The organism is Brachybacterium halotolerans subsp. kimchii (assembly GCF_020792675.1).
GTDB classification, from domain to species: domain Bacteria; phylum Actinomycetota; class Actinomycetes; order Actinomycetales; family Dermabacteraceae; genus Brachybacterium; species Brachybacterium halotolerans.
Window position 1 is genome coordinate 4024241 of sequence record NZ_CP086254.1, and the last position, 46426, is coordinate 4070666.

Annotated in this window: 50 protein-coding genes, 2 tRNA genes and 1 pseudogene (1 of these 53 only partly in view); 43 read left to right on the top strand and 10 right to left on the bottom strand. The window is 70.4% G+C overall.

All coding sequences use genetic code 11. The features are described from left to right. Positions 1-658, bottom strand: the 5' portion of a protein-coding gene (locus Bra3105_RS18045) for a serine hydrolase domain-containing protein (protein WP_228358038.1). The gene continues 566 nt to the left of window position 1, outside the view; 658 of the gene's 1224 nt are visible here — the first part of the coding sequence; its start codon is at positions 656-658; the stop codon falls past the left edge of the window. A 95-nt stretch (positions 659-753) separates the two neighbouring features. On the opposite strand from Bra3105_RS18045, the gene Bra3105_RS18050 reads away from it, so the two are divergent. From Bra3105_RS18050 to rdgB, 8 genes are all read left to right on the top strand, one after another. Continuing rightward, positions 754-1137 (top strand): DUF3039 domain-containing protein, encoded by a 384-nt coding sequence (locus Bra3105_RS18050; protein WP_228358039.1) that lies wholly within the window; start codon positions 754-756, stop codon positions 1135-1137. Positions 1138-1192: 55 nt separating this feature from the next. Further along, entirely contained in the window at positions 1193-3040 is a 1848-nt protein-coding gene (locus Bra3105_RS18055; RefSeq protein WP_228358040.1) for a DEAD/DEAH box helicase, read from the top strand. A 104-nt stretch (positions 3041-3144) separates the two neighbouring features. Further along, entirely contained in the window at positions 3145-3480 is a 336-nt protein-coding gene (gene clpS, locus Bra3105_RS18060) for an ATP-dependent Clp protease adapter ClpS (RefSeq protein ID WP_228358041.1), read from the top strand. Continuing rightward, positions 3480-4124 carry a DUF2017 family protein gene (locus Bra3105_RS18065; protein ID WP_200503131.1) on the top strand — a complete coding sequence of 215 codons (645 nt, stop codon included), beginning with the start codon at positions 3480-3482 and terminating at the stop codon, positions 4122-4124. Before clpS ends, Bra3105_RS18065 begins: the two co-directional genes overlap by 1 nt. Positions 4125-4221: 97 nt before the next feature. Continuing rightward, positions 4222-5037 (top strand): glutamate racemase, encoded by an 816-nt coding sequence (gene murI / locus Bra3105_RS18070; protein WP_200503132.1) that lies wholly within the window; start codon positions 4222-4224, stop codon positions 5035-5037. After that, complete coding sequence (locus tag Bra3105_RS18075) at positions 5034-5828, top strand: MBL fold metallo-hydrolase (protein WP_228358042.1); 795 nt, start codon at positions 5034-5036, stop codon at positions 5826-5828. The genes murI and Bra3105_RS18075 overlap by 4 nt, the downstream gene beginning before the upstream one ends. Before the next feature lie 122 nt (positions 5829-5950). Continuing rightward, positions 5951-6730, top strand: a complete 780-nt coding sequence (rph, locus tag Bra3105_RS18080; protein ID WP_228358043.1) for a ribonuclease PH — start codon at positions 5951-5953, stop codon at positions 6728-6730. Continuing rightward, entirely contained in the window at positions 6727-7398 is a 672-nt protein-coding gene (rdgB, locus tag Bra3105_RS18085; protein ID WP_228358044.1) for an RdgB/HAM1 family non-canonical purine NTP pyrophosphatase, read from the top strand. The genes rph and rdgB overlap by 4 nt, the downstream gene beginning before the upstream one ends. A 49-nt stretch (positions 7399-7447) precedes the next feature. Here rdgB and Bra3105_RS18090 read toward each other — a convergent pair whose 3' ends face one another. Next, entirely contained in the window at positions 7448-7984 is a 537-nt protein-coding gene (locus tag Bra3105_RS18090) for a DUF4916 domain-containing protein (RefSeq protein WP_200503136.1), read from the bottom strand. Between the two features lie 35 nt (positions 7985-8019). After that, a complete protein-coding gene (locus Bra3105_RS18095; RefSeq protein ID WP_228358045.1) occupies positions 8020-8655 on the bottom strand; it encodes a histidine phosphatase family protein in 636 nt (211 codons plus the stop codon). Positions 8656-9129: 474 nt separating this feature from the next. Between Bra3105_RS18095 and Bra3105_RS18100 the strand changes: the two genes are divergently transcribed. Further along, on the top strand, positions 9130-11001 hold the full coding sequence (locus Bra3105_RS18100; RefSeq protein WP_228358046.1) for an HNH endonuclease signature motif containing protein: 1872 nt from the start codon (positions 9130-9132) through the stop codon (positions 10999-11001). 186 nt (positions 11002-11187) lie between these two features. Here the strand turns inward: Bra3105_RS18100 and Bra3105_RS18105 are convergent. Next, positions 11188-11269, bottom strand: a tRNA-Leu gene (locus tag Bra3105_RS18105). An 87-nt stretch (positions 11270-11356) separates the two neighbouring features. Between Bra3105_RS18105 and Bra3105_RS18110 the strand changes: the two genes are divergently transcribed. Continuing rightward, positions 11357-11530 (top strand): DUF3618 domain-containing protein, encoded by a 174-nt coding sequence (locus Bra3105_RS18110; protein WP_228358047.1) that lies wholly within the window; start codon positions 11357-11359, stop codon positions 11528-11530. A gap of 91 nt (positions 11531-11621) precedes the next feature. Here Bra3105_RS18110 and Bra3105_RS18115 read toward each other — a convergent pair whose 3' ends face one another. Further along, on the bottom strand, positions 11622-12098 hold the full coding sequence (locus Bra3105_RS18115) for a YchJ family protein (protein WP_228358048.1): 477 nt from the start codon (positions 12096-12098) through the stop codon (positions 11622-11624). A 45-nt stretch (positions 12099-12143) separates the two neighbouring features. Between Bra3105_RS18115 and Bra3105_RS18120 the strand changes: the two genes are divergently transcribed. From Bra3105_RS18120 to Bra3105_RS18140, 5 genes are all read left to right on the top strand, one after another. Beyond that, positions 12144-12584: a GNAT family N-acetyltransferase gene (locus Bra3105_RS18120; protein WP_228358049.1), complete on the top strand. Its 441-nt coding sequence runs from the start codon at positions 12144-12146 to the stop codon at positions 12582-12584. Positions 12585-12627: 43 nt separating this feature from the next. Beyond that, complete coding sequence (locus Bra3105_RS18125) at positions 12628-13212, top strand: sugar O-acetyltransferase (RefSeq protein ID WP_228358050.1); 585 nt, start codon at positions 12628-12630, stop codon at positions 13210-13212. A 68-nt stretch (positions 13213-13280) separates the two neighbouring features. Next, entirely contained in the window at positions 13281-14045 is a 765-nt protein-coding gene (locus tag Bra3105_RS18130) for an SDR family oxidoreductase (protein WP_228358051.1), read from the top strand. A gap of 38 nt (positions 14046-14083) precedes the next feature. Next, positions 14084-14896: a TVP38/TMEM64 family protein gene (locus Bra3105_RS18135; protein ID WP_228358052.1), complete on the top strand. Its 813-nt coding sequence runs from the start codon at positions 14084-14086 to the stop codon at positions 14894-14896. Between the two features lie 263 nt (positions 14897-15159). Next, a complete protein-coding gene (locus Bra3105_RS18140; protein ID WP_228358053.1) occupies positions 15160-15882 on the top strand; it encodes a hypothetical protein in 723 nt (240 codons plus the stop codon). A 16-nt stretch (positions 15883-15898) separates the two neighbouring features. Here Bra3105_RS18140 and Bra3105_RS18145 read toward each other — a convergent pair whose 3' ends face one another. Next, a complete protein-coding gene (locus tag Bra3105_RS18145) occupies positions 15899-16996 on the bottom strand; it encodes an NADH:flavin oxidoreductase/NADH oxidase (protein WP_228358054.1) in 1098 nt (365 codons plus the stop codon). A 204-nt stretch (positions 16997-17200) separates the two neighbouring features. Here Bra3105_RS18145 and Bra3105_RS18150 point away from each other — a divergent pair, with 204 nt between their 5' ends. Further along, positions 17201-18106, top strand: coding sequence for a LysR family transcriptional regulator (locus Bra3105_RS18150; RefSeq protein ID WP_228358055.1), 906 nt, complete (start codon positions 17201-17203; stop codon positions 18104-18106). A 22-nt stretch (positions 18107-18128) separates the two neighbouring features. Here the strand turns inward: Bra3105_RS18150 and Bra3105_RS18155 are convergent, their stop codons facing one another. Beyond that, positions 18129-18968 carry a PrsW family intramembrane metalloprotease gene (locus tag Bra3105_RS18155; RefSeq protein ID WP_228358056.1) on the bottom strand — a complete coding sequence of 280 codons (840 nt, stop codon included), beginning with the start codon at positions 18966-18968 and terminating at the stop codon, positions 18129-18131. A gap of 2 nt (positions 18969-18970) precedes the next feature. Continuing rightward, on the bottom strand, positions 18971-19603 hold the full coding sequence (locus Bra3105_RS18160; RefSeq protein ID WP_200503938.1) for a MarR family winged helix-turn-helix transcriptional regulator: 633 nt from the start codon (positions 19601-19603) through the stop codon (positions 18971-18973). Positions 19604-19702: 99 nt separating this feature from the next. Here Bra3105_RS18160 and Bra3105_RS18165 point away from each other — a divergent pair, with 99 nt between their 5' ends. Next, the gene (locus tag Bra3105_RS18165) at positions 19703-21871 is read left to right on the top strand and encodes an MMPL family transporter (RefSeq protein WP_228358057.1); all 2169 of its coding nucleotides are present in this window, start codon (positions 19703-19705) and stop codon (positions 21869-21871) included. A 183-nt stretch (positions 21872-22054) separates the two neighbouring features. Further along, positions 22055-23074 carry a TerC family protein gene (locus tag Bra3105_RS18170; RefSeq protein ID WP_228358058.1) on the top strand — a complete coding sequence of 340 codons (1020 nt, stop codon included), beginning with the start codon at positions 22055-22057 and terminating at the stop codon, positions 23072-23074. On the opposite strand, the gene Bra3105_RS18175 is transcribed toward Bra3105_RS18170, so the two are convergent. Then, positions 23058-24266, bottom strand: coding sequence for an NAD(P)/FAD-dependent oxidoreductase (locus tag Bra3105_RS18175; protein WP_228358059.1), 1209 nt, complete (start codon positions 24264-24266; stop codon positions 23058-23060). The genes Bra3105_RS18170 and Bra3105_RS18175 overlap by 17 nt on opposite strands. 192 nt (positions 24267-24458) lie before the next feature. On the opposite strand from Bra3105_RS18175, the gene Bra3105_RS18180 reads away from it, so the two are divergent. After that, a complete protein-coding gene (locus Bra3105_RS18180) occupies positions 24459-25979 on the top strand; it encodes an MFS transporter (RefSeq protein ID WP_228358060.1) in 1521 nt (506 codons plus the stop codon). Positions 25980-26107: 128 nt separating this feature from the next. After that, a tRNA-Lys gene (locus Bra3105_RS18185) sits at positions 26108-26181 on the top strand. A gap of 77 nt (positions 26182-26258) precedes the next feature. On the opposite strand, the pseudogene Bra3105_RS18655 reads toward Bra3105_RS18185, so the two are convergent. After that, positions 26259-26483: pseudogene (locus tag Bra3105_RS18655) on the bottom strand (helix-turn-helix domain-containing protein); the annotation flags it as partial. A gap of 316 nt (positions 26484-26799) precedes the next feature. On the opposite strand from Bra3105_RS18655, the gene Bra3105_RS18190 reads away from it, so the two are divergent. The 23 genes from Bra3105_RS18190 (at position 26800) to Bra3105_RS18300 (ending at position 46178) form a co-directional block, all read left to right on the top strand. After that, positions 26800-27963: a hypothetical protein gene (locus Bra3105_RS18190; protein ID WP_228358061.1), complete on the top strand. Its 1164-nt coding sequence runs from the start codon at positions 26800-26802 to the stop codon at positions 27961-27963. Between the two features lie 255 nt (positions 27964-28218). Continuing rightward, positions 28219-28941 carry a hypothetical protein gene (locus Bra3105_RS18195; protein ID WP_228358062.1) on the top strand — a complete coding sequence of 241 codons (723 nt, stop codon included), beginning with the start codon at positions 28219-28221 and terminating at the stop codon, positions 28939-28941. A 17-nt stretch (positions 28942-28958) separates the two neighbouring features. After that, on the top strand, positions 28959-29258 hold the full coding sequence (locus Bra3105_RS18200; RefSeq protein WP_228358063.1) for a helix-turn-helix domain-containing protein: 300 nt from the start codon (positions 28959-28961) through the stop codon (positions 29256-29258). Then, positions 29255-30400 carry a helix-turn-helix domain-containing protein gene (locus Bra3105_RS18205; protein WP_228358064.1) on the top strand — a complete coding sequence of 382 codons (1146 nt, stop codon included), beginning with the start codon at positions 29255-29257 and terminating at the stop codon, positions 30398-30400. Before Bra3105_RS18200 ends, Bra3105_RS18205 begins: the two co-directional genes overlap by 4 nt. Positions 30401-30461: 61 nt before the next feature. Continuing rightward, positions 30462-32213, top strand: coding sequence for a hypothetical protein (locus tag Bra3105_RS18210; protein WP_228358065.1), 1752 nt, complete (start codon positions 30462-30464; stop codon positions 32211-32213). 2 nt (positions 32214-32215) lie between these two features. Continuing rightward, a complete protein-coding gene (locus tag Bra3105_RS18215) occupies positions 32216-32764 on the top strand; it encodes a hypothetical protein (RefSeq protein WP_228358066.1) in 549 nt (182 codons plus the stop codon). Then, positions 32761-33153 carry a hypothetical protein gene (locus Bra3105_RS18220; RefSeq protein ID WP_228358067.1) on the top strand — a complete coding sequence of 131 codons (393 nt, stop codon included), beginning with the start codon at positions 32761-32763 and terminating at the stop codon, positions 33151-33153. Before Bra3105_RS18215 ends, Bra3105_RS18220 begins: the two co-directional genes overlap by 4 nt. Continuing rightward, complete coding sequence (locus Bra3105_RS18225; protein WP_228358068.1) at positions 33150-34103, top strand: hypothetical protein; 954 nt, start codon at positions 33150-33152, stop codon at positions 34101-34103. The genes Bra3105_RS18220 and Bra3105_RS18225 overlap by 4 nt, the downstream gene beginning before the upstream one ends. A 4-nt stretch (positions 34104-34107) precedes the next feature. Further along, entirely contained in the window at positions 34108-34365 is a 258-nt protein-coding gene (locus Bra3105_RS18230; protein WP_228358069.1) for a hypothetical protein, read from the top strand. Continuing rightward, complete coding sequence (locus Bra3105_RS18235; protein WP_228358070.1) at positions 34365-34691, top strand: hypothetical protein; 327 nt, start codon at positions 34365-34367, stop codon at positions 34689-34691. Before Bra3105_RS18230 ends, Bra3105_RS18235 begins: the two co-directional genes overlap by 1 nt. Positions 34692-34860: 169 nt before the next feature. Next, entirely contained in the window at positions 34861-35625 is a 765-nt protein-coding gene (locus Bra3105_RS18240; RefSeq protein ID WP_228358071.1) for a hypothetical protein, read from the top strand. A 5-nt stretch (positions 35626-35630) separates the two neighbouring features. After that, positions 35631-36083 carry a hypothetical protein gene (locus Bra3105_RS18245; RefSeq protein ID WP_228358072.1) on the top strand — a complete coding sequence of 151 codons (453 nt, stop codon included), beginning with the start codon at positions 35631-35633 and terminating at the stop codon, positions 36081-36083. A gap of 32 nt (positions 36084-36115) precedes the next feature. Then, positions 36116-36451 (top strand): hypothetical protein, encoded by a 336-nt coding sequence (locus Bra3105_RS18250; RefSeq protein ID WP_228358073.1) that lies wholly within the window; start codon positions 36116-36118, stop codon positions 36449-36451. An 89-nt stretch (positions 36452-36540) separates the two neighbouring features. Beyond that, complete coding sequence (locus Bra3105_RS18255; RefSeq protein WP_228358074.1) at positions 36541-37254, top strand: paraquat-inducible protein A; 714 nt, start codon at positions 36541-36543, stop codon at positions 37252-37254. Positions 37255-37457: 203 nt separating this feature from the next. Further along, the gene (locus Bra3105_RS18260; RefSeq protein WP_228358075.1) at positions 37458-37829 is read left to right on the top strand and encodes a hypothetical protein; all 372 of its coding nucleotides are present in this window, start codon (positions 37458-37460) and stop codon (positions 37827-37829) included. A gap of 27 nt (positions 37830-37856) precedes the next feature. Further along, complete coding sequence (locus Bra3105_RS18265; protein WP_228358076.1) at positions 37857-38819, top strand: hypothetical protein; 963 nt, start codon at positions 37857-37859, stop codon at positions 38817-38819. Beyond that, the gene (locus Bra3105_RS18270; protein ID WP_228358077.1) at positions 38816-40354 is read left to right on the top strand and encodes an SCO6880 family protein; all 1539 of its coding nucleotides are present in this window, start codon (positions 38816-38818) and stop codon (positions 40352-40354) included. The genes Bra3105_RS18265 and Bra3105_RS18270 overlap by 4 nt, the downstream gene beginning before the upstream one ends. 29 nt (positions 40355-40383) lie before the next feature. Further along, positions 40384-40545, top strand: a complete 162-nt coding sequence (locus tag Bra3105_RS18275) for a hypothetical protein (RefSeq protein WP_228358078.1) — start codon at positions 40384-40386, stop codon at positions 40543-40545. 158 nt (positions 40546-40703) lie between these two features. Continuing rightward, on the top strand, positions 40704-41978 hold the full coding sequence (locus Bra3105_RS18280) for an ATP-binding protein (RefSeq protein ID WP_228358079.1): 1275 nt from the start codon (positions 40704-40706) through the stop codon (positions 41976-41978). Position 41979: 1 nt separating this feature from the next. After that, positions 41980-43920 carry a type IV secretory system conjugative DNA transfer family protein gene (locus Bra3105_RS18285; RefSeq protein ID WP_228358080.1) on the top strand — a complete coding sequence of 647 codons (1941 nt, stop codon included), beginning with the start codon at positions 41980-41982 and terminating at the stop codon, positions 43918-43920. 118 nt (positions 43921-44038) lie between these two features. Continuing rightward, positions 44039-44314 (top strand): DUF7097 family protein, encoded by a 276-nt coding sequence (locus Bra3105_RS18290; RefSeq protein ID WP_456151308.1) that lies wholly within the window; start codon positions 44039-44041, stop codon positions 44312-44314. Next, positions 44314-44991, top strand: a complete 678-nt coding sequence (locus Bra3105_RS18295) for a hypothetical protein (RefSeq protein ID WP_228358082.1) — start codon at positions 44314-44316, stop codon at positions 44989-44991. Before Bra3105_RS18290 ends, Bra3105_RS18295 begins: the two co-directional genes overlap by 1 nt. Positions 44992-45338: 347 nt before the next feature. Further along, positions 45339-46178, top strand: coding sequence for a hypothetical protein (locus tag Bra3105_RS18300; RefSeq protein WP_228358083.1), 840 nt, complete (start codon positions 45339-45341; stop codon positions 46176-46178). Positions 46179-46426: the final 248 nt, after the last annotated feature.

A 46426-nucleotide genomic window follows, 5' to 3' on the forward strand; every position in this document is an offset into this window, starting at 1 on the left:
GGAGGTCCTTCCCGCCGAGGCGCGCGAGGATCTCGCCGAGCAGGATGAACCCGATGCACGAGTAGGCGTGGGCGGTGCCGGGAGCGGAGGCGAGGTCCGCTCGGCCGATCGCTGCGAGACGCTGCTCGCGCGAGCCGTCCCCGCGCCACAGCGGCATCGTGGGCGGCAGTCCCGCGGTGTGAGTGAGCAGGTGGCGCACCGTGATCCGCGCATCGGGCACGAGGGCCGGATCCAACAGCTCGGCGGCCCGGTCCTCGAGGTCCAGGGACCCGTCCGCGAGCAGGGTCGCGGCGGTGAGCGCAGTGACGACCTTCGTCACCGAGGCCATGTCGAAGAGCGTCCCGGGGCCGGCGGGATCCACCGGGCCGACGGGGTCCGCCGGGCCGGCGGGATCCACCGGGCCGACGGGGTCGGGCAGCGGCGTCCCGTCGGCCGCGAAGCTCACGGCGGCCCCGCCGAAGATCCGCAGGGAGCCCCCGTCGACGACGTCGGGCCCGCTGATCCCCGCGGCGACCGCGCCCGCGCCCTCGACGGAGTCCTCGACGGCGCCGTCGGCCGATGATCCGTCGGCGCCACTCCGCTCGCCGCGCGCCCTCGCGAGCAGCGCGTCGACGAGGGCCTGCAGGCCCTCGTGCTGGGCGTCGGGCCTCGCGCTCACGTGATCCCCCTCCACACCGGAAGCTCCATGGGTGTCCGATCCTGCCACGCCGACTACCCTCGGGAGCGACGACGATCAGCCCGAAGGAGCCTGACATGCCCTCGATCTCCGATCCCGACCGCCTCGACCCGTATCGCGAGGACCCCGGCCAGTCGCCCGGCGCGACCGCCGTGCTGGACCGCGAGACCAAGGAGCGCGAGGAGAAGACCGACGACGGCGACCACGACCGGTTCGCCCACTACGTGCGCCGCGACCGGATCACCCAGGCCGCCCTCGACGGCACGCCCGTGATCGCCCTGTGCGGGAAGGTCTGGGTGCCCGGGCGCGACCCCAAGAAGTACCCCGTGTGCCCGGAGTGCAAGGAGATCCACGACGGCCTGCGCGAGCCCAACGACGGCGGCGACGGAGCGGGTGGCGGCAAGGGCGGCTCGGGAGGCGGCCGCGGCGGGTTCCGGGGCTTCTTCGGCGGTCGGCGCTGAAGGATCTCCGCGTCGGCGATTCCTCACATCCCGCCCGCCGCGCCCCGGCGTCGGGATGTCCGGGCGCGGCGGTAACGTGGTCCGCGCTGTGACACCACCGACGACACCCCAGACAAGCGACCCGCACCGGCCCTCGACCGCGGCGGCGCAGTCCCTCCCACCGGCATACCCGGAGCGCGCCGCCTGGGGCACGGCCCCGAAGCTGCGCGCCTGGCAGTCCGAGGCCCTCGCGATGTACCGCGAGCGCGCCCCCAAGGACTTCATGACGGTCGCGACGCCGGGCGCCGGCAAGACCACCTTCGCGCTGCAGATCGCCGCGATGCTCCTCGCCGAGGGCACCGTGCGCCGCGTGACCGTGGTCGCCCCGACCGAGCACCTGAAGACCCAGTGGGCGGACTCCGCCGCGCGCGTGGGCATCTCGCTCGACCCGAACTTCACCAACGCCCAGGGGCGCCATGGCGCCCACTTCCAGGGCGTCGCGATCACCTACGCGCAGGTCGGCATGAACCCGATGCTGCACCGGGCGCGCACGGAGGCCGAGCGCACCCTGGTGATCCTCGACGAGATCCACCATGCCGGCGACGCCCTCACCTGGGGCGACGGCGTGCGCGAGGCCTTCGACCCCGCCACGCGTCGCCTCGCCCTGACGGGCACCCCGTTCCGCTCGGACTCCTCGCAGATCCCCTTCGTCGTCTACGAGGAGGACTCCGAGGGCTTCCTGCGCTCGAAGGCCGACTACTCCTACGGCTACGCCGACGCGCTGCGGGACAACGTGGTGCGCCCCGTCATGTTCATGACCTACTCGGGCCGCATGCACTGGCGCACGAAGACCGGCGACGAGGTCTCCGCGCAGCTCGGCGCGATCGAGACCAAGGACATCACCCAGCAGGCCTGGCGCACCGCCCTGGATCCCAAGGGCGAGTGGATCCAGGCGGTCCTCGCCGCGGCCGACAAGCGCCTGACGGAGATGCGCCGCCACGTGCCGGACGCGGGCGGCCTGGTCATCGCGACCGACCAGAAGACGGCGCGCGCCTATGCCGCGACCCTCCACGACATCACCGGCGAGGAGGTCACGACCGTCCTCTCGGACGATGCGGGCGCCGGTAAGCGCATCGAGGCGTTCTCGGACTCCGAGGACCGCTGGATGGTCGCCGTGCGCATGGTGTCCGAGGGAGTGGACGTGCCGCGCCTGGCCGTCGGCGTCTACGCGACCTCGACCGCGACCCCCATGTTCTTCGCGCAGGCCGTCGGCCGCTTCGTGCGCTCGCGGACGCGCGGCGAGACCGCGAGCATCTTCCTGCCCTCGGTGCCGATCCTCACCGCCCACGCGGCCGCCATGGAGGAGGAGCGCGATCACGTCCTGGACCTGCGCCCGCAGGAGGGCGATGCGGAGACCGGGCTCGACGAGCACCTGATCGAGGAGGCCAACCGCACCGAGCAGGCCTCCGACCAGCTCGAGCTCTCCTTCGAGGCCCTCGAGTCGAACGCGTCCTTCGACCGCGTCCTCTTCGACGGCGGCGAGTACGGCGCCGGGGGAGACGCCGGCAGCGAGGACGAGCAGGAGTTCCTGGGCATCCCGGGCCTGCTCGACGCCGACCAGATGCGCACCCTTCTGCAGGAGCGCCAGGCCAGCCAGATGGCCCGCCGCTCGAAGAAGGGCGAGGGGGCCGCGAGCGAGGCGGACCGGGCGATCCCCGTCGTCGACCACCGCCGGCTCATGGACCTGCGCAAGGAGCTCTCCTCCCTGGTCTCCGCGTGGGCCCGCAAGTCCGGCACCCCGCACGGCCAGGTCCACAACACCCTGCGCTCGCGCTGCGGCGGCCCCGCCGTGCCGCAGGCCAGCGCCGAGCAGATCGAGGAGAGGATCGCGGTCGTGCGCGGTTGGTTCGTCGGCCGCCGCTGAGGACCGGGCCCGCACCCCGCTGGGACCGAGCTGACCGCTTCGTCCCACCCGCTTCGTAGAATCGATGGACCACGCGGTCCACGCGACCCCGGAAGGAGGACGCCGTGCACGGACACGATCCCGACGCCGACACGGACGGCGGCTCGCGCACCGTCGGCGTCCTCGACCCCGAGCGCGCCGCGCAGGCCGAGGACCTCGAGGACGGTCCCTGGCAGACGGTCGTCTGGAACGACCCCGTGAACCTCATGAGCTACGTCGAGCACGTCTTCCGCACCTATTTCGGCTTCAGCCGCGCCCGCGCCCACCAGCTCATGCAGCAGGTGCACGAGCAGGGGCGGGCCGTCGTCTCCCGCGGCTCCCGCGAGCGCGCGGAGTCCGACGTGCAGGCCATGCACTCCTACGGCCTGCGCGCGACCCTCGAGCGCACCGAGGAGGGCTGATGGCCCACGCGTTCCGCCCCCGCCCGGGAGGCGACATCGCCTGCCGCCTGGACGGCGAGGAGAAGGCGATCATCAGCCAGGTCGCCCAGGAGGTCGCCGAGCTCATCCGGCACGACCTCGACCTCCGCGAGGAGCCCGGGGCGGTGCGCGCCGCCGCCGGCTCGGACGATCCTCTCGAGCGCCTCGAGGCCGAGTTCGCCCAGTCCTCGGTGCGCGCGCCCCGCGACTCCGCGGTGCGCCGGCTCTTCCCCGACGCGAGCACCGACGCGGCCGTGGCCGAGGAGCTGCGCCGCCTGGGGCAGCAGGACCTCGCGACCGAGAAGATCGAGGACCTCACCCATCTCGTGCGCGCCCTCGACGGCAGTGGCCCCGGCGACGGCGAGGTCACCGTCCCGGCCGACGACATCGCCTCCTGGCTGCGCGCCATGAACGACGTGCGGATCGTGCTGGCGGACCGCCTGCACATCACGCAGGACGGCGACTTCGAGACCCTGCGCATGCTCCAGCAGATCGGGGAGCGCGTCGAGGACGCGCCCCCGCTCGACGACGAGGACGGCGTGGCCGGGGCCGATGTCGTCGCGGCCGTCTACGAGCTGCTCACGTGGCTGCAGGAGAGCCTGCTGCGCGCGATCGACGAGTACTGATCGACGGGCCGGTCGCGGCCCCGCGGACGGTGTGATGTCCCGCGCACTGAGTGCGTCCTCACTGAGGGCTGAAAGGATCCTGCCTACTGTGGGGCAGATGAGCAACGCGCCGATCGGGATCTTCGACTCCGGGGTCGGGGGCCTCACGGTCGCCCGAGCGATCCTGGACCAGCTGCCGCGCGAGGAGCTCCTCTACATCGGGGACACCGCGCACACGCCGTACGGTCCCCGTCCCATCGCGGAGGTCCGCGCCCTCGCGCTGGGGATCATGGACGATCTCGTCGAGCGCGGCGTGAAGATGCTCGTGATCGCCTGCAACACCGCGAGCGCGGCTGTGCTGCGCGATGCCCGCGAGCGCTACGACGTCCCCGTCATCGAGGTCATCCAGCCCGCCGTGCGCCGCGCCGTCGCCGCGACCCGCAACGGCCGCGTCGGCATCATCGGCACCCAGGCGACCGTGGGCTCGCGCGCCTACGACGACGCCTTCGCCGCCGCGCCGGCCCTGCAGATCACCTCCGCCGCCTGCCCGCGCTTCGTCGAGTTCGTCGAGCGCGGCGAGACCCAGGGCGACGAGGTCATCGGGATCGCCGAGCAGTACCTGGCGCCCGTCAAGGAGGCGGGCGTGGACACGCTCGTGCTGGGGTGCACCCACTACCCGATGCTCACCGGCCCCATCAGCTACGTGATGGGATCCGAGGTCACCCTGGTCTCCTCGGCCGAGGAGACCGCCCTGGACGTCTACCGCCAGCTCGTGGCCGGTGGCATCCAGCGCACGGACCCGAACCCGCCGGCGCACGTCTTCGCCGAGACGGCGCCGCACGACGGCACCCCCTCGATGTTCTCGCGCCTCTCCCGGCGCTTCCTGGGCCCGTCCGTGACCATGACCGCGACCCTCCCGGTGGTGACCCCATGAGACTGACCGTCGTCGGCTGCTGCGGCAGCTTCGCAGGACCCACCGGCGCCGCCTCGAGCTACCTCCTCGAGCAGGAGGACGAGGACGGCCGCACCTGGCGCATCCTCCTGGACCTGGGCAGCGGCGCCTTCGGACCGCTGCAGGCGCACATCGACCCGGCGACGCTGGACGCCGTGGTGATCTCCCACCTGCACCCCGACCACTTCCTGGACCTCACCGGCCTCGAGGTGTTCTGGGCGTACAACTCCCGTGACCTGCCGCGCCTGCCGATCTTCGCCCCCGAGGGGCTCGCCCACCGCCTGCGCGCGGTGCTGGGCCGCGAGGGCGACGTCCCCGACGGCGTCACCTGCCTGCCCTTCGACCACCGTCCGATCCGCGACGGCCAGGAGATCGAGATCGGGCCGTTCCGCATCGAGATCGGCGCCGTGCGCCACACCGTCGAGTCCTTCGGGATGCGCGTGACCGCAGGCGGCGGCGTGCTCGCCTACTCGGGCGACACCGACACCTGCGACCGCCTGCTCGACCTCGCCCGAGGGGCCGACGTCTTCCTGTGCGAGGCTGGATACATCGAGGGCCGCGACGACCGCTTCTCGGGCGTCCACCTCACCGGGCGGCGCGCGGGGGAGGCGGCGGCCGCCGTCGGCGCCCGCAGCCTCGTGCTCACCCACATCGCCCCCTGGACCGACCCGGAGGTCACCCTGGCCGAGACCCGTGCGGTCTTCGACGGGCAGATCACCATGGCGCGCCCGGCGCTCGTGGTCGAGACGGAGTCCGTGCGCGCGCTGCCCTGAGCAGAGCCCGCTCCTGAGCGGAGCCCGCTCCTGTGCGGAGCGCACGGCCGACGGGCCGATATCCTCGACTGCGTCCCGCGGGCCCCGCCCGCCACCCGAGCAGCGAGAGAGGTGCGCGGCCCATGAGCGCGACCACCCCCGAGACCCCCCGCACCGGCCCCAGCACCGACGGTCCCCGCGTCGACGGCCGCACGGCCGATGAGATGCGCGAGGTGAGGATCACCCGCAACTGGCTCGACCACGCCGAGGGCAGCGTCCTCGTCGAGTTCGGCCGCACCCGCGTGCTGTGCGCGGCCTCCTTCACCGAGGGCGTGCCGCGCTGGAAGAAGGGCTCGGGCAGCGGCTGGGTCACCGCCGAGTACGCGATGCTGCCGCGCGCGACCTCCACCCGCTCCTCCCGCGAGAGCGTGAAGGGCAAGATCGGCGGACGCACCCACGAGATCTCCCGCCTCGTCGGCCGCTCCCTGCGCGCCGTCGTGGACATGGAGGCCCTGGGCGAGAACACGATCCAGCTGGACTGCGACGTCCTCCAGGCCGACGGCGGCACCCGGACCGCCGCGATCACCGGCGCCTACGTGGCCCTCGCCGACGCGATCTCCTGGGGCAAGCTGCACGCCGCCGTCCCCGCCGCCCGCGAGGTCCTCACGGACTCCGTGTCCGCTGTGAGCGTGGGCATCGTCGACGGCGAGGCGCTCCTGGACCTCGAGTACCGCGAGGACGTGAAGGCAGAGACCGACATGAACGTTGTCGTCACCGGCTCCGGCTCCTTCGTCGAGGTCCAGGGCACCGCCGAGGGCGCGCCCTTCGACCGCTCCGAGCTGAACACCCTGCTGGATCTCGCCGTCGGCGGCTGCGCCGATCTCTCGGCGCTCCAGCGCGATGCGCTCGGGGCCGGCCGATGAGCGCGGCGGACGAGAACCGGGGGACCGACGCGGCCCCGATCCCCGAGGGGGCCCGCATCATCATCGCGAGCCACAACCAGGGCAAGCTCCGCGAGCTCCAGCAGATCCTCGAGCAGATCGTCCCCGGCTTCGAGGACGGCATGCTCGTCTCGTCGGCCGGCCTCGACCTCCCCGACGTCGTCGAGGACCGCGTGACCTTCGAGGGCAACGCCCTGCTGAAGGCCCGCACGGTGAGCGCTGCGACGGGCCTGATCGCGGTGGCCGACGACTCCGGCCTCGCCGTCGACGTGCTCGGCGGCAGCCCCGGATTCCTCTCCGCCCGCTGGTCGGGGCGCCACGGCGACGACGAGGCCAACAACGACCTGCTCCTCGCCCAGATGGGCGACGTGCCCGCCGAGCACCGCGCCGCGCGCTTCGTGTGCGCGGCGGCGCTGGTCGCGCCCGACGGCACCGAGCGCGTCGAGCGCGGCGAGATGCCGGGCCGTCTCCTCACGGAGCGCCGGGGCGAGGGCGGCTTCGGGTACGACCCGCTCTTCGTGCCGGCGGATCAGCCCGAGGGGCAGGAGCGCACCGCGGCAGAGCTGAGCCCCGAGGAGAAGAACGCGATCTCCCACCGCGGCAGGGCGTTCCGCGCGATCGCGGGAGACATCGCCCAGCTGCTGGGCTGAGCGGGCTCCCGGCCGGTCCCGATCCCGCAGGGCGGGGCCGGTCGGGGCCTCAGACCAGGCCGGCGTGGGCGAGGGCGCGGCGCACGATCACGTCGTGGCCGTTGTCGAGCTCGGAGAGCACCTCGCCCTCGCGCAGCTCCTCGACGTCGAACCACGTGAGCTCGAGCGCGTCCTCCTGCGGGGCCGCCTCGCCGTCCACGGGCACGATGTACGCGAGCGAGATCGCGTGCTGCCGCGGGTCGGTGAACAGCGACTGGCCGGGCGTCGGGAAGTACTCGGCGACCGTGAACGGCACGGGTGAGACGGGGATCCGCGGCATCGCCATCGTGCCCAGGTCCTTCTCCACGTGCCGGGCGATGGCCTCGCGCAGCGTCTCGTGCACGAGCACGCGGCCGGAGACGATCGCGCGGATGATGCGCCCGCTCCCGGACGCGCGCAGCAGCAGTCCGACCTGCGTGATCGCGCCGTCGACGTCGGTGCGCACGGGCACCACGTCCACATAGGCGATGGGCAGTGCGCGGCGCAGCTCGGCCATCCTCTCGGGCTCGAACCAGGCGCCCTCGGCGTCCACGGCGGTGCGGCTCATGTGTCCTCCTGGAAGGTCGGGGAGTGGCGGGCTGCTCAGAGCCCGTAGGGACGCAGGTGGTGCTCGGAGAGCGGGAAGCGCGGCGAGGCTCCCACCGGCGCGGTGCGCGCGGGATCCTCGGCGGCCTCACCGGCGATCATCTCCACCTGCCACGACTCGCCCTCGTGACGCAGCAGGGACAGCGCGCCGTTGGGGATCGAGGGCAGGTGGGTCCCGGTGACGCCGGAGAGCAGCAGGCGGATGAAGGTGCCGTGGGCGACCACGAGCACGTTCTGGTCGGGGAAGCGCTCGGCGAGATCGTCGAGCGCGAGGTAGCCCCGGTCGGCGACAGCCTGCAGGCCCTCGCGACCGGGGAAGGCGCGCCCGGGATAGCGCGCCTCCATCTCGGCGACGTCGTGCCCCTCCGCCGCGCCCCAGTCGATCTCCGTGAGCCGCGGATCGGTCCCGACGAAGGGGATGCCGTGGTCCTCGGCGATGATCCGACCGGTCTCCTCCGCACGCCCCAGCGGGGAGGAGACGGCCGCGTCCCAGGCGATGTCCGGCGCGCCGTCCAGCGCGTGGTGCGCCTGCTCGCGGCCGGTCGCGTTCAGCGGGATGTCGCTCGAGCCCTGGAACAGGCCCCGCAGGTTGTAGTCGGTCTGCCCGTGTCGCACGAGGCCGAAGAGGGTCATCGTCGGGAACGCTCCTGAGGACGAGGTGAGTGGGGGCCGACGGGCCGGCAGGCGCCGCGCATCGTCGTCCCGGCCAGGGTAGCCGTCCGCGGCGATGGTCCGGCGTCCAGGATCGGGGGTCGTGCGGGTGGGTGGACGGTGGGGAGGGCGGAGGGTCTTGTGTCGCGTCGTGGTGGGGGTATCGGGGGCGTTCGGAAGTTCCTCCACAAGGGGGTGTTTTCCACGAGGTTATCCACTGAGAGGTGGGTGGGTACAGAGGAGGCGGGGAATGTTCGCGGGTTTATCCACATTCTCGATTGAGGTCTAGTTTTCGGTGACAAGACGGGATAGAATCGGACATATCGATCGAGCGCGAGTGGCGGCGGGTTCATAGGTGAAGTCGCCGGATTCATTGTTCTCGTCTATCGATTCAGAGTCTTTACGTCGCGCACTATCGCGCGAGGTCGTGGAATGCCAGGGAAGGGGGTGGGTGGTGTGAGTGCGGTGGAGCAGCCGGAGTCGCAGGGTCGTCTGGACCTTCCCGGGCAGCCGGCGATCGAGTCGACCTTCTCGGTCCTCGACGACCTGGAGAAGATGACCGAGCGTCAGCGTGAGGACATGCACGCCCACACGCCCCGGTTCGTGGCCGCGCCCCCGGAGGGCGTGAAGCCCTTGTTCATCGTGAAGGAACCCAAAAAGGCGGTCTGCCGGGATGTGGTGGCGCGCAGGGTCAAGGCCCGCCCGGATGCGGAGCTGACCGCGCAGGTCCGCGCCCTGTGGGACGAGGGCGTCGACGAGTCCTACGAACTCTCCCGCCGCTTCGTGGCGCTGGCTCCGTTCTGGGCGGGGCGCGAGGACATGGACGCCGACCCCTTTGAGGTCGAGCAGCAGGACCTGATGGTCGCTGTGGCGATGCGCTGCACCCGCGGGCAAGCCGCCAAAGCCATCACCGACGCCCACCGGGCCGTGGACCTCCTCCCGCGCTGCACCCAAGCCCTGGAAGCAGGCGAATTCCCGGCGGAATGGTTCCGCACCCTGCTGCGGCGGACCGCTGATTTCACCCCGGCGGAAATGGTCCTGGTGGATGTCACGGTCGCCTCATGGTGTCTGGCGATCATGCCGAGAGTATTCACGAAATGCCTCGAACTCCTGGTGGCGAAGATTCAGCAGCGCCATCCGAAAGAACCCGAAGAAATCTCCGCGACCCGTCGTCGGATGGTGCTGGACCCCGGAACCCTCGACGGCGTCGCCTCCCTGCGGATCATCGGCCCGGCCCCGGAGATCAAAGCCCTCGCGGGGAAGTTCGACCAGGCGGCGCGGGCGATCCAGAACGCCCAGCGCCACGCCCTCATGGAGGGCACCGAGATCCCCCTGGATCCGGACCGGCAGGTCGAGAACGAGGGCATGCCCCTCTCGTTGAACCTGATCCGGTATCACCTGGCGCATGCCGCGCAGCTCGACACCGGCGGCATCACCGTCCCGGAGGCCAGGTTCCGGTTGAACGTCCTCGTCCCCTTCCTCACCCTCGTCGGCGGCGACGACGCCCCGGGCGTGCTGGAGGACGGGACCCCGATCCCCGCGCAGATGGCCCGCGAGATCGCCGGGAAGAGCGACGAGTGGTTCCGAGTCCTCACCGATCCCTCGAGCGGGGAGTTTCTGCCGCGTCCGGCGGAGAAGTACCGGCCGACCGGGGCAATGCTCGAACACCTGAGACTGCGCGGCCAATCCTGCGGCGTCCCCGGATGCGAACGCACCGCCTCCGTGGCCTCCGAGGCCGACCACATCGTCGAGTACAACCACGCGGACCCGGTCTGTGGTGGTCGGACGGCGGTGGAGAACCTGCACTTCCTGTGCTGGTTCCACCACGCGATGAAGACCGCCGGGCGACTCGATCCTGTGCGTGTGGAGGCGGACGAGTCCCCGGCAGGGATCTCGGGCACGGTGTGGGAGATGCACGAACGCTTCCGCGTGTTCCGCGAGGACGACACCGATCTCCTCACCCCACAGGCCGTCGCCCAGCTCGACGCCGTCTGGGACTCGATGCAACGCAGGCAGGACGACTACGAGCAGCAACGCGATGCCGAGGCCCGCACCAGCGCAGAGGCATCGACTCCCGAGCCCTCCCGGCTGGACTCACCGTGGCCGGTCCGGCCTGGTGTCCCGGACCCGTGGCCCCGCGTGGACATGGACCAAGCCGGCGCACCTGACCTGGAAGAAGTCCCCGTCGAGAAACCCGTCCGGCATCGATACCAACCGCTCCCGACGTTCCACTACGACGGCGACATCCCCATCAGCGCCACCACCCGAAAACCACGCAAGCAACAGAACCCACCACCCAAGTTCGACCCCGGACCACCACCCTTCTGACCCACCAGCCCGACCCGCCATCGCAAGGCATCCAGGTCGGAGCCCCGCCAGCAGCACCCCCACCTGTAGAGGGGCACACCACCGTGCCCCTCTACAGGCACGCCCGAAACCGGATCGTGAGTCGGGGCCGATGAAGGCAGCGCGGCGCGACCGGGCATGCAATGGCTGCATGAATTGGGAGACAGGTGCGCGAGGCGGGACTCGAACCCGCACGCCCTCGGGCACTGGAACCTAAATCCAGCGCGTCTGCCAGTTCCGCCACTCGCGCGCCGCACCAGAGTAGCGGTCCGGACGCGGCGGCTCCGTGTGCACGATACGATCGGACCCGTCAGCACCCGACGACCCGGAGGCAGCCGTGGCCAAGAAGAACAAGGTGTCCCTGGAGGACATGCGCCAGGAGGCGACGAGGCGCCAGGACAACCTGGCCTCGGACATCGACGAGCTCGTCGACCGCGTGAACCCCAAGAACGCCGTCGCCCGCTGGGCGAACGAGGCCGTCAGCACCGTGAAGGGCCTCTTCCGCCGCTGACCCGCAGCGCACATGCTCGCCCTCGGCGCGGATCGCTCCGCGTACCGGGGGCGAACTGCGTCCGAGGGGCCGCCTCTGCTCATCATCGGCGTCAGCCGCGGATCTCCCCGTCGACGTAGACCCACCCCGGTGCTTCCTCCACCCGCCGGAATCGCGAGCGCTCGTGCAGACGCACCTTGCCCTCGCTCCCACGCGCGATCGCCACGAACTCCACGACGCCTTCCGCATCCCAGGGACCGCCCGCGACCACGTCGAGGATCCGCAGCTTCTGCCAGCGCAGATCCCCATCATCCGACGCCTCGAGCTCCGCGGCCGACGGGCGCTGCGCCGCGTCCCAGCTGCGCCGAAGGTGCGCCGTGTCCCTGAGGGCGAAGGCGGAGAACCGCGATCGCATCAGCGCCTCGGCCGTCGGGGCGTCGCGATCGCCGGCGAGGATCGGTCCGCAGCAGGCGGCGAACACCTCGCCGCTGCCGCAGAGGCAGGAATCGTCAGGTGCAGGTGCAGGTGCAGGTGCGTTACCAGCCCCGCGATCGCGCGGGTCATCGTATTCCGGGGTGGGGGAGGGCATCGCCCCAGTATCCCGCGGAGCCCACCGACTGCGAGGATGACGAGCATGACCTCGCATCTCCCGCCCCGCACCCTGCCCGATGGCCTCGTCGCGAGCACCGAGGCGCCGGCCGTCGAGGAGTACGTGCACCTGCGCACCGCCTCCGGCCTCAGCCCGAGGACTCCTGAGCAGGCGGCGCCGATCCTCACGGGCAGCTGGGCATGGCAGACCGTGCGCGACGCCGACGGCGCCCTCGTCGCGATGGGCCGGGTGATCGGCGATGGCGGGTGGTACTTCCACATCGCCGACATGGCGACCGCGCCCGCCCAGCAGGGCCGAGGCATCGGCCGCGTCGTCCTGGACTGCCTCATCGAGAGGATCCGCGCCGCCGCCCCGCCCGACCCGTACATCACGCTGATCGCCGATCCGCCCGGGCGTCGGCTCTACGACGCGACCGGCTTCGTGGACGTCGCCCCGTCGCTCGGCATGAGGCTCGCAGGACGGTGAACCGGGCCTCCACCACGCGCCCCTCGCCCGTAGGCTCGTGCCCATGAAGCCCTTCGCCGTCGACCCCGACGACCCCCGCAGCCAGCTCGAGCGGATGCTCGCCGGCGACTGGTACATCGCCGACGACCCCGACATCCAGCGGCAGTTCCGTCGCGCCCTGCGCGAGACCGCCCGCTTCAACGACGTCTACGCCCAGGACCCCGATGCCTCGCAGGGCATCCTCGGCGGTCTGCTCGGAGGCCTGGGTGATGGGGCCCACGTGCGGGCGCCCCTGCGCGTCGACTACGGCAGTCGGCTCTTCATCGGCGCGGGCACCTTCGTGAACTTCGGGCTCGTCGCCCTCGACGTCGTCGACGTCCGCATCGGCGAGCGCTGCCAGCTGGGCCCGAACATCCAGCTGCTCACCGCGATCCACCCGCTCGAGCGCGAGGCGCGCGCCCAGGGGTGGGAAGCGGCCGAGCCGATCACGCTGGAGGACGACGTGTGGCTGGGCGGCGGGGTCATCGTCTGCCCCGGCGTCACCATCGGCGCGGGATCCGTGATCGGTGCGGGCTCGGTCGTGACGTCCGACGTGCCGCCCGGGGTCCTCGCCGTGGGGAGCCCCGCACGGGTGGTCCGGGAGCTCTGAGCGTCCGGTAGCCTCGGGACGATGCCGGTCGCGCACCGGCGCCCAGACCCCATCGAAGGAGCAGCACCATGTCGTCGACGTCCCTCGCAGGCAAGACCGCCGTCATCACCGGATCCTCGCGAGGCGTCGGCGCGGACACCGCGAAGCTGCTCGCCGCCGAGGGCGCGAACGTGGTCGTCAACTACCGCCAGAAGGCGCCCCGCGCGAACAAGGTCGTCAAGGAGATCGAGGAGGCCGGCGGCCGCGCGATCGCCGTCGGCGCCGACCTCACCAGCCCCGAGGAGGTGCGCGGCCTCATGCGCGCGGCGGTCGACGCCTTCGGCGGCCTGGACCTGCTGGTCCTCAACGCCTCCGGCGGCATGGAGGCCGACCTCGGCGAGGACTACGCGATGCGCCTGAACCGCGACGCGCAGCTGGACGCTCTGCTCGCCGGCACCGAGCTCATGAGCGACGGCGGCCGCGTCGTCTTCGTGACCAGCCACCAGGCCCACTTCATCCGCGAGGTCGAGACCATGGACCAGTACGTCGCGGTGGCGCTGTCCAAGCGCGCCGGCGAGGACGCCCTGGTCGAGCGCATCCCCGAGCTCGAGGCCAAGGGCATCAGCTTCGTCGTCGTCTCCGGCGACATGATCGAGGGCACGGTCACCGCGACCCTCCTGAACCGCGCCGAGCCCGGAGCCCTGGACGCGCGCCGCGAGGCCGCCGGGCGCCTGTACTCGGTCGCCGAGTTCGCGGCCGAGGTCGCGAAGATGGCCACGGCCGACGTGAAGACCGGGCACGTGGAGCTCGTCGGCGGAGCCGAGGACTTCCTGGCCCAGTCGGCCGATTCCTGAGCGAGGACGCCACGCCGCCCGCATCCCCGGATCCCGCCGTGCCCCACGGCGAGTCCACCCCGCCCGGGACCGCCTCGCCCGAGAGCTCCCCGCATGAGCATTCCGCCCGCCGGTTCGAGCCGCTGCCCGTGCTGCGGTCGATGGGGCTCGTCGCGGTGGTGCTGCTCATGGTGTGGCTCGCCCTCACCGTGCGCCTGCCCTCGCTGGACGTCCTCCAGGAGCGCCTCGAGGACTACGGCTGGGCGGCGTTCCTCGTCTTCGCCCTGCTCTACGCCGTCGTCGCGCTGACCCCGATCCCGGTGACGATCATGGCAGTGGCCGGCGGCATGCTCTTCGGCGTGCTCGAGGGCGGCGTGCTCTCGATCGTCGGGGTGATGCTGGGCTGCTGGGGCGCCTACTGGGTCGCCCGGCTGCTGGGCCGCGGCGTCGTCGGGAAGATCCTGGGCAGCCATGCCCGCACCGTCGGCGATCGGCTCGAGAACGGCGGCTTCGCCGCGGTCTTCCTGCTGCGGGTGATGCCGGGCCTGCCCTACTGGCCGGTGAACTACGGGGCCGGCGCCTTCGGCATCACCCAGCGCGAGTTCCTCATCGCCTCGCTCATCGCCTGCATCCCCGGCCAGATCTCCCTGGTCGCGATCGGGGCCTTCCTGGCCGATCCGGGCGTCGTGATCGGCGTCGTCCTCGCCGTCTCATGGGCCGTCGTGATCGTGATGACGATCTGGGGCTACCGCGCCTTCCGCGGCACCGCCCGACGGCCCCTGCCCGGGTCGCGGACCCACGGCGACGGGAGCCGGACCGGGTCCGACGGGAACGACACGGACCCCGGGAACATCGCGGACGACCAGGCCTGATGCTCCCGGCGCGGGCCGCGCGGCCGTCCCGTCGGGGTGTGTCGTCCGGGCCGCCGGTCTTCCGAGCCGAACCCGTTCCTGGAGCGGTCGTGCGATGACGTATTCTCTGCCGGTGAGGCGGATCGGACAGGTCGCTCAATTCCGACGTAACCGACCGGTGCTGGGAGGAGCGAGCAGGCCGCCGGACCACCCGCAGGAGTGACGAGGGGAGACGCATGGGGGAGCAGGGGACTCGCGTGCACGCGCGACGCGCCGGCGCTCTCATGCCCGAGAGTCGGAACCCCATCGCACAGCGGGTCCTGGACTCCGCGCGCGAAGTGCTCGCCCAGCAGCCCGGCTCCGCGGTCACCCTCGACGAGGTGATCAGCGCGGCGCGGGTCGAGCCCGCCGGCGCACGCCGGCTGTGGAGCTCCGACCAGGACCTGATGGTCGGCCTCATCGCCCGGGACCTGCTCGAGGCCGCGCGTCGCGTCTCCCGCGCCCTGCGCGAGGACCCCGCCCGCGCGCGACCCGACCGGCTCTGCCTGCATCTGGTCGAGAGCCTGCGCTCGCGCGTGCTGGTGTGCGCGCTGCAGAGGGCAGACGGGGACCTCCTGGGCGACGCTGTCGACGACCCCCGCACGGTGCAGCTCACGCGGCTGCTCATGCCCGTCGGCCTGGTCGGCGAGATGGTCGGGATCTGGCGCGAGCACGGCCTGGTGTGCCTCGTCTGCGAGGCCGATCACCAGGCCTTCTCGCTGCAGTGCCTCCTGCGCGGGTTCATGGACCCGCTGATGGCGGGCCGGCCCCTGCACGGCTCGCACGCGGGGGACGACCTGGCCACCGAGACCTTCGCCTCGGCCGTCGAGCGCGTGCTGGGGCGGGGCCCGGCGAGCGATCGGCCGGACCACGACGACGAGGCGGAGAGCCTCGCCGCCGCGGCGGCCGACGTGCGGCGTCTGCTCGCCGAGCGCACCGCGTCCGTGCACTCCCTGCTGGGGCTGTGACCCGCGGGTCCCTGCCTCAGCCGCGCAGCTGCTGGCGGTAGGCGCGGACGTAGGGGGCCGGGATGGGCGGCTCCGCGACCCGCAGCGCGAGGGCCGTGCGGATCGCGAAGCTCGGGTCGCGCAGGAACTCGCGGCCCACGCGCACCACGTCCGCGAGGCCCGTCGCGGTGATCTGCTCCGCCTGCCAGGCCTCGTCGATCATGCCGACGGCCGAGACCGGGATGCCCGCGCCCTGCTTCACGGCCGTCGCGAGCGGCGTCTGGTAGCCGGGGCCGACGGGGATCTGCGCCGCGGGGCTGTTGCCTCCCGAGGAGATGTCCACCATGTCGACGCCGTGCTCGCGCAGCCACTGCGCGACGCGCACCGTGTCCTCGACGTGCAGGCCGTCCTCGACCCAGTCGGTCGCCGAGAGCCGCACCAGCAGGGGCATGCCCTCGGGGATCGACGCGCGCACGGCGTCCACGATCCGCAGCAGCAGCCGCGCACGGTTCTCGAGGCCGCCGCCGTATTCGTCCGTGCGGACGTTGCTGAGCGGGGAGAGGAACTCGTGGATCAGATAGCCGTGGGCCCCGTGGATCTCGATCATGTCCATCCCGGCCTCGACGGCGCGACGGGCGGCAGCGACGAACGCCTCGATGACGCCGTCGATCCCGTCCGCGTCGAGCGCCCGCGGTGCGGTCAGATCGCCGAAGGCCAGATCCGAGGGGCCGACGGTCTCCCATCCGCCGTCGGCGACGGCGATCGAGGTGCCGGGCGCCGGGTTGCCCCACTCGCTGTAGGTCGAGGCCTTGCGGCCCGCGTGGGCGAGCTGGATGCCGGTGGCGGCGCCCAGGGAGTGCACGAGGTCGACCACGCCGCGCAGGGCATCGCGCTGGGCGTCGTTCCACAGGCCCAGGTCCTGGGGGCTGATGCGGCCCTCGGGCACCACGCCGGTCGCCTCGACGATCACGGCGCCCGCGCCGCCGCGCGCGAACGAGCCGTAGTGCATGAGATGCCACGGGGTGACGACCCCGTCGGCCTTCTCGACCATGTACTGGCACATCGGCGGGACCCACACACGGTTGCGCACGGTGAGATCGCGCAGGGTGATGGGGTCGAACAGGGTGCGGCTCATGCCACTGCTCCTCGAAGCTGGGGGACGAGCGCCGGCCGCCGCGTCCGCGCGCCCCAGGGCGAGGGATCCCCCGATGGCGATCCCGGACATGGCAGCGACGCTGACTGACATCGACGAAGCTATACCTCGACGCCTTCGGCGTCCAATAGCTGCGCCTATGGCGGACATGTCTCCGCGTATGGGTCTGGCGGTAGGGTGGGGGACGTGAGCACACCCGTCCTCGACCTCAATCTGCTGCGGACCTTCCTCGCCGTCCACCGGGCCGGCTCCTTCACCGCGGCGGCGCGCGCGCTCGGTCTCAGCCAGCCCTCGGTCACCACGCAGATCCGTGCCCTCGAGGCGCAGGTGGATTGCACGCTGTTCACCCGCCTGCCGCGCGGCGTGGAGCCGACGCCCTACGCCCACGAGCTCGCCGAGCGGGTGCGCGGTCCGCTCGACGCCCTCGACGCCCTGCGCACCGACGAGTGCGACCTCGACGGCGTCGCGACCCCCGTCCATCTCGCGGGCCCCGCCGAGATGCTGTGCTCGCGCGTGCTCCCCGCCCTCGCCCCGCTCGTCGCCGAGGGCGTGCAGCTGCGCACGGCCGAGGGGCTCACCGACGAGCTGCTCGAATCCCTGCGCGAGGGGACGCACGACCTGGTCATCACGACCCGTCGGCCGCGGGGCCGGGCGCTCGCGGCGACGCCGCTCAGCGACGAGGAGTACGTGCTGGTCGTCGCTCCCGAGTGGGCGCGCCGGCTCGAGGGGCGCGGGGACGGGGAGAGCCTGTGCCGTGCGCTGCGGGAGGTGCCGCTCGTCAGCATCGCGGAGGACATGCCGATCGTGCGGCGCTATTGGCGATCCGTGTTCGGCGCCCAGCCCCCCGGGGCCGCGCTCATCGCCCCCACCCTGCACGCCGTCCTCGCGGCCGTGCGCGCGGGAGCCGGGGCGAGCGTGCTGCCGCGGTCGCTGTGCCGCGAGGATCTCGAGGCCGGGTCCCTCGTGGACCTCGGCGGCGGGGACGTGCCGCCCCTGAACACCCTGTTCCTGGTCCAGCGGCCCGGGGCCGAGTGCAATCCGGCCGTGGTCCGCGTGCGCGAGGCCCTCGAAGGGGCCGCACGCTCCTGGTGAGGGCGGTGAGGGACGGGGCCGCTCAGCGCGGATCGCCGAGGGACCCCTCGAGCGACCTCACGCGCGACCGATGCGCACGCAGGATGAGGAACACGAGCGCGCCGACGCTGACGACGCCGATCAGCACGTGCAGCACCGCGCTCGAGGTCGCGTCCCAGGCCGTGTGCAGGACGATCGCGGCCACATAGGTGAGCACCAGCTCGAGCACCGCGAGCCCCTTGCGCCGCCCCTCGACCAGGTGCCAGACGGCGGCGCAGATCGCGCCCGTCCACGCCACGTGCCCCGCCGGGACGAGGATCGCGCGCAGGACCAGCGTCGAGTCGAGCGCCGCGAGGCCGCCCCCGCGCTCGAGCAGCGCGTTGAAGCCGTAGCCCATCGTCTCGAGCACCGCGAAGCCCGTGCCCGCCGCGATGCCGACGGCGATCCCGCCGCCCCGGGTGGCGCGGTGCGCGATGGCGAGGACGAGCAGCGGGACGATCAGCTTCGCGGTCTCCTCGATGATCCCGACCAGCAGGATCGACTCCTGACCGAGGATCAGCGCGGCGATCGTCTCGAGGAAGCCGGCGATGGTGACGGCGAGGAGGCCGCCGACGCCGACCGTCAGCAGGACGATCGGGATCGGCACCAGGATCCCGCGGCGCGTGGTCTGGGCCGCGAGCAGCACCGTGAGCGGCACTGTCCCGGCACCCACGAGCAGAACGGTCGGCAGGAGGGTGGTGTTGCGCGTGAGCAGCATGACCACGAAGATCACGATGTAGGCGAAGACGCCGACGACCAGGACGAACAGCCAGGAGAGGCGCTCGTACCAGGGAGATCTGGGCAGGGTGTTCGAGGCGGTGGCGGGCACCGGCGGAGTCGTCATCGTCAGGTCCTCGGCTCTCTGGGCTCAGGGGAGGGGGTGGGTGCGGGGGCGGATGCGGACGATCGTGCCTCGCGGGCCCACGGAGCGTCCTCGACGGAGATCTCGCGGGCCATCGAGCGCAGGAACGTCGTGATCGTCTCGCGCTCGGCGTCGCTGAGGCGCGCGGCGGCGCGGAAGCGGCCGGCCTGCTGGCGTCCCATGGTCTCCATGGCCGCCTGCCGCGTCGCGGGCGCGACCTCGATCGTGATCGCCCGGCGGTCGGAGGGATGCGCGCGGCGGTGGACGTGCCCGCCGCGCTCGAGGCGGTCCAGCAGCTTCGTCGTCGAGGCGCTCGAGATCCGCAGCTCCGAGCCCAGGGCCGCGGCCGTCGGCCGCTCGCCGCGGTGGGCCGCGGCGATGAGGTAGTGCAGCGCGCGCATGTCCGTCGAGTTCAGCTGCATGTACGCCTCGGAGGCGTCGCGCAGCTCCTCCTCGGTGCGCCGCAGCTCCACAAGGGCCGCCATCAGCTCGTCGATCCCCGTGATCGCCTCGCGCGTGAGCCCCGAGCGGTCCACGAGCTCCCCGGACGGGTCGCTCGCGTCGATGTCCTGCACCCGCCAGGGGGAGGGGGAGTGCGGCTCGGGACTCGTGCTCATGGGCGACAGCGTAGCCACCGCGCGGGACCAGACCGGCGGCGATGAGCGGCGATGGGGTAGATTGCTCGCCAGGCTAGCAATCTCTGGACGGAGCCCTCCATGACCCACCGCGGCACGCCCACGCCCCGGACCCGCTGGATCCGCGCCGTGCGGATCGTGCTGCCCGCGCTGCTCGTGGTGCTCTGGGTCGCGGGCGCCTCCGTCGGCGGGCCACTGTTCGGCCGCATCGACGAGGTCTCCTCCAACGACCGGACCGCCTACCTCCCGACCTCGGCCGAGGCCACGCAGGTGCAGAAGGCCACCGAGGCCTTCACCGAGGGGGACACCATCCCCGCGATCGTCGTCGTCACCGCGGACGGCGCGGGCGACGGGGCGCTCAGCGAGGACCAGCTGCGCGGTGTCCAGGACGCCCTCGCCTCCGCCGAGGACCTCGACCAGGTCTCCGGGAACGCGTCGCCGCCGATCCCCTCGGAGGACGGCCGGGCCGTCGAATCCTTCGTGCCCCTGGACGCGGGTGCCGACCTCGGCGCCGCGGTCTCCGACCTCGAGAGCGCGCTCGCGGAGGACCTGCCCGCGGGGACGACCTCGTACGTCACCGGGCCCGCTGGCTTCTCGGGCGACCTCACGGAGGCCTTCTCCGGCATCGACGGCCTGCTGCTGGGCGTCGCGCTCGCCGCGGTGCTCGCGATCCTGCTGATCGTCTACCGCTCGGCGCTCCTGCCCTTCATGGTGCTCGCGACCAGCATGTTCGCCCTGTGCGCGGCGCTCGCGGTGATCTGGCACCTGGCGCACGCCGGGGTGCTGCTGCTGAGCGGGCAGACCCAGGGCATCCTGTTCATCCTCGTCATCGGCGCGGCCACCGACTACTCCCTGCTCATGGTCGCCCGGTACCGCGAGGAGCTGCGGGCCGTCCCCGACCGCGGCGTCGCGCTGCTGCGCGCGATCCGCGGCACCGCCGAGCCGATCCTGGCCTCCGGCGGAACGGTGATCGCCGCCCTGCTGTGCCTGCTGCTGAGCGACCTGCGCTCGAACTCCACGCTGGGCCCGGTCGCCGCGATCGGCATCGCCTTCGCGATGCTCTCGGCGCTCACCCTCCTTCCCGCCCTCCTGTTCCTCGCGGGACGCACCGCGTTCTGGCCCCGTCGGCCTCTCTACGACCCCGCCGAGGCCGAGCGCAGCGAGGAGCAGCTCGTGACCCGCGGGCTCTGGGCCGGCGTCGCCCGCCGCGTCGAGCGCCACCCCCGCCGGATCTGGAGAGGCGTGGTGCTCGTGCTGTGCGTCGCGTGCGCGGGCCTGCTCCAGCTGCGGGCCGACGGCGTCTCCCAGTCCGAGCTCGTCCTCGGCGACTCCCAGGCCCGCACCGGCCAGGAGGTGCTCGGCGAGCATTTCCCGGGCGGCTCCGGCAGCCCCGCCCAGATCCTCGTCCCGCAGGACCAGCTGCAGGAGACGGCGGACCGGCTCCTGGACGCGGACGGGGTGGAGTCGGTGAGCGCGCGCTCCTCGGACGCCCCCTCGGGCAGCGCCGCGGTCACGGCCGACGGGATCCGGGGCGGGGCCGATCCCCGCGTCGAGGACGGGCGCGTGCTGCTCGAGGCGACGCTCGCCGACGCCCCCGACTCGGCGGCCGCCGAGGACACCGTGCGCGGACTGCGCGAGGACCTGCCGCAGGACGCCCTCGTGGGCGGCGAGACCGCCACCGCGATCGACACCGACGACGCCTCCGTGCACGACCGGAACCTCATCATCCCCGTGGTCCTCGCTGTGATCGCGGCGATCCTCGTGCTGCTGCTGCGCTCCCTGCTCGCCCCGCTGCTGCTCATCGCGACCACGGCCCTCTCCTTCGGGGCGGCGCTCGGGGTCTCCGCGCTCGTCTTCGACCACGTGCTCGACTTCCCGGGGGCCGACGCGGCCGTGCCGCTGTACGGCTTCGTGTTCCTGGTCGCCCTGGGCATCGACTACAACATCTTCCTCATGACCCGCGTGCGCGAGGAGTCCCTCGCGCACGGCACGAGACCCGGGATCCTGCGCGGCCTCACCCTCACCGGCGGCGTCATCACCTCGGCCGGAATCGTGCTCGCGGCCACCTTCGCGGCGCTCGCCGTGATCCCGATCCTCTTCCTCGCCCAGCTGGCCTTCATCGTCGCCTTCGGCGTCCTGCTGGACACCTTCGTGGTGCGCACCCTGCTGGTCCCGGCGCTCGCCGTCGACGTGGGGCGCAGCGTGTGGTGGCCCTCGCGGCTCGCGCGCCGCGCGGACCGCGCGGACTGAGCGGGCCGTTCCCAGCTCCAGTTCACCTTCCCTCCGTAGCGTCTTCGGTGCAGAGGGAGTACTTCGCCTCGGCGGGCTCGTCAATACGGTCGTGCGATCACGACCCGGGCCGTCGGTTCTGGGGGACCAGGACGAAGGAGACTCTGGCAGCCATCGCTTGCCCGAGCCCCTCAGGAGCCCTCAGTGGACGTCTCACCCCTCGTCTGGACGATCACGCTCGCCGTGACCGTCGCCTTCTTCGTGTACGAGTTCTTCGCGCACGTGCGCACCCCGCACGAGCCCTCGATCGGCGAGGCCGCCCGCTGGTCCGCCCTCTACATCGGCCTGGCGCTGCTGTTCGGCGTCGGCATCGGGGTCTTCTCCGGATGGGGATACGGCGGCGAGTACTTCGCGGGCTACCTCACGGAGAAGGCGCTGTCGATCGACAACCTCTTCGTGTTCCTGCTGATCATGACCAGCTTCGCCGTGCCCAGGGTCCATCAGCAGAAGGTGCTGATGATCGGCATCGTCATCGCCCTCGTGCTGCGCGGCGCCTTCATCGCCGTGGGCGCGACGCTGATCGAGAACCTCTCCTGGGTCTTCTACGTGTTCGGCGCCCTGCTGCTCGTGCTCGCCTGGCGCCAGGCCTTCGGGTCCGAGGACTCCGATCCGACCGACGGCCGGATCATGCGCCTGGTGCGCCGCGTCCTGCCGGTCAGCGACGAGTACGACGGCGGCCGCTTCGTGACCCGCATCGACGGCAGGCGCTTCGTCACCCCGCTCATGCTCACGGTGCTCACCATCGGCGTGGTCGACGTGGTCTTCGCCGTCGACTCGATCCCCGCGATCTTCGGCCTCACCGAGCAGACGTACATCGTGTTCACGGCCAACGCCTTCGCCCTGATGGGCCTGCGTCAGCTGTACTTCCTCATCGGCGGTCTGCTGCAGCGCCTCGTCTACCTCGCGCAGGGGCTCGCGATCATCCTCGCCTTCATCGGCGTCAAGCTCGTGATGCACGCCCTGCACGTCAACGAGCTGCCCTTCGTGAACGGCGGACAGCCGCTGCTGTGGGTGCCCGAGGTCCCGATCTGGTTCTCGCTGTCCTTCATCGGCCTCGTGGTCGCGATCGCGACCGTCGCGAGCCTGCTGCGCACCCGCGGCGCGGGGGCCGACGAGGCGCTCGACGAGGAGGCCGAGGACCCGTCCCTCAGCCGCCGGGGCTGATCCTGCCGCGCAGGTTCTCGGGGCCGGCCACCGGGGTCTCACGGGTCTCGGCGATGAGCTCGCGAGCGGCGTCGACGCTGTCCCACGTGTTCCACAGCAGAGCGCCGCGCACGCGCCCGTCGGCCCCGTAGAGCACGACCTCGGCGGAGCCGTCCTCGGAGGCGTCCTCGCGCAGGACGCGGGCGGCGTCGAGGTCCCCGATCGCCTCGTAGCCGTCGTCGAGGAGGTCCGACCAGAAGAACGGCGTGTGCGCGTACGGGGTGAGGTCGCCGGCCATCGCCCGGCCGGCGGCCCTCCCCATCGTCTCGGCGTTGTCGACGTGCTCGACGCGGCGCCTGCCCAGCAGGGCATCGGGGTAGGAGGCGACGTCCCCGGCGGCGAAGACGTCCGCGGCGGAGGTCCCCAGCAGCTCGTCCACGACGATGCCGTCGTCGACCTCGATGCCCGCCTCCCGGGCGAGGGATGTGTTCGGGGTGACCCCGATCCCGATCACGACCGCATCCGCGGTGATCTCCCCGCCGTCCTCGAGGGTCAGGGTCACGGAGTCCCCGTCCTCCGATCCTCGGGCGAGGCGGCCCGTGACGATGCGGGCGCCCTTCGCGGCGAGCTTCCGGGTGATGCGGTCCGAGAGATCCGGCGGGAACATGCCGGGCTGGACCGTGCCGTGGGGGAGGACCAGCGTCACCTGGACATCGTTCTGCAGGAGTGCTGACGCGATCTCGCCGCCGATGTACCCGCCGCCGACCACGGCGACGTGCGCGCCGGGGCTCGCCACGGCGCGCAGCGCCCGGTAGTCGGCGCTCGTGCGGTAGTGGATGACGCGCGGGCCCGGCGCGATCGGGGCGGTGCGCGGCGAGGCGCCCGTCGCGATCAGCAGGTGCTCGAAGCCGACGCGGGTGCCGTCGGCGAGCTCGACGCGATGCCCGTCCGGGTCGATCGCGACGACCGTGCTCGAGGTGTGAAGCTCGACGCCCTCTCCGGTCACATCCAGCGCCGAGTCCTCGAGGGACGCGTCGGCGTCCAGCCACAGCGTCTTGGACAGATCGGGTCGGTACACGGGCGGGTCGGGCTCCGCGCCGAGGACGACGACCGAGCCGGTGCCGTCCTTCTCGCGGATGCCCGCAACGGCGCTGGCCGCGGCGACCCCCGCGCCGACGATCGCGTACGTGTAGGAATCCTGGAACTGCGTCATCGCGGCCTCCTCGTCCGGTCCTGCCACGACCCTAGACCCGTGGCGGCGAGGGCGTGAGGACCCCGGGGCCCGGCGCCCGCTCATCCGCGTCATCCCGTGGATGTCGGGGAGATCACAGGAGTACGGTGCTCGAGCGGTTCCTGGACGACGGCGCCCAGCGCACCCGGACATCGAGCACGCAGGAGGAGTTCTTTGAGCACGATCAGCTATACGCCGCAGAAGTGGCGTCCCGAGCAGGTCACCATCACCGAACCCTCGGTGATCCGTCGAGCGATCGGCGCCGCGGCGATCGGCAACGTCACCGAGTGGTACGACTTCGGTGTCTACGGATATCTGCAGGTCACCATCGAGGGCGTCTTCCTCCCGAAGAACGCGGGAGCCGCCGGCGCGATCATCGTGGCCGCCCTGTTCGCCGTCGCCTTCCTGGTCCGCCCCCTCGGCGGCATGTTCTTCGGCCCGCTGGCCGACCGCATCGGACGCAAGTCGGTCCTCGCCACCACGATGATCATGATGGCGCTGGGCACCTTCCTCATCGGCGTCCTGCCCGACTACGCGACGATCGGCCTCGCCGCCCCGTTCCTGCTGCTGGCCTGCCGGCTGATCCAGGGCTTCTCGACCGGCGGCGAGTACGGCAACGCGATGGCCTTCATCGCCGAGTACGCCCCGGACCGTCGTCGCGGGTTCTTCGGGAGCCTGCTCGAGGTCGGCACCTTCGGCGGCTACGTGCTGGGCGCGTCGGTCGCGACGATCATGACCGCGATCCTCACGCAGGACCAGCTGCTGAGCTGGGGCTGGCGCCTGCCGTTCTTCGTCGCCCTGCCGCTGGGTCTGGTGGGCGTGTACCTGCGCTCCAAGCTCGAGGACACCCCCGCCTACCGCGAGCTCGAGAAGCAGCAGGACGCCGAGGCCAAGGCCAAGGCCGACGAGAAGAAGGCCGCGAAGAAGGCCGGCACCCCTGCGAGCACCGAGACCGGCGACAAGAAGGGCGGCGAGATCAGGGGCATCCTGCGCCTCTGGCCGAACCTGCTGGCCTGCATGGGCCTCGTGCTCGCCTGGAACGTCACCAACTACATGCTGACGGCGTTCATGCCGCAGTTCTTCCCGTTGATCCGCGAGTACCAGGGCAGCGGCGGCGTCTCCGACCTCGCCTCCTCGATCCTGCAGATCATCGTCATGGTCATGTGCCTGATCCTGATCCCCGTGATCGGGCGGCTGAGCGACCGCGTGGGCCGCAAGGCCGTGGTGCGCGCGGGCTCGATCGCACTGATCGTGCTCTCGATCCCCTCGGTGCTGCTGATCCGAGGCCACAGCGACGTCACCGTCCTGTTCGGCCTGCTGATCATGGGCCTGAGCCTGATCTGCTTCAGCGCCACCATGCCCTCCACGCTGCCGTCGCTGTTCCCGACGGCCGTGCGCGCCGGCGCCCTGTCGATCTCCTTCAACGTCGCCATCTCGCTGTTCGGCGGCACCACCTCGACGGTGATGACCTCCCTGGTGACCTGGACCCACTTCCTCATGTGGCCCGCGATCTACCTGATGGCGGCCGGCGTGATCGGCCTGATCTGCGTGCACATCGTGCCCGAGAGCAACGGCCGCCCGCTGTGGGGCTCGAAGCCCGCGGCGAGCGACCGCAAGGAGGCCACGGCGCACGCGAAGGAGCTCAGCGAGGAGGCCGAGGCCTTCGTGCTCGCCCAGCGGGCCGGCGCCCACTGATCCTCCGTCGGGGCGGCCCGGCCGGTGCGCGGTGCGCCCGACGCGGGCCGCTTCCTGTTTGCTCGCTCACAGGGCGTGGCCTCCGGTTTTGCGCTCGGACCCGGGCGGGGTAATGTTTTCGTTCGTCGGCGCCATTAGCTCAGTTGGTTAGAGCAGCTGACTCTTAATCAGCGGGTCCGGGGTTCGAGTCCCTGATGGCGCACCCGATCGAGAAGCCCCTCGGCCAGTAGGCCGGGGGGCTTCGTCGTTGCCGAACAGGCCTAGGCCGTCGAAGAGGTCTGAGATCTGGACGCCGAAGTACTCGGCGACCGATTCGATTTCCGCGGCGCGCCACGGGGCGTCTCCCTTGAGCTTCGCAAAGACGGTGGCTCTGCTCGCGCCGATCACGGGCGCGAGGTCTGCGTTCTTGATGCCGCGACCTGCCGCGAGCGCGCGCACTGCGGCTGCGATCCGCTGGTCGACGTTGGCCTTCTCGGTGGACTCGTGTACAGGATGCTCGCTCATTGAGCCAGGATATACACCGCTCACATCCAGATTCTAGGCCCGACACCAGACACGCCTTGCCTGGTCTGATTTTTCGGACTACGGTCAAGAATATGAGCACGAGAGCGATGTTGGCAGACCTCATCCTGCGAGACGCGGGGCGGGGTGGGTTGTGGGAGTGGGCGATGGATGAGCGGCGTACAGCCCGTCCCCCGAACTGGAACGAGCTCGCTAGACGCCTCGACCGCGAGACCGCAGGAAAAGTGGCGGTCAGTGGCGAGGTCTTGCGGAAGTGGGTCATTGCGTCTGAGGACGAGCGGACGAAGGGGGCGTCGAAGTGAGCGAGCAGATCATCGTGGAGGCGAAGGCCGACCTGGAGACGGGAACGCTCTCTGAGGCGCACGCTCGGAGTCTTGTGGATCAGATCCGTCAGAGCACGGGTCATCTGCTGGAGACCATGGCGGACATCGAGGTGATGATCTCGACCGCGTACGAGGGTCGTGCGTGGCTCCCGCTGGGCTACGAGTCGTGGGACGCGCTGTGCGCTGAGGAGTTCACCGAGGCGCGCATGTGGACGTCGATCGACGAGCGTCGTGAGCGGACGCGCGCACTGAGCGAGGCGGGGCTGAGCACTCGCGCGATCGGAGCCGTCCTGGGAGTCCACAAGGACACCGTCCGCAACGATGCTCGGGCGCTGGCGAATGCTCCGGCGACCCTAGAAGGTGGCGAAAATTCGCCACCTGCTAAGCGTGAGGTTGGCGCGCCTGATCTAGCAGGTGTTCCAAATGGAACACCTGCTAACGCGGCGACCAGAACCGATGCTGAACCTGCGCGTGCGGATCGGTCGGCTGTGCCCTCAGCGGCTCCGGTGGCGTCGGTTCCGCGCGAGTCGCGGGGACTGGACGGGAAGTCCTACCGGAAGGCGGCGCCCCTGGAGCGGGTGGATCGGATCGTCGAGGCCACGCGTCTGCACGAGCAGGGCTGGTCTCAGCAGCAGATCGCGGAAGAGATCTCGGAGCGCACTGGGGAGACGGTGAGCCAGCGGACGATCAGTGAGGACCTGAAGGTCTCGCGGCAGTGGTCGGATTCGCTGGATGAGCCTGACCGGGAGCGGTTCGCCAGTGGTGACCTGCCGTCGGAGGAGCTGACGGCGAAGGCGCAGATCGAGATCGTCGCGCCGAAGGGCCCGGACCTGTTCGAGCTGACCGGGCATGGCATGCGGGATCTGGTGGCCGCGCTCGACTTCCTGCGCGATGAGGTTGTCGAGCGTGACGAGTGGCTGGACCAGCAGCACAAGGCCTCGGAGCGACTGGGGTCGGCGGCGCTGATGTCGATGATGCGCCCGGCGAGCTGGTTGGCGAAGGACGTCGACTACACGGGCTTTCGCCCGGAGATCCTCGAGGGCGCTCTGGCGTCGATGGAGGAGATCCAGAGGTTCCTGGATGCGGCGCGGGAGGCCGCGGAGGCCGCGCGTGAGGCCGGGACGACGGTGGCCGGTTGATGGCCGAAAAGAGAGGGCCGGCCCGGTGGAGCGGGCCGACCCTCCAGAGAACCGAAGTTTCGGCCTCTACGCACAGGTACGTGCTGCGTAGAGCATACCTGGGTGGTCTGAACGACACCCACGAGGGGGTAGGTCGTGATGCGTGAGCGGCCATCTGACGAGGACATTCACGCGGCGGTCGGGGAGCAGGAGGGCATGTGCCGGAATGCTCTGTCGCGGCGTGGCGCGTTCAGCGCGACGGCCCTGGAGGACTTGATGGGTGAGGTCACGGAGGCTGTTGTCGCGTCGATTCCGCGGTGGCAGGACCACGGGTACACGTCGTTCGCGGCGTGGGCGACGGGCGTCGCGGACAAGACCATCAAGCGGCGCGCGAAGGCCATGGCACAGCGCAACCAGCGGGAGGTCCTGAAGGACCCGCTCGAGGGTGCGGTGGCCTCACCCAACGAGGCTTCGATCTTCGAGGACCTCGAGGGTGTGGGCGAGCTGATGGACGCGGCCGTGGTGGGCGAGGAGAGCGCCTGGGGGCTGGTCGCGGATGTCGTTGCCGCGCCTCCTGCCCCTCCGGGAGAGGACGACGACTTCTACGTGCAGATGCTGCGGAAGGCGAAGGCACGGATCGCGTCCCAGCCGGGTGGCGCGGGGAAGTGGGCGCGGCTGCAGGCGGCGATCGAGCAGCCCGTGCGGGGCCGGTCGGCCCGGGAGCAGCTGCGCCGCGAAATGGCCGCTGTCTCCGGGTACGCGGTCGAGTTCTTCGGCGCCCTGACCGAGGACCAGTCGGCGGGCGATGCATCGGCGGGGGAGTCCTCCGAGGGGGCCTCGCACGTGGTCGTGGAGCTGGTCGCCGTGGCCGGTGACGCGTTTCGGGCGGAGTGCTCGGTGTGCGGGCACGTGGACGGTCTGGAGGGGTCGGTGGCCGTGGTGATGGACGTTGTGCGCAGGCATCGTGCCTGGCACCTGAACGAGGGAGCGGACCAGTGAGCGCTGGAGCAATGACGATGGTGTTCGCACACTCCCAGGCGAAGTCGACGGCGCGCGTGGTCGCTCTGTCGCTTGCGAACAACTACGACACGACCGGGGACTACGCGGTCACGTCGATGGAGACCCTGTGCCGGGAGTCTGCGGCCACGCCGGAGCAGGTCGAACGGGCTTTGCGGAAGCTGGTCGCGCTGGGGGAGTGGAAGCTCGTGCGGTCCACGCAGGGCGCGGTCGTGATGCGCCTGGTGCTCGCGTGTCCCCTGGATTGTGACCGCACGCCGATGCATCGCACGTCGTGGGATCTGCGGGTGGCGTCATGAGCATCCAGCACACGGCCGCGGTGTGGGCGCATTCCCGGGCGGAGCACAGTGCTCGCCTGGTGCTCCTCGCGCTGGCCGACCACATGAACCAGGCGACTGGTCTGGCGTGGCCGTCGGTGGAGACGCTGTGCGCCGTCACGAAGCTTTCGGAGCGGGCTGTGCGGGGCGCGATTGGCGTCTTGTTGGAGCTGGGAGAGCTCGTCGAGGCGGAGAGCACGGTGTCCGGGCAGCGCGCGTTCGCGCTTGCTCTGGAGTGCCCGGCCGAGTGCGACGGCACGACCCAGCACAGGATGCCCGCCGAGCGAGCCCGGAAGGCCACGCAGGACGCCCGGGGAGCTCTCGGGACGGCCCGGGCCGCCGAGACGCTTCCCGAGGCCCCTGGGGCGCCGTCGAAGCCCGTGGAGACTCCGGCGGCGGCGTCGGAGGCCCGCCCGGTGGTCTCGCGGGGCGCGCTGAGCGCACCGGAGGCTGCGGTGCGCCGGGGCATGGTGTCGCTGGAGGGGATGTTCTCCAGCGTTTTCGACGAGGTTCTAGAAGTTGAGGCGGCAGATTCTGCAGGGGTCCATGCAGATTCTGCAGGGCCGAGTATGCAGATTTTGCCGCCCCACGCGCGCGAGCCTTATTGGGAACCAAGAGAAGGAACCACCAACCAACCAGGGCGAGGTTCTAGCCGTCCCGCCTCTGCGCCGGTCCAGGCGTCGACGACCGCGCAGAGCGCGGACGTTGGTGGTGGTGATGATTCTCGGATGTGGGCACAGGCCGTGACCGGCGTGCTCCCGTCGCCGCTGCGGCGGCAGGTCTCACCCGGCCCGTTCCTTGCGGCGGTCCGCGAAGCCCTCGAGCGGGGCCTGGCCGGTGAGGCGATCGTGGAGTCCGTCCGGGGCCGGTCCTGGAACGGCACGGGGCCCGGAGCGGTGATCGCTCACCTGCGGGCCCTGGATCCCGTCGTGAACTCCACACCGACGCCGAGCGCGGGCCCGGAGCGCCGGTGGTGCCCCGAGCATCCGTCGGTGGAGATCACCCGCCGTCGCTGCCCGACGTGCCGTGAGGCGGAGATCGCCCGGGGTCAGAACGCCCCGTCGAGGCGCCGGGACGGCGAGAGCGTTGAGCAGTGGACCCGGCGCGTCGCGGGCGATTCATGAACACGCAGGGGGCACGCGTGGCCCGAGAAGCACATCACCGGTGGAGAGGACGAGAGATCACATGAGCGCGACGGACACACCCACTCAGCGGGCCAGCGTGGTCCTGCACGAGAACGGCACAGGCCAGGTGGCGATCGGCGAGGAGCTGTTCCTCCTCAGCGGCCCGGATGCCCGGGCGAACCGGGCCGAGGCCCGGCAGAAGGTCGCCGAGCACGCGAAGGCCACGGCGCAGAGCGTCGAGATGCAGGTGACGGAGAGCGGGAAGAGTCTGCTCCTGCTCGTGGGGCCTGACGGGCGTGTCAGCCGCGCCCAGGCCAAGAGCAGCGCCCCCGAGGTCTCCTCCGCGCCGTCGGCCGCCTCGGCGCCGTCCCCGGCACCCGCGCAGGCCACGGACGAGAACGGCACCTGGACGCAGGCAGAGGCCCCGGCGACGGGGCCGGAGAGCACACCGGTCCGCGATGAGATCGCCGACGTCCCCCGTCTCGAGGGGCTCGAGGATCTGGTGCAGGCCACTCCGGATCAGGGCAGGGGCGCCTACGCGAAGTCGATGGTCGCCCGCGAGCACTCGGAGGATCTTCCCCGTGGATGGGACTTCTCCGGCGAGGAAGGCCAGCCGGTCAGCGCGGAGCCCGTGTACCTGGACCCGCTGGCGTTCGAGTCGACGGAGTCGCCGGAGAGCGTGACCGTGGGCGGCGTGGGGCATGCTGTCCCGGCCAGTCAGTCGAGCTTGCCCGAGCCCGGAGCCGCACTCGATCCGGTGGATTCTGACCCGCGCTGGGAGGAGATCTCTGCGCGGCCCGCGACCCAGGGGATCAGGGGGCGTCTGAACGGCCTCGGCTTCCACTTCGCCCCAGCCCCTGACGAGGTGCAGGAGCGCCGCGAGGAGCTGCAGGCCACGATTGCGGGCGAGGAGCAGATCCAGCGCGCGGAGGCTTTCCGGAAGGTGCACGAGCGGGAGCAGGAGACGCGCCGTCAGGCCCGTGAGCGCGAGCACGACGAGCGCGACCGCCAGCAGCGGGCGCTGATCCAGACGAACTTCGATGACGGCCGGACCATCACGATGGTCAACGTCAAGGGCGGGGCCGGGAAGACCACCGCTGGGTTCCTGATCGCCGCGACCCTCGGCCGTGTCCGTGGTGGTGGTGTCGTCGCGTGGGACGCGAACGAGACCCGCGGCACCTTGGGGTTCCGGGCCGCGAAGGACGCCCACGAGCGCACCGTCGTGGACCTCCTCAGCAACGCCGACGCGTTCGGCACGGTCGAGGGCAGCCGCCTCCCCACGCTCATGAGGTACGTGCGTCAGCAGGGTGATGACCAGTTTGTCGTGCTCGCCTCGGACAAGGACCCGGAGGCGCAGGAGATGGTCGACGCGGACGGGTTCCGCACCGTCCACGAGATCCTCGAGCGGTTCATGAACGTGATCGTGGTCGATACCGGCAACAACGAGCGAGCCGCGCACTTCCTCGCCGCGATCGAGGCCACCGATCAGCTGGTCATCCCCATCTCCCCCGGGGCCGACAGCGTCGCGGCGGCCGAGTGGACCATGGACGCCCTCGCCGCCCGCGGACACGAGGATCTCGTGCGTCACGCGATCGTGCTGCTCCAGGACTCCGCGACCCGCCCCGGCGACGGCGCCGAGATCGCCGCCCGGTTCGAGGGCAAGGTCCGCCAGATCCTCCCGATCCCCTACGACCCGGCCCTCGACGGTGGCACCGAGATCATCTTCGACGAGCTCCAGCCCTCCACCCGGGACGCGTTCCAGGAAGCCACCGCCGCCATCGCCCAGGGTCTCGCCGAGACGAGGGAGAACTGATCATGACGAACACCATGGAGCACGAGACGGCAGGCGACACCCTCCGTGTGGGGCGGGATGAGGTCGTGGACTGGCTCATCCGCACGGTCATCCCCGAGTGCGTCGTCGAGGATGAGGACTCCGAATGGTTCCGCGTTCTGCCCCCGTACGCGGGGCACACCAGCACCGGTCGTGTGCGCGGGTGGGCGGGTGCCGTGCAGCGCCTCGAACGAACCCAGGAGTTGATCGACGAGGAGTACTCGAAGCTGCTGGAGGTGAACAACGAGCCGATCGACGTTCCCGTCACGCCCGAAGAGGAGGCCGTGCGGAAGATGTGCGTGGCCGCTCGCCAGGAGCTGGTGCCATCTCGACTGGGCTTCCACGCCTATCGGGTCCTGGACGGGGTGGTCCGTCTCGGCGATCGGGCCGTCGAGGTGCACGGCGACAAGCTGCTGACGGAGACGGACACGGGAACTCGTGAGGACTACCTCCAGGAGCGTGCAGAGCTGTGGGCGTACTTCCTCGAGGATCTGAAGGCTCGCGGACACGTCAGCACTGAGGAGGACCAGTGATTTCCCTCGACCCCACGACGCCCGTTGCGCCGCACCTGCGTGGCCAGCTCAACGAGATCATCGACCAGCACAGCCAGGACCTCATCACCCTCGCCCACGACACAGCTCTGACGAGCCGTGAACAGTGGCTCGTCCGCAAGGCACTGGACCTCGCCGCCTCCGCGCACGCACTCGATGCAGCCTGGGCCGAGACCGAGCGCCGGGAAGTGCAGGCACTCGACCCGGTGGACCCGGGCACGCTGACCGGCACCCCCGTGGACTACGGCAGTGTCCGTGCGCTCGTGGAGACCGACGCCGCGCAGGCACAGGACCGCTGGACCACCACAGCGCCAGACCTTCGTGCCGCGACCGAACACCTCTGGAACACCAAGCAGAGGAACGAGCCGTGACGCTTCACAAGACCCGTCCCGAGCCCCTTGTCGTGGTCCACGACGTGCTGCAGTGGGCATGGAGCGCGCTCTGCCGGTTCGGCCGCCGGATGCCGTGGACCCTGGTGATCGCCGCCTTCGCCCTCACGATGCTTTCTCCCTTCCTCGCCGTGACGTTCGGAGAGTTCGCGCGGAACGCTCGCCCCGAGGGCCTGGTGTTCCTCGGCATCATCTGCGCGGTCGCCCTGCTCGTGGTGAGGATCGTCAGCACTTACGCGCGTCGGACCCGGAAAGAGCACTGGGATCTTCGGCACGGTCCGCTCCAGTCCGGGCGAATCGCCACGGCGGTGTCAGTTCCCGCCAACCTCGTCACGGAATACGGCGAGGCCGTGGCCCGCGCGGCCCGTGAAGCAGCCGCGCCCCGTGCTGACGCCACCGTCCTGCGTGATCTCGCTCGTGATCTGGCCGCTCGCTCGACCCCGACGCAGTGGCAGACCCTGCGACGCCGTGCAGAGCACGAGGCCGCTCACACGGTCGCCGCTCACGAGCTCGGTGCCGTGATCACGGGCGTCTGGGCCACGGGCAGTCACGTCGGCCAGATCGGCGGCACGGCGCAGTCGAGCATTGCGGGACTGGGCGCGACCGGTGTCGAGCACGAATGGGCATCCGCCGTCGGCGCCCTGGCGGGCACTGTGTGGGACCAGAACCACGGCATCACCGACCAAGGCGGTAGGAACGACCTCCAAATGGTCGCCGGACTGCTCACCCAGATTCTCATCTGGGGCGAACGCCCGCCGGGATTCGAAGGTCCCATGACCTACGAGTCGCTGCTCGCCGGACTGACCACCCGCACTCGGCAGATCCTTGCCGACAACGACGCCCTGGTCCACGCGATCGCGGACCGCATCGAGGCCCACCCCGACGAACACCTGACCGAGCACGACCTCGCCGACCTCTGGAACAAGGAGTAACGCCATGACGAAAACCGACGCTGTGCAGGAGGACGCTGTGAGCACCGTGGTCATGGCCGTACTCCTGTTCATCCTGGGAGCGCTGCTTGTACCCGTGGGTGTGGTTGTTCTGAATGGTGCCGCGTACGTGCCGCAGGTCGGACCCGCGCTCGTGCTGGTTGGTCTGGGCGTGGTCATCGGCCTCATCGGCCTAGTAGTTCTGGGACTCGCTCTTCGGCTCGTGCTCGTGTGGCACTCCTCCTCCGTCTGGGAGAAGGAGTGATGAACGAGAACGAAGGCCCCATCGTCTCGGAGATTCCGCAGTGGGTTCTGGAGTCGGGGCTGCTCGACGTGTGGACCGGGCTCATGGAGCATCCGGTCTGGATGCTCGCCGTCGTGGTGATCGGCGTGCTGATCGCCCTTGTGGGCCGAGGGAGCGCGTTCGTGACCATGCTCGGTTACCTGGTTGCGGCGGCTGGACTTTGGACTCTCGTCGGGGGTGTGGTCGTGCTCGACGGAGGGATGGAGCAGCTCGGGGTCACGCTCGTTGGGCTGTGGATCATCGCGTCTGCGGTGATCACTTCTCGGATGACGACGTGCAGGTCGTGAGACGGCGAACAGTGCGGATCGGGGTGAGAGGGCGTCGGCCGGGTCGCGTCGCGGTGGACGGTCGGGTTGAGCGCTCAGGTCGTGAGGCCGGTGGAAACCGGGGCCGGTGGATACCGGCCCCGGTTTTCGTGTGTCGGGGTAGAAGCGCGTCGACTGTGCAGGTGAGTTCGTGGTGATCGGGCACAGGATCGACCACAAGGAGGACGTGATGGCTGGAAGTGCAATCCCGGAGGTGTTCTCGGGGAAGTTCGGGTGCGGGCACGAGGGTGAGGTGTCGCTGGCGAACGTGCCCGTGGCGAAGCGGTTCTCGCGGGTGGACTGGCTGAGCACGAAGGGCAAGTGCCGGGAGTGTTTCGCGAAGGAGGGTCAGAAGCGCCTGGAGAAGGAGAACAAGGCGTCTGCCGCGTGGGCGAGTGAGCAGGGTCTGCCGGGCCTGCGTGGCAGTGCGAAGCAGGTCGGGTTCGGTGAGCAGCGCCGTCAGGGGCTGATCCAGGACGCGTATGCGGCTCTGGTCGCGGAGGGTGACTGGGACGATGCGGCGTTCGTGAAGGGTGTGCTCGAGCCCGCGCAGCTCGTGACGGGGGCGCATTGGTGGATCGAGGCGGGCGAGAGTGAGGACGCGTCCGTGCTGCCGGAACTGCTGGAGAAGTCCGAGCCGATGCGTGCTCGCGCGTGGGAGCAGCGTGTGAATGCGGCACCCATCGTGGGGACCTCGAAGCAGGAAGACTGGGGTCGCCGTGTGCGGTTCGAGAAGGTCGAGGCCGCGCGCGAAGCCCTGGATGCGGATGTGTTCGCGCAGCGTGTCGAGGAGCCGGCGGCGCGGATCAACTCGGCGCACTGGTGGATCGACATCGCGTCTGCGCCGGTCGAGGCGCTCGTGGATCTGCTGGAGTCCGCAGGGGATGATGCCTACATCGAGAACGTCGAGGAGTGAGGACCGTGGTGAGGATCGAGCAGACGGCGACCGGCTTCGACGTGGTGGGGGTGTCCCTGCCCTCGTGGCCGCGCGTGTCGCAGGTGCGCCTGTCCCTGATCCGCGGTGAGGGGACGGAGATCGGTGACGCGCGAATTGGCCTGAGCACCCAGGTGTCCACGCCACGGCGAAGCCTTCCGCTGTCGTTGCAGGCCCGCGTGGACGATGCCCACCGGATCGGGCAGGCCTACATCGGGGAGCACATGATCACGGCCTCGTATGCGAGCTTCGACCAGGACCTCCAGCGGTTCTTGCTGGTGAGGCCCGAGGAAGCTGTTGCGGTGCGGGAGATGTTGCATCACGTGATCGACCTGGCCTCGGTGATGGCGACGTCGAACGGGGACGAGGGTGTTCGCGTGGTGGCGGATCGGGTGAACGCGCGACTGGAGGAGTTCGTGCGGGGCCAGGGCGTGGCGTGAGCCGAGGACTGGTACAGGCACAGAGGGACGCGATGCGCGCGTCCCTCGATGCCGCGTGGGAGCGGCAGATCCGGTGGGACCTCCCGGATCTCGATGGGCCGACCGAGCGGGCAGTGATCATGGGCACCCTGGTACGAGATCGGGCGCTCACACTGATCCTCGAGGAGCTCGTGGGTGCGGCGGCTCGGCGTCGGCGCCGTGCCCCGTGGGGCGATCTGTGGGCCGGGCCGTGGTTCGAGAACGTTGTGCTCGTCGAGGCCCGGACGCGAACTACGGAGGGCTGGTGGACGCGGCGTGCGCCTCGCACGGGTTGGTCGTGGGCGATCGCCCTGGACCCGGAGGGCGCGGGAGCCGCGGGCTGGGTCTAGAAGTCCCCCAGGTGTGACCTGTCGGACCCGATGGGTGGGTGAGAGCGGGAGGGACCGCTTCATCACTCACACGGGGAAGGCGAGAAGCGATGCGGACAGCACAGGGGACGGTTCTAGCGGGGCCGGTGATCAAAGTCGATGACGGCTGGGGTGAGTACCTGGAACCGTTCAAGAACATGGTGGGCGGTCTCCTGTTCGCCCTCGCGGTCGTGGGGGTCCTGGCACTGCTGGCCTGGCTGGCGATCTCCATGCTCCAGCAGCTGGGCCAGTACAAGAGCACCTGGATGCACCGGATTCTGGGCATCCTGGGCGTGGTGAGCCTGGCCGCGTCGATCGTCCCGGCGGTCACGTTCTTCTCCGACCAGATGGGGAAGACGGAGGTTCCCGTCGGTGCGCAGGAGACCATCGCGCCGCTGAAGAACCCGGGGCAGAAGATCGACGACATGGTGGACAAGGCCTGCAAGGACCCGGACGGCGTGGTGGACGCGTACCAGGCCGCGAAGCAGCGCGCGAAGGCTGCCGAGCAAGACTCGAAGATGGACCCGGTGGAGAAGCGCAAGATTCTGTCTGACGCGTCTGACAAGCAGGAGGAGTACCAGAACTTCCTGAATAGCTGCAATGACCGGAAGGCAGAGCAGGGCCAGGAGAAGGCCAAGCAGAAGCAGGACGAGTATGACCAGAAGGTGGAGTCGGACGAAGAGCAGTCGGATGCTCTGTCCGATTCGCCGTCGAAGAAGGAGAAGCAAGCGACGAGGGAGAAGTCCGCGGACGAGAAGAGCGCGGAGGATCTGTCGGGGGACTGAGCACAGGCTCTCCCAGCCATTCACCCCGTGTGGCTGAGGAGATTGGGAGCGGGCGGTCTAGTGCGGACCCCCCGCTCTTTTTATGCCCGAAAGTCGGGGCTGTGGAGGGTGTAGAAGCGGGGGAGTGCGGTGGGGCCAGTGCGGTGAAGGGGTGCGGCGGGTGCGCAGGGCGCCCGCCCTCGAGACCCACAAGGGGGCCACAGATGCTGAACGCACTGGCAGTGAAGGTGGATGCCGCACAGCACGCGGCACACACGACGCTGGGAAACCAGGTGTCGGGAGCGCGGGGAGACGTGATCCTCGCGGAGGATCCGGGTATCAAGTCCAACCCGAGCTACTGGCCGTTCATGGACGACCTGAAGGACATGGTCGGCGGGGCCCTGTCGGTGGTGTTCGTGGTCGCGGTGGCGGCGATCCTCGGGGCCGCCGCGATTCTCATGATCGGCAAGCTCTCCAGTTCGTCGGAGCTGTCGCGGCGGTCGACGACCATTCTGGTCGCGATCCTGATCTTCGCGACCATCGCCGGTTCAGCTTCGGCTGCGGTCGGGTTCTTCACCGATATCAAGCTCTTCTGAGCGGGCCGCGAATCGCAGGGGGCGGACATGGACGAAGTGGATTGCGACACCACTGACATCAACTGCAACATCGTGTATGGGGCGGCGAAGATCGTCGACGGTTTCGCGCACGCGGAATCGGCCGGTGCGTGGTCATTCATCAAGGAGGCGTTCACGGGAAGTGCCGGGACGATTACCTCGGATGAGTGGACCGTCGCGACGGACATGACCTCACGATGGAGCATCGTGGTGCTCGTCGTCGTGGCGGGCGTGACCTTGGTGAAGGTCATGACGGAGATCATCGGCGGGTCACCGCAGAAGGCAGCGTCGGGCTTCATCATGGGCTGCCTGGCGTGGCCGTTCACGGTGCTGAGCGTGTACACGGCTATTCGGATCACGGGTGGTGTGGACCTGCTGACGATCGGGATTCTTGGCAGCGGTGACAAGTCCGCTGCGGAGGTGATCCCGCAGATCATCGGGTCCAGCACCGTGAACTACGACATGGCGAACCAGATCCTGGACGCCTCGGGGAACCCTATTTCTGACGAGGCTGTGAAGGCACTCGTGCAGGCGCTGATCGTGAGCATGTGCGCGCTGCTGCAGGTGTTGGCGTGCTTCCTGCTCTCGTTCATGCTCGCGTTCCGGAACTTCGCGATGCTCGTGCTGATCGGATTCGCGCCGGTGGCGTTCATGGCGCTGCCGGTGCGGACCACCGGCGCGTGGGCGAGGAAGTGGGCGGAAGTCACGATCGCCCTGGTGATCGCAAAGCCCGTCGCGGCAGGCGTGCTGGTGATGTCGATCGACCTGTTCACCAGTGGCAGCGACTTCTGGCAGTACCTCGTGGGGTGCGTGGCGATGTGCATGGCCGCGTTCGCCCCAGTGATCACGATGCGCATGTTCAGCTTCATCGGCGGTGACCAGGCTGCTGCGCAGGGCTCGCACGGTGCCTCCGTGGTGACGAATATCGGTGCGGGCGCTGCTCGCGGTGGAAAGGCGGTGCTCGGGCGATGACCATGGTCAGCAGTAGCAGTGACGTCGAGATCCGTCACGAGGCGAAGCGGGTGCGGTTCCCGCGCCTGGAGCGCGGCGGGTTCATGTGGGGCCTGGACGGCAAGCAGTTCCTCGTGGTGCTCCTTGCCGTGATCAGCACTGTGGTCATGCAGGCGCTGTTCGGGCCGGGCAAGGCGATGGTGTGGCTCCTCGTGTTGGCGGGCCCGGTGGGTGCGTGGGGAGCGATCAGCTGGCGGGGACGCTCGCTGATGGACCGCACCACCGTGCGCGCCGAGCACGGCGCGCGGAAGATGACGGGCAAGACCCGCTGGGCGAAGTCGGAGAAGCCCGTCCCGCAGGGCACGCTCGCACTGCCCGGTCAGGTCGGGGCGAGGATCACCGTGCACTCCACTCGCTGGGAGCACGGGGCCATGCTCTATGACGCGGAGAACCGCAATGCGATCGCGGTGCTGCGGTGCGAGGCGATCGGGTGGCCGCTGGCCGATGACGACGACCGGGACCAGCGCGCGGAAGCGTTCTCCGACCAGTGCAAGAGCCTGATCCGAAAGCACGTGATCGAGCGAATCGCCCTGATGGCGCGCACGATCCCGGAGCAGGAGACCTCGGCGACGCAGTGGCATGAGGAGACGGCCGCGAAGTGGGGCGTCGTCGACGAGTGGGGCCAGGAGATCATGCACGACGTCCTGGACGGCAACCACTACGTCAACAGCGACGGAGACCCCCTGGGCCCGGAGTCCCAGGTGCTCCCGGTACACCGCGACACCCTCGTGGTGATCTCGATGTCGACCACGAAGGCTGCACGGCTGATCCGAGCCAATGGCGGCGGACTGGCGGGCGCGGCCCAGGTCCTCGCCTCGCAGGTGACGTCGTTCAAGGATGAGCTGAAGCGCTGCGGCGTGACCGAGGTGACCTGGGCTTCCCCGGCGGAAGTCGCTGACGCCGTGCGCGTGGCGATGGATCCGTCCGCCACGGAGATCCTGTCGCAGCAGGCGACGACAGGGCGCGATGAGGACGTGTTCGACCACGGTGGCGCCCTGTTCGTCGACGACACGGACCCCGAGGTCCTGGTGACCAACGGCGGCGCGCACTCGACGTACTGGATCGGCCAGTGGCCCCAGACGGATGTGAAGGCCGGTTTCCTGGAGCCGCTGATCTGTGAGGGCAGCTACCCGCACGTGGTCACCACGGTCCTGACGGCGGAGCCTCCGGGGCTCGGACTGACCGGTATCGAGCGGAGGCGTGCGGCCCTGGAGTCGAAGAAGGACCTCAACGCGCGCCTGAAGCGCCCCACCTCGATCCTCGATGAGAAGTCCGAGGAGGACCTGCGTGAGCGCGAGGAGGAACTGGCGACCGGGCATGTGGACGTGCGCGTCACGGGCTACGTGACCGTCTCCGGCGCGGACGTGGATGAGGTGCGCGTGAACCGAGACCTGATGGAGCGAGACGCATCCCGCTTGGACGTGCAGCTGCTCAAGCGCCAGCAGTGGGCGTCGTTCTGCGCTGCGGCCCTGCCGCTGGGATGGGGGCTGCGCTGATGAGCACCAACACACTCGGAGGGGAAGACGTGATCGCTGTGGACCCGATGACCGAACCGTGGCAGGCACTCAACCTCGAGGCGCTCGGCGGGCGAGTCGTCCGGCCCGTGACGACGGCGGGAACGCGCTTCGACCCACTGGTCGTGGTGCCCGAAGGGGGCCATGCCGAGGATGAGGAGGGGATCTCGTGAGCCGGTACATTCTGGATACGGAGAAGACGCCGAAGAAGCTGTCTCGCCACGAGCGGGCACGACGCAAGGAGCTCGCCCTCGAGGAAGCTCCGGTCCTGCACGAGGTGGTGGAGGACGCGGATGCCTCCAACGAGTTCCCCTCGCTGCGCCCTGATGCCGTGGGCGGCATGGAGTGGGCGCGCCACGCGTGGCCGCGGCCCCTGCGCGTCTCCTCGGCCCGGTACGGGGCGGCGATTCCGTTCCTCGCGGACGCGGGCTCCGGGGTGGCCGGCGCGCGGCTGGGGAAGGACGTGCTCGGTGGCGGCTGGTTCCATGTCGACCCGTGGGAGTTCTACCGGCGGAAGTGGATCACCGGGACGTCGATCGTGCAGATCGGCGGCGTCGGTGCGGGAAAGTCCACGACGGCGAAGGCGACTGCCCGGCGGCTGATCGCTCAGGGGCGGAAGGTCGCTGTGCCCTCAGATCCCAAGGGCGAGTGGGCGCGGGTCGCGGAGACGGTCGACGGTGCCCAGGTGCTCGAGCTGGGTGCTGGCAAGGACCGGATTAATCCGCTGGATGAGGGTGTGCGCCCGGCTGGGCTGAGTGACCAGGAGTGGGGTGATGAGGTCCGCACCCGGCGGCAGCAGTTGCTGATCGCGATCATTTCCGTGATGAACGGTGGGCGGCGGATCGAGCCGGAGCAGTACACGGCACTGGACCTGGCTCTGCGGGACCTGGAGCGTTCGACGCGGGTGCCGACGATCCGCGGGATGATCGAGCGTCTGCGCAAGCCCTCGGAGCAGGACCGTGAGGAGGTCGGGGGCGCGGGTATGCCGCTGGCGCACTCCCTGCGCCGCGCAGTCTCGGGTGACCTGGCAGGCATGTTCGATGAGGAGTCCACGGTCACGTTCGACCGGGACACCACGATGATCGTGATCTCCACGCGGGTGCTGCTGAGGAAGCCCCAGATCGTGAAGGCCGTCGCCTCGGCGTGCACGTCGTTCTGGATCGACCAGGTCGTGCGGGATGAGTCCAGCGGCTACTGGGTCGTGATCTCCGAGGAGGGGTGGGCCGAGATGCGCGACCCCAAGGCTGTGGAGCTGCTCGATGAGCGTCAGCGCATGGCCGGTGAGGACGGGACCGCGAACTGGCTGATCATGCACGAGCTGTCGGATCTGAACATGGTCGGTGAAGCCGGGTCGCCGCAGAGGGAGCAGGCCATGGGGCTGCTGTCGAAGGCACAGATCAAGATCGTGCACCGGCAGTCGCCCGCCGCGATCGACCATGCCATCCAGGCGCTGCGTCTGACGATGCGCGAGGCCGACAAGGTGCTGTCGCTGGCACAGGGGGAGGCCCTGTGGAAGATCGGGGACCGGTCGCTGCTGGTGCGCACGATGATCACCGGCCGGGAGTTCCCGTACTACAACACGAGCAGCAAGAGGGCGGGTATCTGACATGAAGGGCTACTTCACGGCGAAGGAACAGCTCCTGCTGATCGGTGTTGGAGCGGTCGGGCTGGTCTTCATCCTGCTGGGGGCGGACAAGCTCGCGGTGCGCCTGGCGTGCGGGTCCTGGCCCCACCGGCAGGGCGACGGTTCGGCGTTCACGATGCTGCTGAAGCTCGTGACCGGTGACATCGGCGCCTGGGTCGGGACGACGGAGTCGGGGTGCACGGCGCCGAACTGGGTGCTGTGGGCGGTGCCCGTGGTCGGCATCGCGATCCTGATTGCGGCGGTTGCGTGGGCGATCTACCGATGGAACGTGTACAAGCTGTCCCCGGCGTACCTGCGTCGCTCCCTGCTGGAGCGCAAGGAGGTCGTGGCGCGCGGCCGTGAGGTCAAGCGAGAGATGGGCCGCGAGGTGGCGATCTCCCGGGGACGCAAAGTCCGCCCGGAGCACTCCCAGGCAGTGGGCAGGAAGTTCGCCCCCGAGGATGCGGCCTACGAGCTGGGTAGCTCGCAGGGTGTGGAGACGTGGATCAGCATGGAAGACGCGGTGCTGCTGATCGGCCCGCCCCGCTCGGGCAAGGGCTTCGGCGTGCTGACCTCGCAGATCATCGGCTGCCCGGGACCTGTGGTGACGACCTCCACGCGCGGGGACAACATGCAGGCCACGATCCTGGCGCGCTCGAAGGTCGGCCCCGTGTACGTGTTGGACCCCGCCGGGGTGACCGGTCGGAAGTCCACGCTGAAGTGGTCACCGATTCCAGGATGCGAGGACGGCGAGCTGGCGAAGAGGCGAGGCGAGCGGCTGATCGAGGGCACGGGCCTGGGCGCGGGCGACTCGGGGAACAACCAGGAGTTCGCGACGAAGGCTGTGGAGATCATGCAGGCGCTGCTGCACGCGGCCGCGATCGGGGGCAAGGGTCTGAGCGCCCTGTACACCTGGACGAAGGACCCGGAGCGTGCCCGTGAGGCGGTGCAGATCCTTCAGGAGGGTTCACCGCTGGGGTGGCATGTGGGGCTGAACGCGACGATCCAGCTGCCGCCAGAACAGCGACAGGCCCAGTGGTTCGGCGTCGCATCGGCGCTGTCCCCGGTTGATGTCCCGGGGGTGCGGGACATGTTCTCCCCAGGGCCGGAGGACCCGGTGTTCGACCCGGAGACGTTCCTGCGGGAGAAGGGCACGCTGTACCTGATCTCGCCGGTGAAGCCCGCAGGGAAGGCGACAGGAGTGGGCGTGATGCTCGCGCTGCTGCTGGACGCGATCACCGAGACCGCGCACGAGATGGCGATGATGTCGCCCTCGGGGCGGCTGGATCCGCCTCTGGCACTGGTGCTCGACGAGATCGCGAACGTGTTCGCGTGGCCCGCGATGCCGAACTGGATGGCGGCGGGATCCGGTGAAGGTATCCAGGTGACCGGTGTCGTGCAGTCTCGGTCGATGCTGCGTGCGGGGTGGGGCGCCGAGGGCGCGGTCATCGCCTGGGAGGCGGCGACGCGGAAGGTCATCCTCGGTGGTGGCTCGAACAAGGCTGACCTCGAGGAGGCTGTGGCGCTGCTGGGTGAGCGGACGCACCGCACAGTGCAGGGCTCCTGGGGCGGCGATCGGGAGACCAGCTTCAACGAGAACGAATCGTTCAGGTCTGGTGTCAGCGTCGATGAGCTCCGGCGGCTGCCCGAGCTGATGGCGCTGCTGATCGCCGGGCGCGCCCGAGCGATCGCCGTGGACCTGGTGCCCTTCACGAAGCGCCCGTTCGTCGAGGACATCACCGCGTCGCAGGCATGGCACAAGGAGCACCCGCCGGTGAAGAAGGGCGGCGAGCTGGGTCCGGTGTTCCCGGTGCACGGGCTGGCCGCGGAGCAGGAGAAGAAGGCGAAGAAGAGGGCGGCCGATTTCGTGGCCGGGCCCGACGGGCACAACATGAGCGAGAAGGTGAGTAGCAGTGGGTCTTAAGCGAGGCGGACGCCGCCACGAGGACTATGTTGGCGGCTACCTGCGACAGGTGTCCTGGTTCCGTCGGCGCGACGCCTTTGTCGCGTCCCGTACCGGGGCGGATGGTCTGGTCGCGTGTGTGTGCTGCGATGAGCGGTACCGGCCGCGGCAGGTCGATGTCCATCACCTCTCCTATGACGGTGTGAGCCGGGAGAACGAGCGCTGGGTCTCGCGGGAGGCCGACGACGATCTCATGGTGCTGTGCCGGTGGTGCCACGAGCGCGTGCACACGCTGATGGACACCGATCGCGGGTGGGCGCAGATGGGCAGGCGTGAAGCGACGGTCAGCGTGGTGCGCGCGATCCAGAGGCAGCTGACGGCGACGGCCGTGCGTCTCGCGGCGAGTGGGAGCTGATGATGTCGAGCGCGGTCGATGACTTCATGGCGCAGGGCATGGACGAGGACGATCTCGCCGTGATCGGCGAGGAGACCGGATGGTCGAACGCGGCCACCGGCACGCCCGTGTCCTCCCCGGCCTTGGATGCCCTCCAGCCGCCCGAACCTCCCTCGGCCGTGGCCCAGGGCGGCAGCGGGAAGCCGGGGCTGGCCGCCTCGATGACGGCAGCGAAGGAGGCGATCGACGCGGAAGGGCCGGGCGTGTTCGCGTGGAGGTTCGCCGACCGTGAGCGGATCGCCGGGCAGTGGGACCAGCTGCGGGAGTTCGTGGACTGGATCGTGGATGTGTACCGGCTGGAAAGCGGCACCGAGCATGTGCCGTGCTGGTGGCGACACCCTGATCTGGTCCAGGAGTGGGACGCCCTGCGGCACCTGCACGTCCTGTCCTACAAGGAGGACAACTCGGGCGACGGACCCAACAACTTCCACTACTGGCTCAGCGCGTTCCGGCAGCGCGTCCGCTCCGCCATTACGCGCGTGAACTGCACAGTGCAGGAAGGACACGAGGAGCCGTACCGTGGCGGCGCGCCCACGCGGATCACCGATGACGAATGGGCGGACCTGACGGGCAGCGACGCGCGGTATGAGGCGGCGTCGTCCTGGCCGCGATGGGGCGAGTCGGAGGAATCGTCGTGAACCAGATCGACAAGATCGCGCACGACCTCGGCCCCGAGCAGCCGGCCACACCGCCGCGCGGCTCGAAGGGAGGGGCTGTGCGGCGTCGCTTGCTCCTTGCCGGGGTCGGTGTGCTCGTGGTCGCCGGGGCCGGTGGCGCGGGCGTCTATGCGACCCGAAGCTCCCGTGAGCGAGGCGAGGGCTCAGGCCCGTCGGACGCGTCGGACGGTGCGACGGCGAGCCCGGTCAAGCCTCTTCCCGGGGGAGTGGAGGGCACTGCCGTGTTTTCCGGCCCGGCGGGAACGGTGGCGCCGGTGCTCGCTCCGGGCGGGGCGGGTGCGTGCGCTGACTCCACGGGACGGGCGCTGGTGGTGACCGTCGACGGTGCCGCGGCCACGGGGCAGGACGTCATCACCGAGAGGATGCTGGTGGCGGGCGAGGCCGACGGCGAGGACGTGATCGCCTGGGCAGGGAAGACCAACATCGGGTGGTGGAGCCGCACGGGCGGCCTCCAGCGCATGGAGCACGAGCGCCCGGTCGCGCTGTCCAGTGATGGCGGCGGGATCCTCGCGACGGATGACCACGAGTGGGCAGCTCGAGTCACTACAGAGGGACTGGAAGAGCTGGCGCTTCCCTCCGGCGCGGATCCCCTGGGTGTGCTCAGCGATGGCACGCTGGTCTTCACCGACGATCGGGGATACCTGACGAGCCTGACGAGCGAGAACGAGACGCGCCTGTTCGCCCCCTCACCGCCGGAGGACTCGCTCAGCGTTGCGCGGATCGCGGGCCTGGTCGGTGCACAGGCGGTGGTGGTGTGGCGAAAGTCAGGGAAGCCGACGAAGGCCGCGGCACGGAAGGCGTGGGTGTCGTTGCGCGACACCCAGACGGGGGACAGCAGCGACGGTGCGAGCGCCCGGTGGGCTGCTGTGAAGGACGCCGACCTGGTGCGCGCCGGGGACGGTCGAGCACTGCTGGGCGGTCTCCTCATCCACGAGGACGGCCGCCTGCGGGATGTCGAGGAGCGCGTCGAGCCGATAGGGCTCGCGGGCGGAGAGATCCGCGTGCGTGTCGACGGCGAGGAGGCCTGGCTCGATCCTGCGAGCGGCAAGGTCGAGGATCCACCCGCTGATGGGGTGTGGACCCTGGAGAACTCCGTGGCGCGCTGGGTCGGTGACGAGCACACCGTGTGGTTCGCCGGTAGCGTGTAGAGCGCCTGCCCGGTCGACGTCACCCACCTCGCGTTGGGCCGGGCAGGAAGACGCGATCCGGATCGTGCTGACGTCACGCAGCCACCCCCGTGTGGCTCAGCTCGAGGAGATCGCGGATGCAGGGCCAGCCCATCGTTGGGCTGGCCCTGCAGTGCGTTTAGAAGCGGTCCGAGGGCGGCGCGGTCGTGGTGTGTGAGTGAGAGGTCGGGCGTGGAGGCCCGGCCCCGCTGCACACCAAGGAGATCGTC

Excerpts from the sequence above, each read along its gene's own strand:
- Bra3105_RS18050 (WP_228358039.1), top strand. The coding sequence starts at position 754 with ATGCCCTCGATCTCCGATCCCGACCGCCTCGACCCGTATCGCGAGGAC.
- Bra3105_RS18055 (WP_228358040.1), top strand. The coding sequence starts at position 1,193 with ATGTCCGGGCGCGGCGGTAACGTGGTCCGCGCTGTGACACCACCGACG.
- Bra3105_RS18065 (WP_200503131.1), top strand. The coding sequence starts at position 3,480 with ATGGCCCACGCGTTCCGCCCCCGCCCGGGAGGCGACATCGCCTGCCGC.
- murI (WP_200503132.1), top strand. The coding sequence starts at position 4,222 with ATGAGCAACGCGCCGATCGGGATCTTCGACTCCGGGGTCGGGGGCCTC.
- Bra3105_RS18075 (WP_228358042.1), top strand. The coding sequence starts at position 5,034 with ATGAGACTGACCGTCGTCGGCTGCTGCGGCAGCTTCGCAGGACCCACC.
- rph (WP_228358043.1), top strand. The coding sequence starts at position 5,951 with ATGAGCGCGACCACCCCCGAGACCCCCCGCACCGGCCCCAGCACCGAC.
- rdgB (WP_228358044.1), top strand. The coding sequence starts at position 6,727 with ATGAGCGCGGCGGACGAGAACCGGGGGACCGACGCGGCCCCGATCCCC.
- Bra3105_RS18090 (WP_200503136.1), bottom strand. The coding sequence starts at position 7,984 with ATGAGCCGCACCGCCGTGGACGCCGAGGGCGCCTGGTTCGAGCCCGAG.
- Bra3105_RS18095 (WP_228358045.1), bottom strand. The coding sequence starts at position 8,655 with ATGACCCTCTTCGGCCTCGTGCGACACGGGCAGACCGACTACAACCTG.
- Bra3105_RS18115 (WP_228358048.1), bottom strand. The coding sequence starts at position 12,098 with ATGCCCTCCCCCACCCCGGAATACGATGACCCGCGCGATCGCGGGGCT.
- Bra3105_RS18120 (WP_228358049.1), top strand. The coding sequence starts at position 12,144 with ATGACCTCGCATCTCCCGCCCCGCACCCTGCCCGATGGCCTCGTCGCG.
- Bra3105_RS18125 (WP_228358050.1), top strand. The coding sequence starts at position 12,628 with ATGAAGCCCTTCGCCGTCGACCCCGACGACCCCCGCAGCCAGCTCGAG.
- Bra3105_RS18130 (WP_228358051.1), top strand. The coding sequence starts at position 13,281 with ATGTCGTCGACGTCCCTCGCAGGCAAGACCGCCGTCATCACCGGATCC.
- Bra3105_RS18140 (WP_228358053.1), top strand. The coding sequence starts at position 15,160 with ATGCCCGAGAGTCGGAACCCCATCGCACAGCGGGTCCTGGACTCCGCG.
- Bra3105_RS18145 (WP_228358054.1), bottom strand. The coding sequence starts at position 16,996 with ATGAGCCGCACCCTGTTCGACCCCATCACCCTGCGCGATCTCACCGTG.
- Bra3105_RS18155 (WP_228358056.1), bottom strand. The coding sequence starts at position 18,968 with ATGACGACTCCGCCGGTGCCCGCCACCGCCTCGAACACCCTGCCCAGA.
- Bra3105_RS18160 (WP_200503938.1), bottom strand. The coding sequence starts at position 19,603 with ATGAGCACGAGTCCCGAGCCGCACTCCCCCTCCCCCTGGCGGGTGCAG.
- Bra3105_RS18165 (WP_228358057.1), top strand. The coding sequence starts at position 19,703 with ATGACCCACCGCGGCACGCCCACGCCCCGGACCCGCTGGATCCGCGCC.
- Bra3105_RS18175 (WP_228358059.1), bottom strand. The coding sequence starts at position 24,266 with ATGACGCAGTTCCAGGATTCCTACACGTACGCGATCGTCGGCGCGGGG.
- Bra3105_RS18195 (WP_228358062.1), top strand. The coding sequence starts at position 28,219 with ATGGGTGAGGTCACGGAGGCTGTTGTCGCGTCGATTCCGCGGTGGCAG.
- Bra3105_RS18200 (WP_228358063.1), top strand. The coding sequence starts at position 28,959 with ATGGTGTTCGCACACTCCCAGGCGAAGTCGACGGCGCGCGTGGTCGCT.
- Bra3105_RS18205 (WP_228358064.1), top strand. The coding sequence starts at position 29,255 with ATGAGCATCCAGCACACGGCCGCGGTGTGGGCGCATTCCCGGGCGGAG.
- Bra3105_RS18210 (WP_228358065.1), top strand. The coding sequence starts at position 30,462 with ATGAGCGCGACGGACACACCCACTCAGCGGGCCAGCGTGGTCCTGCAC.
- Bra3105_RS18215 (WP_228358066.1), top strand. The coding sequence starts at position 32,216 with ATGACGAACACCATGGAGCACGAGACGGCAGGCGACACCCTCCGTGTG.
- Bra3105_RS18230 (WP_228358069.1), top strand. The coding sequence starts at position 34,108 with ATGACGAAAACCGACGCTGTGCAGGAGGACGCTGTGAGCACCGTGGTC.
- Bra3105_RS18235 (WP_228358070.1), top strand. The coding sequence starts at position 34,365 with ATGAACGAGAACGAAGGCCCCATCGTCTCGGAGATTCCGCAGTGGGTT.
- Bra3105_RS18250 (WP_228358073.1), top strand. The coding sequence starts at position 36,116 with ATGCGCGCGTCCCTCGATGCCGCGTGGGAGCGGCAGATCCGGTGGGAC.
- Bra3105_RS18255 (WP_228358074.1), top strand. The coding sequence starts at position 36,541 with ATGCGGACAGCACAGGGGACGGTTCTAGCGGGGCCGGTGATCAAAGTC.
- Bra3105_RS18260 (WP_228358075.1), top strand. The coding sequence starts at position 37,458 with ATGCTGAACGCACTGGCAGTGAAGGTGGATGCCGCACAGCACGCGGCA.
- Bra3105_RS18265 (WP_228358076.1), top strand. The coding sequence starts at position 37,857 with ATGGACGAAGTGGATTGCGACACCACTGACATCAACTGCAACATCGTG.
- Bra3105_RS18270 (WP_228358077.1), top strand. The coding sequence starts at position 38,816 with ATGACCATGGTCAGCAGTAGCAGTGACGTCGAGATCCGTCACGAGGCG.
- Bra3105_RS18285 (WP_228358080.1), top strand. The coding sequence starts at position 41,980 with ATGAAGGGCTACTTCACGGCGAAGGAACAGCTCCTGCTGATCGGTGTT.
- Bra3105_RS18295 (WP_228358082.1), top strand. The coding sequence starts at position 44,314 with ATGATGTCGAGCGCGGTCGATGACTTCATGGCGCAGGGCATGGACGAG.